62 protein-coding genes, 3 pseudogenes and 1 riboswitch (1 of these 66 running past the window's edge) are annotated in these 57,671 nt (G+C 32.9%); of the genes and pseudogenes, 20 read left to right on the plus strand and 45 right to left on the minus strand.

Annotated features, from left to right (window positions below):
- Window positions 1-228 (minus strand): hypothetical protein (locus WKH56_RS05275; protein WP_342834750.1); only part of this gene is annotated, 228 nt, incomplete at its 3' end.
- A gap of 434 nt (window positions 229-662) precedes the next feature.
- Here WKH56_RS05275 and WKH56_RS05280 point away from each other — a divergent pair.
- The gene (locus WKH56_RS05280) at window positions 663-2,153 is read left to right on the plus strand and encodes a hypothetical protein (RefSeq protein WP_342834751.1); all 1,491 of its coding nucleotides are present in this window, start codon (window positions 663-665) and stop codon (window positions 2,151-2,153) included.
- Between the two features lie 576 nt (window positions 2,154-2,729).
- Here the strand turns inward: WKH56_RS05280 and WKH56_RS05285 are convergent.
- The 3 genes from WKH56_RS05285 to WKH56_RS05295 form a co-directional block, all read right to left on the minus strand.
- Entirely contained in the window at window positions 2,730-3,098 is a 369-nt protein-coding gene (locus WKH56_RS05285; RefSeq protein ID WP_342834752.1) for a hypothetical protein, read from the minus strand.
- A gap of 97 nt (window positions 3,099-3,195) precedes the next feature.
- Window positions 3,196-3,789 carry a DNA-processing protein DprA gene (locus WKH56_RS05290; protein WP_342834753.1) on the minus strand — a complete coding sequence of 198 codons (594 nt, stop codon included), beginning with the start codon at window positions 3,787-3,789 and terminating at the stop codon, window positions 3,196-3,198.
- A gap of 102 nt (window positions 3,790-3,891) precedes the next feature.
- Window positions 3,892-4,383 (minus strand): hypothetical protein, encoded by a 492-nt coding sequence (locus tag WKH56_RS05295; RefSeq protein ID WP_316910834.1) that lies wholly within the window; start codon window positions 4,381-4,383, stop codon window positions 3,892-3,894.
- Window positions 4,384-4,541: 158 nt separating this feature from the next.
- On the opposite strand from WKH56_RS05295, the gene WKH56_RS05300 reads away from it, so the two are divergent.
- The gene (locus WKH56_RS05300) at window positions 4,542-5,354 is read left to right on the plus strand and encodes a YwqG family protein (RefSeq protein ID WP_481861956.1); all 813 of its coding nucleotides are present in this window, start codon (window positions 4,542-4,544) and stop codon (window positions 5,352-5,354) included.
- 431 nt (window positions 5,355-5,785) lie between these two features.
- Here the strand turns inward: WKH56_RS05300 and WKH56_RS05305 are convergent.
- The 4 genes and pseudogenes from WKH56_RS05305 to trxA all read right to left on the minus strand — a co-directional run.
- Window positions 5,786-6,880: pseudogene (locus tag WKH56_RS05305) on the minus strand (hypothetical protein); the annotation flags it as partial.
- Window positions 6,881-7,173: 293 nt separating this feature from the next.
- Window positions 7,174-7,806 (minus strand): annotated as a pseudogene (locus WKH56_RS05310) (vitamin B12-dependent ribonucleotide reductase); the annotation flags it as partial.
- A gap of 330 nt (window positions 7,807-8,136) precedes the next feature.
- A pseudogene (locus tag WKH56_RS05315) lies at window positions 8,137-8,907 on the minus strand (vitamin B12-dependent ribonucleotide reductase); the annotation flags it as partial.
- Between the two features lie 152 nt (window positions 8,908-9,059).
- A riboswitch (cobalamin riboswitch) is annotated at window positions 9,060-9,192 on the minus strand.
- Between the two features lie 202 nt (window positions 9,193-9,394).
- Window positions 9,395-9,709 (minus strand): thioredoxin, encoded by a 315-nt coding sequence (gene trxA, locus WKH56_RS05320; protein WP_342834755.1) that lies wholly within the window; start codon window positions 9,707-9,709, stop codon window positions 9,395-9,397.
- Window positions 9,710-9,964: 255 nt separating this feature from the next.
- Between trxA and WKH56_RS05325 the strand changes: the two genes are divergently transcribed.
- From WKH56_RS05325 to WKH56_RS05335, 3 genes are all read left to right on the plus strand, one after another.
- Window positions 9,965-10,249, plus strand: a complete 285-nt coding sequence (locus tag WKH56_RS05325) for a hypothetical protein (RefSeq protein ID WP_342834756.1) — start codon at window positions 9,965-9,967, stop codon at window positions 10,247-10,249.
- A gap of 232 nt (window positions 10,250-10,481) precedes the next feature.
- Window positions 10,482-11,354: a YitT family protein gene (locus tag WKH56_RS05330; RefSeq protein ID WP_342834757.1), complete on the plus strand. Its 873-nt coding sequence runs from the start codon at window positions 10,482-10,484 to the stop codon at window positions 11,352-11,354.
- Between the two features lie 103 nt (window positions 11,355-11,457).
- Window positions 11,458-11,811, plus strand: coding sequence for a hypothetical protein (locus WKH56_RS05335; RefSeq protein ID WP_342834758.1), 354 nt, complete (start codon window positions 11,458-11,460; stop codon window positions 11,809-11,811).
- A gap of 555 nt (window positions 11,812-12,366) precedes the next feature.
- Here the strand turns inward: WKH56_RS05335 and WKH56_RS05340 are convergent.
- From WKH56_RS05340 to WKH56_RS05355, 4 genes are all read right to left on the minus strand, one after another.
- Entirely contained in the window at window positions 12,367-13,566 is a 1,200-nt protein-coding gene (locus WKH56_RS05340; RefSeq protein WP_342834759.1) for a polysaccharide deacetylase family protein, read from the minus strand.
- A 492-nt stretch (window positions 13,567-14,058) separates the two neighbouring features.
- Window positions 14,059-14,955: a DUF1002 domain-containing protein gene (locus tag WKH56_RS05345; RefSeq protein ID WP_342834760.1), complete on the minus strand. Its 897-nt coding sequence runs from the start codon at window positions 14,953-14,955 to the stop codon at window positions 14,059-14,061.
- Window positions 14,956-15,365: 410 nt separating this feature from the next.
- Window positions 15,366-16,121, minus strand: a complete 756-nt coding sequence (locus tag WKH56_RS05350) for an NAD-dependent protein deacylase (RefSeq protein ID WP_342834761.1) — start codon at window positions 16,119-16,121, stop codon at window positions 15,366-15,368.
- Between the two features lie 12 nt (window positions 16,122-16,133).
- Window positions 16,134-16,865 carry a lysophospholipid acyltransferase family protein gene (locus tag WKH56_RS05355; protein ID WP_342834762.1) on the minus strand — a complete coding sequence of 244 codons (732 nt, stop codon included), beginning with the start codon at window positions 16,863-16,865 and terminating at the stop codon, window positions 16,134-16,136.
- Window positions 16,866-17,105: 240 nt separating this feature from the next.
- Here WKH56_RS05355 and WKH56_RS05360 point away from each other — a divergent pair, with 240 nt between their 5' ends.
- The gene (locus WKH56_RS05360; protein WP_342834763.1) at window positions 17,106-17,726 is read left to right on the plus strand and encodes a DUF4352 domain-containing protein; all 621 of its coding nucleotides are present in this window, start codon (window positions 17,106-17,108) and stop codon (window positions 17,724-17,726) included.
- A gap of 101 nt (window positions 17,727-17,827) precedes the next feature.
- On the opposite strand, the gene WKH56_RS05365 is transcribed toward WKH56_RS05360, so the two are convergent.
- Window positions 17,828-18,382, minus strand: a complete 555-nt coding sequence (locus WKH56_RS05365) for a hypothetical protein (protein ID WP_316910820.1) — start codon at window positions 18,380-18,382, stop codon at window positions 17,828-17,830.
- Between the two features lie 262 nt (window positions 18,383-18,644).
- Between WKH56_RS05365 and WKH56_RS05370 the strand changes: the two genes are divergently transcribed.
- Together WKH56_RS05370 and WKH56_RS05375 are read left to right on the plus strand one after the other, a co-directional pair.
- Window positions 18,645-19,955: an MFS transporter gene (locus tag WKH56_RS05370; RefSeq protein WP_342834764.1), complete on the plus strand. Its 1,311-nt coding sequence runs from the start codon at window positions 18,645-18,647 to the stop codon at window positions 19,953-19,955.
- Between the two features lie 74 nt (window positions 19,956-20,029).
- Window positions 20,030-20,389, plus strand: coding sequence for a hypothetical protein (locus tag WKH56_RS05375; protein ID WP_342834765.1), 360 nt, complete (start codon window positions 20,030-20,032; stop codon window positions 20,387-20,389).
- Between the two features lie 73 nt (window positions 20,390-20,462).
- Here WKH56_RS05375 and WKH56_RS05380 read toward each other — a convergent pair whose 3' ends face one another.
- The 4 genes from WKH56_RS05380 to WKH56_RS05395 form a co-directional block, all read right to left on the minus strand.
- Window positions 20,463-20,633 (minus strand): hypothetical protein, encoded by a 171-nt coding sequence (locus WKH56_RS05380; RefSeq protein WP_342834766.1) that lies wholly within the window; start codon window positions 20,631-20,633, stop codon window positions 20,463-20,465.
- Between the two features lie 163 nt (window positions 20,634-20,796).
- Window positions 20,797-21,195: a nucleoside-diphosphate kinase gene (ndk, locus tag WKH56_RS05385; RefSeq protein ID WP_342834767.1), complete on the minus strand. Its 399-nt coding sequence runs from the start codon at window positions 21,193-21,195 to the stop codon at window positions 20,797-20,799.
- A 96-nt stretch (window positions 21,196-21,291) separates the two neighbouring features.
- Window positions 21,292-21,645, minus strand: a complete 354-nt coding sequence (locus WKH56_RS05390; protein WP_342834768.1) for a hypothetical protein — start codon at window positions 21,643-21,645, stop codon at window positions 21,292-21,294.
- Between the two features lie 195 nt (window positions 21,646-21,840).
- Complete coding sequence (locus tag WKH56_RS05395; RefSeq protein ID WP_342834769.1) at window positions 21,841-22,539, minus strand: MgtC/SapB family protein; 699 nt, start codon at window positions 22,537-22,539, stop codon at window positions 21,841-21,843.
- A gap of 28 nt (window positions 22,540-22,567) precedes the next feature.
- On the opposite strand from WKH56_RS05395, the gene WKH56_RS05400 reads away from it, so the two are divergent.
- Window positions 22,568-23,242 carry a hypothetical protein gene (locus WKH56_RS05400; protein WP_342834770.1) on the plus strand — a complete coding sequence of 225 codons (675 nt, stop codon included), beginning with the start codon at window positions 22,568-22,570 and terminating at the stop codon, window positions 23,240-23,242.
- Window positions 23,243-23,314: 72 nt separating this feature from the next.
- Window positions 23,315-23,449, plus strand: coding sequence for a hypothetical protein (locus WKH56_RS05405; RefSeq protein WP_316910812.1), 135 nt, complete (start codon window positions 23,315-23,317; stop codon window positions 23,447-23,449).
- A 45-nt stretch (window positions 23,450-23,494) separates the two neighbouring features.
- Here the strand turns inward: WKH56_RS05405 and WKH56_RS05410 are convergent, their stop codons facing one another.
- Both WKH56_RS05410 and WKH56_RS05415 read right to left on the minus strand, forming a co-directional pair.
- A complete protein-coding gene (locus WKH56_RS05410) occupies window positions 23,495-24,559 on the minus strand; it encodes a UDP-N-acetylglucosamine--N-acetylmuramyl-(pentapeptide) pyrophosphoryl-undecaprenol N-acetylglucosamine transferase (RefSeq protein ID WP_342834771.1) in 1,065 nt (354 codons plus the stop codon).
- Window positions 24,560-24,711: 152 nt separating this feature from the next.
- The gene (locus WKH56_RS05415) at window positions 24,712-25,896 is read right to left on the minus strand and encodes a hypothetical protein (protein ID WP_342834772.1); all 1,185 of its coding nucleotides are present in this window, start codon (window positions 25,894-25,896) and stop codon (window positions 24,712-24,714) included.
- A 153-nt stretch (window positions 25,897-26,049) separates the two neighbouring features.
- Between WKH56_RS05415 and WKH56_RS05420 the strand changes: the two genes are divergently transcribed.
- Entirely contained in the window at window positions 26,050-26,583 is a 534-nt protein-coding gene (locus WKH56_RS05420) for a hypothetical protein (protein ID WP_342834773.1), read from the plus strand.
- Window positions 26,584-26,606: 23 nt separating this feature from the next.
- Here the strand turns inward: WKH56_RS05420 and WKH56_RS05425 are convergent, their stop codons facing one another.
- From WKH56_RS05425 to WKH56_RS05445, 5 genes are all read right to left on the minus strand, one after another.
- On the minus strand, window positions 26,607-26,837 hold the full coding sequence (locus WKH56_RS05425; RefSeq protein WP_342834774.1) for a hypothetical protein: 231 nt from the start codon (window positions 26,835-26,837) through the stop codon (window positions 26,607-26,609).
- Window positions 26,838-27,208: 371 nt separating this feature from the next.
- Window positions 27,209-27,337 (minus strand): hypothetical protein, encoded by a 129-nt coding sequence (locus WKH56_RS05430; RefSeq protein WP_342834775.1) that lies wholly within the window; start codon window positions 27,335-27,337, stop codon window positions 27,209-27,211.
- Between the two features lie 159 nt (window positions 27,338-27,496).
- Window positions 27,497-27,790 (minus strand): hypothetical protein, encoded by a 294-nt coding sequence (locus tag WKH56_RS05435; RefSeq protein WP_342834776.1) that lies wholly within the window; start codon window positions 27,788-27,790, stop codon window positions 27,497-27,499.
- A gap of 95 nt (window positions 27,791-27,885) precedes the next feature.
- Entirely contained in the window at window positions 27,886-28,152 is a 267-nt protein-coding gene (locus tag WKH56_RS05440; protein ID WP_316910805.1) for a hypothetical protein, read from the minus strand.
- Between the two features lie 108 nt (window positions 28,153-28,260).
- Window positions 28,261-28,515, minus strand: a complete 255-nt coding sequence (locus WKH56_RS05445; protein WP_342834777.1) for a hypothetical protein — start codon at window positions 28,513-28,515, stop codon at window positions 28,261-28,263.
- A gap of 293 nt (window positions 28,516-28,808) precedes the next feature.
- Between WKH56_RS05445 and WKH56_RS05450 the strand changes: the two genes are divergently transcribed.
- Window positions 28,809-29,360, plus strand: a complete 552-nt coding sequence (locus tag WKH56_RS05450; RefSeq protein WP_342834778.1) for a hypothetical protein — start codon at window positions 28,809-28,811, stop codon at window positions 29,358-29,360.
- Window positions 29,361-29,462: 102 nt separating this feature from the next.
- On the opposite strand, the gene WKH56_RS05455 is transcribed toward WKH56_RS05450, so the two are convergent.
- Window positions 29,463-29,723 carry a hypothetical protein gene (locus WKH56_RS05455; protein WP_316910803.1) on the minus strand — a complete coding sequence of 87 codons (261 nt, stop codon included), beginning with the start codon at window positions 29,721-29,723 and terminating at the stop codon, window positions 29,463-29,465.
- Between the two features lie 263 nt (window positions 29,724-29,986).
- Here WKH56_RS05455 and WKH56_RS05460 point away from each other — a divergent pair, with 263 nt between their 5' ends.
- Both WKH56_RS05460 and WKH56_RS05465 read left to right on the plus strand, forming a co-directional pair.
- Entirely contained in the window at window positions 29,987-30,376 is a 390-nt protein-coding gene (locus WKH56_RS05460; RefSeq protein WP_342834779.1) for a hypothetical protein, read from the plus strand.
- A 138-nt stretch (window positions 30,377-30,514) separates the two neighbouring features.
- Window positions 30,515-30,784: a hypothetical protein gene (locus tag WKH56_RS05465; protein ID WP_342834780.1), complete on the plus strand. Its 270-nt coding sequence runs from the start codon at window positions 30,515-30,517 to the stop codon at window positions 30,782-30,784.
- A gap of 587 nt (window positions 30,785-31,371) precedes the next feature.
- Here the strand turns inward: WKH56_RS05465 and WKH56_RS05470 are convergent.
- The 5 genes from WKH56_RS05470 to fabZ all read right to left on the minus strand — a co-directional run bounded on the left by WKH56_RS05470 (window position 31,372) and on the right by fabZ (window position 34,966).
- Window positions 31,372-31,971, minus strand: coding sequence for a sigma factor-like helix-turn-helix DNA-binding protein (locus tag WKH56_RS05470; RefSeq protein ID WP_342834781.1), 600 nt, complete (start codon window positions 31,969-31,971; stop codon window positions 31,372-31,374).
- 90 nt (window positions 31,972-32,061) lie between these two features.
- Complete coding sequence (locus WKH56_RS05475) at window positions 32,062-32,691, minus strand: hypothetical protein (protein ID WP_316910799.1); 630 nt, start codon at window positions 32,689-32,691, stop codon at window positions 32,062-32,064.
- Between the two features lie 550 nt (window positions 32,692-33,241).
- Window positions 33,242-33,637, minus strand: a complete 396-nt coding sequence (locus WKH56_RS05480) for a hypothetical protein (protein ID WP_316910798.1) — start codon at window positions 33,635-33,637, stop codon at window positions 33,242-33,244.
- A 115-nt stretch (window positions 33,638-33,752) separates the two neighbouring features.
- Complete coding sequence (locus tag WKH56_RS05485; protein ID WP_342835589.1) at window positions 33,753-34,289, minus strand: YdcF family protein; 537 nt, start codon at window positions 34,287-34,289, stop codon at window positions 33,753-33,755.
- 239 nt (window positions 34,290-34,528) lie between these two features.
- A complete protein-coding gene (gene fabZ, locus WKH56_RS05490) occupies window positions 34,529-34,966 on the minus strand; it encodes a 3-hydroxyacyl-ACP dehydratase FabZ (RefSeq protein ID WP_342834782.1) in 438 nt (145 codons plus the stop codon).
- Window positions 34,967-35,151: 185 nt separating this feature from the next.
- Here fabZ and WKH56_RS05495 point away from each other — a divergent pair, with 185 nt between their 5' ends.
- Window positions 35,152-35,532 carry a hypothetical protein gene (locus WKH56_RS05495; RefSeq protein ID WP_342834783.1) on the plus strand — a complete coding sequence of 127 codons (381 nt, stop codon included), beginning with the start codon at window positions 35,152-35,154 and terminating at the stop codon, window positions 35,530-35,532.
- A 152-nt stretch (window positions 35,533-35,684) separates the two neighbouring features.
- On the opposite strand, the gene WKH56_RS05500 is transcribed toward WKH56_RS05495, so the two are convergent.
- The 5 genes from WKH56_RS05500 to WKH56_RS05520 form a co-directional block, all read right to left on the minus strand.
- Entirely contained in the window at window positions 35,685-38,459 is a 2,775-nt protein-coding gene (locus WKH56_RS05500) for a transglycosylase SLT domain-containing protein (protein ID WP_342834784.1), read from the minus strand.
- On the minus strand, window positions 38,459-39,514 hold the full coding sequence (locus WKH56_RS05505; RefSeq protein WP_342834785.1) for a hypothetical protein: 1,056 nt from the start codon (window positions 39,512-39,514) through the stop codon (window positions 38,459-38,461). Before WKH56_RS05505 ends, WKH56_RS05500 begins: the two co-directional genes overlap by 1 nt.
- 30 nt (window positions 39,515-39,544) lie before the next feature.
- Complete coding sequence (locus WKH56_RS05510; protein WP_342834786.1) at window positions 39,545-40,438, minus strand: hypothetical protein; 894 nt, start codon at window positions 40,436-40,438, stop codon at window positions 39,545-39,547.
- Between the two features lie 157 nt (window positions 40,439-40,595).
- Entirely contained in the window at window positions 40,596-40,883 is a 288-nt protein-coding gene (locus tag WKH56_RS05515; RefSeq protein ID WP_342834787.1) for a hypothetical protein, read from the minus strand.
- A 62-nt stretch (window positions 40,884-40,945) separates the two neighbouring features.
- Complete coding sequence (locus tag WKH56_RS05520) at window positions 40,946-42,538, minus strand: DNA cytosine methyltransferase (protein WP_342834788.1); 1,593 nt, start codon at window positions 42,536-42,538, stop codon at window positions 40,946-40,948.
- A 179-nt stretch (window positions 42,539-42,717) separates the two neighbouring features.
- Here WKH56_RS05520 and WKH56_RS05525 point away from each other — a divergent pair, with 179 nt between their 5' ends.
- Window positions 42,718-43,299 (plus strand): hypothetical protein, encoded by a 582-nt coding sequence (locus WKH56_RS05525; protein ID WP_342834789.1) that lies wholly within the window; start codon window positions 42,718-42,720, stop codon window positions 43,297-43,299.
- A gap of 80 nt (window positions 43,300-43,379) precedes the next feature.
- Here WKH56_RS05525 and WKH56_RS05530 read toward each other — a convergent pair whose 3' ends face one another.
- On the minus strand, window positions 43,380-44,672 hold the full coding sequence (locus WKH56_RS05530; RefSeq protein ID WP_342834790.1) for a glycosyltransferase family 4 protein: 1,293 nt from the start codon (window positions 44,670-44,672) through the stop codon (window positions 43,380-43,382).
- A gap of 183 nt (window positions 44,673-44,855) precedes the next feature.
- On the opposite strand from WKH56_RS05530, the gene WKH56_RS05535 reads away from it, so the two are divergent.
- Window positions 44,856-46,544, plus strand: coding sequence for a glycosyltransferase (locus WKH56_RS05535; RefSeq protein ID WP_342834791.1), 1,689 nt, complete (start codon window positions 44,856-44,858; stop codon window positions 46,542-46,544).
- A 49-nt stretch (window positions 46,545-46,593) separates the two neighbouring features.
- Here WKH56_RS05535 and WKH56_RS05540 read toward each other — a convergent pair whose 3' ends face one another.
- From WKH56_RS05540 to WKH56_RS05555, 4 genes are all read right to left on the minus strand, one after another.
- Entirely contained in the window at window positions 46,594-48,879 is a 2,286-nt protein-coding gene (locus WKH56_RS05540) for a dynamin family protein (RefSeq protein ID WP_342834792.1), read from the minus strand.
- Between the two features lie 180 nt (window positions 48,880-49,059).
- Entirely contained in the window at window positions 49,060-50,322 is a 1,263-nt protein-coding gene (locus WKH56_RS05545) for a PTS ascorbate transporter subunit IIC (RefSeq protein ID WP_342834793.1), read from the minus strand.
- Between the two features lie 43 nt (window positions 50,323-50,365).
- Window positions 50,366-50,629, minus strand: a complete 264-nt coding sequence (locus tag WKH56_RS05550; RefSeq protein WP_316910785.1) for a PTS sugar transporter subunit IIB — start codon at window positions 50,627-50,629, stop codon at window positions 50,366-50,368.
- Complete coding sequence (locus WKH56_RS05555; protein ID WP_342834794.1) at window positions 50,626-51,087, minus strand: PTS sugar transporter subunit IIA; 462 nt, start codon at window positions 51,085-51,087, stop codon at window positions 50,626-50,628. The genes WKH56_RS05550 and WKH56_RS05555 overlap by 4 nt, the downstream gene beginning before the upstream one ends.
- Before the next feature lie 600 nt (window positions 51,088-51,687).
- Between WKH56_RS05555 and WKH56_RS05560 the strand changes: the two genes are divergently transcribed.
- Window positions 51,688-51,957: a hypothetical protein gene (locus WKH56_RS05560; protein WP_342834795.1), complete on the plus strand. Its 270-nt coding sequence runs from the start codon at window positions 51,688-51,690 to the stop codon at window positions 51,955-51,957.
- A 64-nt stretch (window positions 51,958-52,021) separates the two neighbouring features.
- Here WKH56_RS05560 and WKH56_RS05565 read toward each other — a convergent pair whose 3' ends face one another.
- The 3 genes from WKH56_RS05565 to WKH56_RS05575 all read right to left on the minus strand — a co-directional run bounded on the left by WKH56_RS05565 (window position 52,022) and on the right by WKH56_RS05575 (window position 55,036).
- Window positions 52,022-52,780: a nuclease-related domain-containing protein gene (locus tag WKH56_RS05565; protein ID WP_342834796.1), complete on the minus strand. Its 759-nt coding sequence runs from the start codon at window positions 52,778-52,780 to the stop codon at window positions 52,022-52,024.
- A complete protein-coding gene (locus WKH56_RS05570; protein WP_342834797.1) occupies window positions 52,773-53,819 on the minus strand; it encodes a hypothetical protein in 1,047 nt (348 codons plus the stop codon). The genes WKH56_RS05565 and WKH56_RS05570 overlap by 8 nt, the downstream gene beginning before the upstream one ends.
- Before the next feature lie 164 nt (window positions 53,820-53,983).
- Window positions 53,984-55,036: a thermonuclease family protein gene (locus tag WKH56_RS05575; RefSeq protein ID WP_342834798.1), complete on the minus strand. Its 1,053-nt coding sequence runs from the start codon at window positions 55,034-55,036 to the stop codon at window positions 53,984-53,986.
- A 244-nt stretch (window positions 55,037-55,280) separates the two neighbouring features.
- Between WKH56_RS05575 and WKH56_RS05580 the strand changes: the two genes are divergently transcribed.
- Window positions 55,281-55,748, plus strand: a complete 468-nt coding sequence (locus tag WKH56_RS05580; RefSeq protein WP_342834799.1) for a hypothetical protein — start codon at window positions 55,281-55,283, stop codon at window positions 55,746-55,748.
- Between the two features lie 114 nt (window positions 55,749-55,862).
- Here WKH56_RS05580 and WKH56_RS05585 read toward each other — a convergent pair whose 3' ends face one another.
- Window positions 55,863-56,462: a hypothetical protein gene (locus WKH56_RS05585; protein ID WP_342834800.1), complete on the minus strand. Its 600-nt coding sequence runs from the start codon at window positions 56,460-56,462 to the stop codon at window positions 55,863-55,865.
- Window positions 56,463-56,554: 92 nt separating this feature from the next.
- On the opposite strand from WKH56_RS05585, the gene WKH56_RS05590 reads away from it, so the two are divergent.
- Window positions 56,555-57,013, plus strand: a complete 459-nt coding sequence (locus tag WKH56_RS05590; RefSeq protein ID WP_342834801.1) for a GGDEF domain-containing protein — start codon at window positions 56,555-56,557, stop codon at window positions 57,011-57,013.
- Window positions 57,014-57,087: 74 nt separating this feature from the next.
- Here the strand turns inward: WKH56_RS05590 and WKH56_RS05595 are convergent, their stop codons facing one another.
- Window positions 57,088-57,671, minus strand: partial view of a 5' nucleotidase, NT5C type gene (locus WKH56_RS05595; protein ID WP_342834802.1) — the 3' portion only. The gene runs 100 nt beyond the window's last position; 584 of the gene's 684 nt are visible here — the last part of the coding sequence; its start codon lies off the right edge, out of view; it ends in the stop codon at window positions 57,088-57,090.

The raw sequence follows: 57,671 nt of genomic DNA on the forward strand, positions 1-57,671 counted from the left end.
AGTAAGTTTTGGTTTTTGTGACCATTTCTCCGCCATAAACTCTTTTTTGTGACCAAAACGCCGCAGTAAGTTTTGGTTTTTGTGACCATTTCTCCGCCATAAACTCTTTTTTGTGACCAAAACGCCGCAGTAAGTTTTGGTTTTTGTGACCATTTCTCCGCCATAAACTCTTTTTTGTGACCAAAACGCCGCAGTAAGTTTTGGTTTTTGTGACCATTTCTCCGCCATAAGATATTCCGTATTTTATAGCTAAGTAATCCGCTTATTTTACTTAATATGGTTAAAGTAGAATACATTTCTTATAAAATTTTTATGTGTTTTTCAAAAAAAGAAAAAATGTGACCATTTCTCCGCTATAAGTTAATTTTTATTTCGACAAACTTCGACAAACTTTTATTTATTATACTAAAAAATGTGACCATATCTCCGCTATAAGGTGGTTTTTGTGACCATTTCTCCGCCATAAACCCTTTTTTGTGACCAAAACTCCGCTATAAGTGCATTTGTGACCATTTCCCCGCTATAAGTTTTCTATTTACACAGGCTTTAGGAACACGTATACTCTTAAAAGAAATACATAATTAGTAGTGCGGAATAATATACTTTATGTTTTTAACAGAAAAAAATTTTTAAGGGATTTTTGGAAAGGAGGAAGACTAAGTATGATTTATAGAGAAACTTACAATTTTTTGTTACAAAATGTATCTTCAAGAGAGTTTGATGCTTGTCTTTACTCCTTGCTAAAAATTGACTGGGATGGTGTTATTCAGGCTACGTCTAAAGAAGTAGCAGATGCTGTCGGTACTAAAAAGAAATACTTAAAGCATATTGTAAAAAAATACTCTAAGTTATTAAGTCGAAAAGTATTAGTTGCATTTAAAGATAAATACATATTAAACATTGGTAAACCTAAAAATCTTGGATTTGATAAACGAACAGATCGTTACTGTAAGCTTTTCTCCTTCTTTTATACACCTGAGTTCCGCTCATTACCACTTAATGCTAAACGCCTTATCTTAATGGGCGCATATAAAATGTCTACTACAGGATCTGAGAAGACTGTAATTGAGTATAATGATATTGTTCCTAGCAAACGTTCTGAAGGTAACTCTTTTTTCACAAGAGGTCGTCTTTTGGATGCTATTCAAGCTATTCAAAATTCTCCTTTTAAAAGCTTTGCAAACGTGTCAATGATTAGTACTATTCGCGACAGACAAGAACTTGTTTGGTTCTCTTTTGAAAATGGTACTTTAGATAATTTTGAAAAAAATCATACTGAAAGAGATTTACTCCGTCAAAAAATGTTAAAGGCGGGCTTCTTAGGAATGCTTAGCGATAGCTTTTGCGAGGATATCCAAAGTGTAGGTATGTCTATTTATAATAAACTCACTAAGTTAGAAAAGACCTTTTCTAAAGAGGATGGTCCTGTTCGTGGTGTCAAAGAAGAATTATTAGAGATTGCTAGACTTGTATATGATCGTTCAATTAAAAAAATGGCTATTGCTATGAACAAGCCCGATCACAAAGACTTCACAACTGAAACCAAAAAGGCTTCAGCTTATTTCAGTGCGATTGTACGAGATGAATTAACACAAGAGATGTTAAAGTATCAGAACCAAGTAGACAATTATAAAGACTTACTCTCTTCTAATGAACATTTGCGCGGCAGTTATCAAATGGAGCTGCAATATGATGAGGAAACAGGTAAGGCTTTATTAGGTGATTCGTTAAAAACAGCTAATCAAACTGTTCTAGATTTGGAAAAGTATGTCCGTATTGCCCGCGTTCTATCTAATTGGGACGAAGAATGGGTTAAGGCTCGTGCTAATACAGTCGTATATGAGAAAAATGAAGCTGAGAAATCAGATGAAGTTGCTTCTCCTAAGAAACGTGTATGGAATAGCAAGGAAGAAGCTATTACTCACTTAAAATCTGCAAAGAAAAAAGCATCTGAACAAATTTTGAAGCTTATTGCTTTGATCTCTAAAAATGGAATTTCTACTGAAAGTAATAAAGTTAATGCTAATCGTGTAGAGAAATTTGAAGACATAAGACGTGAAACTGTTGATTACCGCGTACAGGTGCTTTGGAAAACCAAAGAGCAGTATGAATCTTATTTTGACGAGCTCTCTAAAGAAATTACAGTAGCATAACAAACTGGAAAACACTGGTCATTAGGCGAGTGCTATTCAGCATCCCCTTCTCCACCTCTATCTCATATTAATTTTTAAAATTTCGTTTTTACCCACAAAAAAATAAATACTGAAAAACATAAAAGAGCACTTTAATTAGTTCTTTTATTTTTTTTACAATTTTTAGTGTCTGTGAATTGCAAATATATTTTGTGAAATGTAATTTGTATGACAGGATTTGCAGCTGTTAATCTGTAAATAGCTAGTTAAATAACGTATTTTGTATTTATTTGTTGTGAAAAAGATATTATTGTCTGCCGAATGGAAGAACAAAATCCTTGCAAACATTGCTGTTACGGGGTTCTTAGGGGTAAAGTTATTAAATGTTATAAAAGATGGTTATTAAAAAAGGGATTAAAGAATGTTATTAATTAATTTATTAATTAGTGTAATAAAGCGCCAAGCGCTCTTTTTAATAAATTAATAAATAAAAACAATATTAATTACTTTTTTTGCATATAAAAAACCGGCTAAAAAATTAACCGGTAGGTTTTAACTTATAAAAAAATCTGTGTCTTTTATGTATGAAATCTAATGTTAACCATATTTTTTATTCAGACGCTCATACTCTTCCTTCTCCCTCTTTTCTCTTCTAGCTGCTTCCTCTAAAACCATACGCTCTCTTTCTAATCTAAGTTCTTTGTTGTAGTTATGTACCTCTTCTTTTGTAATGATCTCTAACTTATTTAATTCGCTTAGTATATATTTATGTTCAAATATGTATTTGCGTGCTCTTAATTCATTGTAAGTAGTTGTTTCTTTTAAAAAACCTTCATCATCTTCTTGTTCTACTACAAAAATACCCTTATCCTCAGTTACAATTGTAATTGCTTCAGCAAACTGTGCCATATGAGTAAATGCTATTCTTTTTCCTTTAAGCTCTTCTTCTGTTTCAATGAAATACATACGTTTATTCTCCTTCAAAATAATTTCATTGAAAGCTTAACATTAGTATTATCTATAGTGGAAAAAACATAAATAGTAATTGAATTGAAAATTGGTTTTAAAGCAAGTTGTTTAGTTCCAATTTCCAGTCAACTTCTGCTTTGGAGTAATTTAAAGGAATAGGTTTACCTTGGTTGTTGTATTGCCAAACTTCTTTATTAAAATTTAAGCCGTAGTTAACTCCCCATCTTGTCCCTCCTGTAATTCTCTTGTTGGAGACTGCTATAATAGTTGGACAAATATAAGCAAGATAGATGTCTCTTTCTAGAAGCCGGAGTATGTATCTTGGTTTTTCGTGCTTAATCTTGCCAAATTTTTTATCTGCAGCTCTAGAACTCAGTTCAAACAAATGCATAAGGGAGCCCTTTTTTTTAATGTCTTCTGCTAGCTGCTCATTAAAAGATGGAAAGATATTTTCGTCAATACTAGTGCTAAAAATTGCAATTGTTTGCCCTCCACCATCCAATGCTCCTCTATGAGCATAAGTGTCTATACCTTCAGCAAGCCCAGAAACGACTATTTTGCCTTTTTCAGCGCATTTCTTAGCTAACGAGTATGCAACCATACATTCAGCCTTACTGGCCTTTCTAGGGCCTATAATTGCTACTAAATCATCTTTATTCCATTCTTGAAGTGTTCCCGCTACTATCAAACTGAAAAATCCTCCTTATTTATAAGAAAAAGCCTTAACTGCATAAACGCTCCTGTGTAATACATTAACTAAGAAAGTTTCCTTAAATGTTAAGAAGCTAGTTTAAATTAATCCCCATTTCTTTACTTGATACAAGACTTTGTCGCTAACAAAGTCATCATCGATAAAGCCAGGATACTCCGATACCATTAAACCCACTTTCCCATTTTTACTTATAATTGAAAGGTCATATTTATTAAATTTGTTCCACAAGTGCTCAAAATTTTCTATAACCCATTGAAGGTTCAATTTATATACAGGTCCCTCATCTAGTGCAGACCAAACAAATACTTCAAAATGTGCAGGTATCCGTTTAAAGTTCTTTATGAATTGAAAAACTCTTTCTTCACCTTGGAATTCGCGTTTTACTACTGCCCTTTTTGAATATTTCTCAAGGAGATCCATAATAATGATTTCGCGTTGGGGCGATATATAGAAATCAGATTCTTTTATAACTGAAGCTAGTGGTGTAGAAAGAGAGTTAAGATAGTTGCTCCTGCTCTCATTTTGTTTGGCGTTTCTAAGAATAAGGTTTAAATTGGTTTCTTTATTCATTTTATCCCTCTTTTCATTAAATAAAGAAGAGCAATAAGAAGCCCTTTAAAATCCCTAGTATAATTGGTTGTGGGATTGCAAAACCCTTGCTACTATATAACTAACTGAAACTATTAGGCTTAGAAAGTGCGTTTTAAACTTAATTAAGAGGGAGAATTATTATGACAAACATTAAACTTCAAATACCAGAGGAATTAGAGAAATATCGAGCGGATATTGAGAAAACTGTTGTTCCTTATATAAAAATAGAAACAACAAAAGCTGAAACAAAATTATATAACAGTAAATTTGGAGGATATCCCTACCTTCCAGCTGATCTAGAGCATCCGCTGGACTCTTATGGAAACCCAATGCTCTTGTTAGCTCAAATAAATTATGAAGAAATGCCGCATTTAGATAATATGCCTACAAAGGGAATGTTACAATTCTTCATTACAGCAACTTCTGATAAAGATGACGTATATGGTGTGGACTTTGAAGAACCTACTAACCAAGAAAATTTCAGAGTAGTGTATCACGAGGAAGTTATAAGTGATGAATCAAGATTAGTTACTGATTTTAGTTATCTAGAGGCAATGAACTACGATTATAATCTGTTTCCTGTGCCCGAGGAAAGATCGTTGGAATTTAAACTAGATTATGAACCAGTATCAACAGCGGATTACCGTTTTGAATATGTATTTGATGAAGAAAGTAATCTATCTGATGACTATGATTTAATTGATATATATGTTGATGAATTAGACGTAGATGGACATAAAGTTGGTGGATATGCGTATTTCACACAAGATGATCCTAGAGGATACAATGATAATTTAAAAGAATATGAAGTGTTACTGCTTCAAATTGATACAGACGGTGAAGCGGAGATTATGTTTGGAGATTCTGGAATAGCAAACTTCTTTATTAAACCATCCGATTTGAAAGAGCTTAATTTTAAAAATGTAATGTATACGTGGGATTGCTGCTGATTACGACAAAAAGTATGCATAGTTTGTACTAACACTGAATATATTATATTAACCTCGTTCTAGAAGTGAGCCTACCGAGCAAAGAGATATACTTGAGTATATCTCTTTCTGCTTTATTTCTAGTAATATTAAAAGTGAAAAAGATTTATCATTAATGATAAATCTTTTTGTTTGTAGTTGCTGTTACAGATTCGAAAGATTCTATCATTTTAAATTCCTCCAGTCTCCCGCTACTTTTTCGTAGCCGCAGAGCAATTGCTTGTGATTAATATAAGCAGAAGTGTCTTGGAGTCAATTAAGTTTAGAAAAAAGTCATAACTTCTATATTTGGGAATATGCTTAAGTATTCCCTTGTAAGACTAGATGATAGAGTGAACCAAGAAAAAAGCCCTGTACCAATAAGAGGTACAGGGCTTTTTCTGATGCTCTACTTAGAGTCCACATTTTAGTTGAATACCACACGTATCGCAGCTGTTACAACCACCGATTTCTTTTACTTCCCCTTCTCGACAAATTGGACAAGTGTTTCCTAATTCAGAACCATATACTACATCAGAAGTTGCTGTTACATCTGTGTCATTATATAGGTTTAATTCTGAATCAGTTGTAGAATCAGTGTTATCTTCAGCTGTTAATGATAGAACCTGAGCATCTCTAGATCCATCAACATAAACAGTTCCACCTTTTGCTCCACCTTTGTATAAGCGCTCGTAAACGGCTTGGACTTGGCTTACATTATAGCCTCGAGGAGCATTTACAGTCTTACTGATAGAAGAGTCAACCCAACGTTGAATAATACATTGAACATCAGCGTGTTCTTCCGGAGAAAGTTCCAATGAGGATACAAAGAACTCTGGTAGATTACCTTCTGCTTCAGGGTGTTTATCTAGATACTCTTGAACAATATCAGCTTTAACTTCAATGAATTTTCCTAGGCGTCCACTACGGAAGTAAGAGAAGCTAAAGTATGGCTCAAGTCCAGTACTAACGTTAACCATTGTTCCAGTACTGCCTGTTGGGGCAACTGTAAGTAAGTGAGAGTTACGGATGCCGTACTTAAGAACATCTTGACGAATATCTTTCGGCATTTTTTTCATAAACCCAGTATTAATAAAGTTTTGTCTTAATTGCATTGTTTCTGCATCGTCTTTGCCAATTAAGAATGGAAAACTACCTTTTTCATCGGCTAATTCAATAGAAGTTCGGTAAGCAGTTGTAGCAATTGTTTCAAAAACTTTATCTACAATTTCATTTCCTTCTTCTGAACCATAACGTGCACGACAATAAATAAGTAAATCGTGTAATCCCATTACACCTAAACCTACACGACGTTCTCCTAAAGCTTGTTTTTCGTTCTCTTTTAGGAAGTAAGGTGTAGAGTCAATGACATTATCTTGCATACGTACACCGATTTCTACAGTTTTTCGTAATTGATCGTAATCAACAGTTCCAGTTTCTTTGTTTGCCATTGTTGCTAAGTTAACAGCGGCAAGATTACATACACTCCACGGAGCAAGAGGTTGTTCCAAATGTTATCCCTGTTGCTTTTTATCAACAAGTTCTGGAGGTTTCCCTCATTATAATAATCCCTCAAATTATTACTACAACTAGTCCATTCTAGTTCAGTTCAGCATACCTTTTCACTAAATGTGTCGCGGCCTCGTGGATAGATTATATTCTGATTAATCAGGTTCACTATCTATGCGTTGCGCCTGATAAGTTTTTTACACTTACCTTCGGACTCGGATTAGCACCTATTCAAATAAATAGAAGCCTCCCCGCTTTATTCCGCGATGTTTAACGTGAGGCAAACAACCTTACCACACGGGTTAGTAGCAACCACTTTTTGACCATATGCCGCAGCATTCGTCATTTCATTAGCGTTATCAATGAAGAAAATTCCTGGTTCAGCAGAGTAAGTAGCACATATGTTAATTAAGTTCCACAACTCTTGTGCTTTAATTGAACGATATGTTTTTATTTTGTGCCCTCTTGCTTCCCACTCGCGAACATCTCCAACTTTGTGCCATTCTTCGTTATATACTTTCATTTCCTCTTCATCATAGTTAGCAATGTCAGGGAAACGTAAATCAAAATCACCGTTGCTGTTTACAGCTGCCATAAATTCTTTTGTAATATTGACTGAGATATTAGCACCGGTTAAGAATTCAGGATTGTGTACAGAATACGTGCCTCCATCTTTTAATAGCTCTTGTGCTTTCTTCTTAGCGGAAGCGCTAAAGTCTCCAGCAATAATACCTTCATACATCTCTTTATCGTCCGGTGACAACGGAGTAAAGTTTAATTTCTTTTTGGATTCTTCTATAATTTGAGGATCTTTTGAGTTGGCAATAAGAAAACGTAGGATTTTCGGGTTTTGCATTTTAGAAATGATAAATTCAACAATATCTGGATGCCAATCACTGTGCATAATCATTTGTGCCTGAATTATGCGTTTCGTTAGGCGCTACTCTAACTCTTCTATGTCGCCACAGAACAGACCATATCTTGTACCTTTTCTCTAGATACCCTCGCACTTCGGGATCGCTTAATCCCTACGTCTACTCCCTTCCACCATATTTAAAGCAAATGGTGTGGTTTCGATGGCCGTTGAACCTTCTCCCTATCTTTTGACTTAGGAGCTTGGATGCTGATTGTCTCCAAATCTTTTTTTCAAGCGTTCACGTTTGTCGTTTCCAACTGCGTTGTAGCAAAGATTTTTCTAACGAGGTTTCCCAGCAGTTCACGAGGTTTGTTAACGCAGAAGCACACACTCTTTTTTACCTCTGCGGCTACCACCTTGCTCTACAAGATGAGTTAGCTTTGCAATGTCGTCCAACCAAGATACAGATCCTGAAGAACGTCCATTTACTCCTTTAGCAGGAGCATTTTTGGGGCGCAGTGCTGAACCATTAGTTCCCACTCCACCGCCACGACTCATAATTTCCATAACGTGTTTGCGGTGTTCTGCAATACCGCCACGACTATCCGGGACAAATGGCATTACATAACAGTTAAAGAATGTTACTTGAGCACCGGAACCAGCACCGTATAAAACTCGTCCTGCCGGAACAAAACGTGATGAAGCTAATTCTTGCTCATATGCTTTTTGGATATCTGCCCTTACGTTAGGGGATTCAACTTCTGACAATCCGCGTGCATTACGTTTCGCAATTTGTTCATAGTAGATTTCTAGAACTTTTTCAAATGAATTAAAATCTCTTGTTACTAAGCCACTCTCAGCATCTTGAGAATTTTCAATAGCACCTCTGTATTCTTCTTCAACTTCTATGACTGCTTTGTGGTCTAAAATCTCTTTAACGTAACCCACTCCGCGTACAGGCCATTTAGGATCTTCTTTAACTGTTAGCACTACTAAATCGCCAATCGTCAATGTTAATTTAGCTGTATCTTTTAAAGAATAACGGTCTAACATTACTAAACGCGATACACCCATACGAGCTGTGTTCATACCTTCTTCTACTTTAGCGATTAGTGGAAAATGGCTTTCAATTGCTTTATTTAAATTGTCGATTAGTTGTTGGTTGTACATTAAATCTCCTCCTCAAATGTAATATGTAAAAGGTCCCACTGAACCCTGTGCAAACTTTTTATGGGTATAAAAAATTCGCCATCAGCATCTACAGAGGGCGAGAATAAGAACGAATTAAACTTCGTTCCTCCTCTCGCACCCTGGAGAGCTGGAAAGTGTTAAAAAAACAGGCTGGTATCTGACTCCGGCCGTAGCCGTTACAGTTGCAGGGGCAGTTTCGGATTCAAACCGAATTCCCATTTAAGGCTTTCTATGGTGAAAGCCACCCATATTTTTCGTATTTTAAGATACATTTTTTGATTTGGGGTAAAATTTCTTGAATTTCAAAGCACGAATAAATTCTGTTCTATTTTTTTAGTAAAAGGAATAGATGGTCTGTGTCTTTTAACTTGTAAAAAGTTCTAAAAGGTACAAAGGAGTAATGGGGATTAAATAGGAGAAAAAAGAAAATCAAGCTAGCGTTGGGCTAGATGATTTTCTTTTAAGATTAGATGTGTTTTTCAAGTAAGTTAGCTAAATTCTCTTTAGGTTGATAGCCAAGAGCTTTGTCTACCGGTTTACCATCTTTGAAGACAAGCATTGTAGGGATACTCATAATTTCATATTGCTGAGCGATTTCACCGTATTCATCGATGTTTAACTTTTTAATTTGCGCTTTGCCATTAAGGTCTTGATCAAGTTGATTTAAGATTGGTGCAATCATTTTGCACGGCCCACACCACGGGGCCCAAAAGTCTACTAAAACTACTCCCTCGCCTATTTCACTTGTGAAATTGTCTTTGTTTAAATTAGTAATTGCCATATTAACATCCCCCTGTCGAATTAATAAACGTACTTATTATAACTAAGTATCTCGAATTAAGAGTAAATTGTTGAATTTATGACGTTTGATTAAATTTAAACCATCTAATCTTCATTCGATGAGTGTATATACAATGACAAATTAAAAGAACATACCCTTTACTTTGTAAATAGAAAAAAGATGATTTTTTTATCCAATAAAGAAAAATATAAGCTATTATTTGAGGGACAAATAAGTACAAAAAGGAGAATGGTTATGAAAACAACTAATTTAACTAAAGAAGAGGCAATTAAAAAATTCCAGGATGCAGGAGAAGTATTAGATGATACAATTTTAAATCCTAATGAATTTAAATTTCTTGGCTTTGCAAACAAGCTTTATCCTAGTTTAGAGAATGAGGAAGTTTTATGGAGAGCGCTTGTTTTTGAGAGTGTAGAAGGCTTTCGAGTTGCATTTTGGGATTTAGGAAATACTTGGGTAAAGTTTCTTTGTGGTGGAAGTGAAGAGGAATTAAAAGAATTTGCCGCTAAACAAAACTAAAAGCTTTAGAAAGAAAAAGATGTATTTGCTGATATCTTTCCACAGTAAGCACATTTATAAAAAAACAAAAGTCATTTGCTAATTTTAGCAAGTGACTTTTTATTTCTAATATTTTTCTTTTGAGTTTGTGTGGAAATCAAATTTCCTAAGTATATTTCAGGGATTGGCTGCTTTAAAAATAACCAATTAATAGAAGGTTTTTTTAATAAGCTGATGAAAGGAGTTTGGTTTGATGACAAAACATTTGGGTAAAAAGAAAGGCGTTTTACTAAAATTTATTAGAAACTATTTTTTCATTACACTTGGAGCCCTAGTTTATTCTTTTGGATTAGAAGCTTTTTTAGTACCAAATGACATTATTGATGGTGGTGTTGTCGGAATATCTATAATGCTAGATGCTTTGACACCAATTGCTTTAGGAGTATCTTTAGTAATTCTTAATCTTCCGTTTCTTTATTTAGGTTACAAACAAATCGGAAAAACTTTTTCGTTTCAAAGTTTGTATGGAATTGCTCTGACCGCTCTCTTTACTACATACTTTCATCACCTTGAGCCCCTCACTAAAGAACCGTTCTTAGCCGCTATTTTTGGCGGAGTTATAATGGGGATTGGTATAGGCATTGTATTAAAAAATAATGGATCGCTTGATGGATCAGAGATTGTTGCCCTTCTTATAAGTAATAAAAGCCCTTTCTCTGTTGGACAAGTTGTAATGATTATTAACCTATTTATTTTAAGCTGCGCTGGCATTGTCTTTGATTTAAATAGTGCTCTTTATTCTTTGGTTGCTTATTTCATTGCATTTAAAATGATTGATATTGTTGTTCAGGGATTAGATGAATCTAAGTCTGTTTGGATTATTAGCAATTACCCTAAAGAAATTGGAGATGCCCTTCTGGATCGTCTTGGTAGAACGGTAACTTATTTAAATGGTGAAGGTGCTTATAGTGGCGAAGAAAAGAAAGTTATCTTCTGTGTCATAAACCGATTAGAAGAAGCGAAATTGAAAGATATTGTTGAAGAAGTGGATTCTGGCGCGTTCTTAGCAACAGCAAATGTAAACGATGCAAGAGGCGGCCAATTTAAGAAGAAGAGCATTCACTAATAATTTAATAACTACTTTTAAATGTGGAATTAAGCTATAGGTTTCGGCGTATCTTAACTGGTTATAATGAAAGCAGATAGTGCTGAAATGGAGATGCGTTTAGTTGAAATACAGTTTATGTGAGTTAGAAAGAGTTTTAAATGAAGACTTTGCAGGATGGTCATTTCTTTTAGATGAGGGGATGGCTTGGAAAGAGTTTTGGGGTAAAAACGGCAAACCTATTATGGTAACAATTAGTGAAATGGGTGCGACAGTTAGAAGTAAGGAAGGACTGGTCTCTCCCCTTTCTGAAAAGGAGTGGAAGCGATATATTACTTCTACTGTAGAAATCTTTTTAGTGGAGTACTTTTGCTCAGACGGTTCCCTTTCTCCAAACAATGCTCTGGATATATTTTTCCCTAATCAATTAAATTACATATATCAATGTCTTTTAAAATGGAACTCTATTATTCGTTAATGCTCTCTCTTATTTGACAATGATCACCTAAAGAGTTTGCAAGATGTTAATTTTAATGACTGGTTTTGGTAAATTGTAACTTTTCTCTAAATTAATTTTAAATGAGCTTTTATAATAACTTTAAGCGGGAAGAATGAAAGAAAGAGACAGAAAAATGGAGAGGTGCGATTTACTTTAGTGATTATCTTATGGGTTCTTTATATCGGGATTATTGGAACTAATACTGTTATGTCAATTTTAAGTGGTGGTTATAATACCAAATTATCTAAATTAGATTTGCTCTTTTCCTTAATAAGTTTGCTTGGATTAATTTTCTACGTTTTGGAATACAGATTCCTTAGTCAGGATTTTTGGAAAATGTTCTTTGTACTTTGGGTTCTATGGGAAATTACATATACGCTATTTGTTTTTAGGAAGCGTGAATTTACTACTGTAGGAAATATAATTATAATATATGTTATTTTATCGCCTACAATATACGCTGTATACCGCTACGCTTTTATTGGTTATTAATTACCATTATAAACAAAAACGACCTTTAAAGGTCGTTTTTGTTTATTCGAAGATTGAACGAAACTTTTCTAAAGGCAAATGTGGCTCAATACCAAAACGATTAATTTGGTAGGGATCATCCCCAATATGTACATAAGCATTATGGGTAGTATAAGCACTTGTAAAGCCTACTTGTTTTAATATATTAATGGTGGAGGTGTTGTACTGTCCGAAAGGATACGCTAATGCCTTTGCATTAAATTGAGTTTTGTTAATCATTAAATCATTACGGACTGTTGAAAGCGGCTGTGTGACAACAGCAGACATATTTTTGGAATTTAATGAATGAAGTTGATGAGTGTGGCCTTGAAATTCAAATACATCTTTCATCTGATTCATTTCTACTTTTGAAAGTGTTTGGAGTTTTTTAGGATTGAAGTTAGATGGAGTATTTGTAATTCGTGATGTAATTAAGAAAGCCGCTGCCTTCATATGGTACTGTTTAAGGACTGGATAAGCGTATAGAAAGACCGTTTTCAAGCCATCATCAAATGTTACGAGCACAGTTTTACCAGGAAGGTTTAAATTCCCCTTTATATATTGCTCTAATTGGCTTGTAGTAATTGTTTCGTACCCTTTTTGGTGTAAGTACTCCATTTGTTGTTTGAATTCCTCTGGAGTAATCGTGGAGCTATTTCTAAAATTGGTGTTTTCAGAGTTTTTTAGTAAATGATGATACATTAAAACAGGAATACCTTTGTCTGGTTTCACATTTGCCTTATATACAAAACCAATTCTTCCTGACACATCTACCGCGTACCAGTTTCCTGCAGGATATAAGATTGGGTATCGTCTATTTTCCTTAATTGTTGCAAATTGTACCAACTTCCCTGAAGTATTATCAAATACTGGGGTATCCTTTAAAGTAATAATAGCCTCTTTAGGGTGTTTATATTTCATATTCACATTTTTAAAATTTGGGTATAGCACAGGGTTAGCCGCGCTTTTTAGTATATAACCATTTGAGTTTCCATATTTAACTTGAAACCAGTTTGGATTAATTTCTTTAACCAGAGAAAACTGTTGAAACTGGTTTAGATACCCTACTAACTCTAAGCTTCCTGTTCTATTTTCGTATACAGGAGTATTTTGCTTTTGAGTTTCGATAAAAGGTCCGGCCGCTTTTGTGTTTTGAGGATAGACTAACAAAGTAGAAACGAAAATAAAACTAGATATTATTGCAGATAAAGTCCTTTTTTTCATAAAAACCCCTCTTTCTCTCAACAAATTAATTTTCTTAATCTTACATTTTTTGATGAAAAAGAAAATATTTTGAGTGAAAAAATAGAGCTTATATAACAAAGTGTAGCGTTAAGGGTAGGTTATATTTAGGTTAACAAAAAGTAAGACATAAGGTTGTCCTACTTTTAAATTTCAAATTATCTGTTTTGTATTTTTTAAATTATTAGTGAAAATGATTTTTTGTTTTGTGCTGCCTTGTGTTCTCTAACGTATTCCCTGTATTTATATATTCATCAATTTGATTGAACAAATAAGAAATTAAAAAATAGATCGTTCCAACACCAATAAAGTAATGCCCATAATTAGTGATTATACTTAAAAGAAACCATAAGATTTGGATTTAAAACACTCCTTTATCTGTATTCTATGAACTAAAATGAGTTTACGTGATAACAGGTGTAAAGTGTAAAAAAAATAAGCATCTCTATTTTAGAGGCGCTTATTTTAAATTATTTACTTGCTGCCAAATAGAGCAGTAATACCGTGCCAAATTGATTTCATAAACGCAATGAATGAATCAATGATATTTTTTCCCTCTTCAGATTGAGCGAATTTATTCCACTTTTCTTTTGCTGCATCAAACGTTTTGTTGACTTTTTCCCAGTCAATGTGAAGATCTTTTATTTTTCCAAATAAATCTACTAACTGTGATTGCTGATCTGTAGTTAAGTTAATGTTCATATCTACAGCTATTTTTTGAATAATGGATTTAATATCTTCTTCTGTTTTAGGGTTTTCTTTAGAGATTTCTTCTTTTACTTTACTCATAAATTCAACTGCTTTTTCTTGTCCGATGTCATCATTGGATGCTAATTGGGCTGTAGTCACCATTTCTTGATTAGCAACTTGCTTTTGTGACTCATCAATCTTTGTACCACTTGAAACTTCGTAGGCTTTAATAATGCCTGTTAGAGCACCTGTTCCTGATACTGCAAAAGGAGCTGTTACATAAACCTTAGCATCTTTAACTCCTGCAGTAGATAAAGAGTTTAGATACATCTCGTCAGTAATGTAATTTACATTGTGAGATTCAACTACTAATCCTGTATCTTTATCCCCTAAAGTAATTTTCGCTGAAGAAATAGACTTACTACCAATTTGGGATTCAGGAACATAGTTACCTAAATATTTATGTTCTTCACCATTGTTAACATAAACGATTTGTGCGTCACTTTCATTTACATCCATATCTTTTAAAACCGTATTTTTCTGACCTACACTTAAATCTTCTCCTAAAGTAATAATTACATCTCCAGGTTGAGCATCCGCAAGAACTATAGGAGAATTAACAACATTTATCATACCAACAGCAATGGCTGTAACTCCAAGGCTAGTAATTAATTTTTTCATTTAAACACCTCTTAACAAAATTTAATAGCTACTTTAAACATTAATTAGTGTTGAAACCTTCCCTTTTTAGATTTCATTTCTTTGGGAAAGTGGTTTGGAATACGTGTTTCTGCACAACTAATATAAACAGTAAAAAAAGACTGATATCAGTCTTTTTTGTCACTACTTTTCTTTTCTGTTTTAAAAGTAAAAAGGCAATTAGCGATTGCAACTATCAATATTATTACAGCGAATATAATAAACCCTGGATTCTCTTTGTGTATATAAAAAAGAATGAATTCAGTTGTAGGATAAGCATAGGTAGGAACCATACTTCCACCTCCCTGCTTATACATTAGTTAGCAAGAAACGTTTTCTTTCTTTACTAACTATTGTGATTAAAGCTTTGCAATAATAAAAAAGGACTCCGCTTAAACGCGCAGTCCTTTTTCAACTTCCTTAAGTGTTTCTCCTATACCGCTATAAATACAAATATCGAACAAATCATCAAAGTGCGTTTTATCTTTATTAATTAAAATCATTGGTATATCCGTTCTTGCTATGTATTGTGGTATGGAATTAATTGGTCCAACCTCAAGTGAAGTACCCATAACAATGAATAAATCAGCTGCATAGGCACTATCTAGAGATTCATTATAGTATTTAATCTGGTCACCAAAAAGTACAATATCAGGGCGTAAAACAAAGTTACAAGCCTCGTCTTTAGAGTTAATTCTGATACATCGTGGAATGTCATTGTTGTTTATGTGATCCAAATCGTAAACGGTTTTACATTTTGGGCAGCTAGCATTTGTTAACGTCCCGTGTACCTCAAATACTTTATTAGTCCCAGCGGCAGTATGTAAACCATCGTTATTTTGTGTAATAACAGTCACATCTTTCCCTTGTTCTTGTAGCTTAGTGATAAATTGGTGGCCGCTGTTTGGCTCATAGTTGTTAAGTAATTTAATATTGTAAATCTCTTTATAAGGTTTCCAAAAATCCTTGGGATTCGATTTGAAATAAGATACAGAAATTAAATCCTGAAGCTCTGCGTTATTTGTCCAAAGCCCATTACTACTACGCCAATCAGGAATACCTGATTCAGTACTCATACCGGCCCCAGTAAAGAATGTAATTTTATTCGCTTCTTTTATAAGTTTTGTTAACTGCTGAATATGTTCCAAAAAACACACCTTCTATTCTTTTATGCTTTGGTTTTGTTGAAGTTCATTTTTAATAAGTATTTCTAGTTCTTCTGTTAGTTTAACAGCATCTTTATAGTCTTTGGGATTTAAAGGATCTAAACATTTAATCTCAACATCTGCGGGCTTTACTCTACCTCCGTTTGCTTCCATTAGGTTATAGGATCCGCTAATAACTACGGGAACAACTTTTACACCGGATTTTATAGCAAGTCTTAATGCTCCAGGTTTAAAAGAACCCATTGCTTCCCCTTTGCTTCTACTCCCCTCTGGAAATACTGCAAGGCTGGCACCGCTTTTAAGTACTTCTATCCCTTTTTGAATAGACTTAACAGCCTCTTTAGAGTTATTGCGATTCATAAAAATATGCCCTCTTAATTCCATTAGTTTTCCCATAATAGGTATCTTTCTCATTTCTTGTTTAGCTACAAATGCCATTTTAATGGGTGAATAGGTATAGAGAAGTGGGATATCAAAGTTGCTTTGGTGATTGCACACAAATAAGTAAGCTTCGTTCTTATCTAATGTGTCAAAACCTGTAGCATTAACACGAGCACCGGAAATTTTAATAATCTTTTCCATAAAGAAAATGACTGTATCATCTATTGATTGATAAGCTCGAAGTGAATTCCCTCGATTGTGAAATTTTAGTGCGTTTTTTGTTAGCTTATTGTTACATTTTATAAGATTAATGGAAATTGTCGCGTACATTTTAAGTGTTCTCAAAAAAAATCCCCCTTTTTTTACTCTTTATTAAAAAGAGAGCGAAACCTTAATACGTCGCGGGTTTATTTGCCTATTTTTTTAAAATAGACGAAAAATATAAATGGTAAAGTGGTATTTGTAAAATAAAACCTCTGGATTTACCATAATTATAATATTATAATACTTTTTGGAGTTGGCACTTACTTATTTGTAATGCTGTCATACATAATGTAAAAGGAAATTTCAAGGAGGACAAACATCGTGGCGAAAGACAAAAAGAAAAAATCTATTTTTAAGCGTTGGTGGTTTTGGGTACTAGTTATTATCGTAATTATTGCAATTGCTACTGGCGGTGATGAGAGTGACGATACTCAAACTACTAGTAATAATAAAGAGGGAAAGCAGACGGAAAGCTCATCTAATAAAACGTCTAATTCTAAATCTACTAAAGAAGCAAGTTCTTTTGGTATGAATGAAAAAGTTAAAGTTGGTAAAATGACATATAAAGTTACAAGTAAAACAACTGCTGATCAAGTTGGACCATCTGTAATGCCAGAGAAGGCTAACCAAAAATATGTTGTACTTGAGTTATCAATTAAAAATGGTGGAGAAGATGCTGTTACAGTTGATTCTACCTTCTTTAAATTGAAACGTGCAGGCAAAACATATGAAGCTGATGCAATGGCTAGTATGTCTGCTAACCAAGATGAAAGTGGAAACATTACAAATAGTTTCTTTGCTCAAGGGTTAAATCCTGATTCAGAAATGAGCGGTAAAGTAGTATTTGACGTAGCACCGGAAGTAGCAAATGCTAGTGATCTACAATTACAGGTTCAAACTGGAGCGTTTGGAACTCAAACAGAATTAATTAACCTAAAATAAGAATCTCTCTTATGAGACTTATATAGAAAAAGCACTCAATTCCTTTAGGGCTGAGTGCTTTTTGGTTTTTATATGAAAAATTACGAGGTTATTTAAAACCTTTATAGGAATGGACTTCCACTGTTTGAGTCTTTCTTGCTTTTGGAGTTTGAAAAGAATCTTTGTTTACTCTCTCCTTCTAAAGAAGAATTTGCATAGCCTTGACCTGATGAAAAAGCCTCTTCTGCTGTAAGATCACGAAACTCTAATATAATACATTTTTTGGGGTATTTGGGGCTGTAATATAGAGTGTATTTATAGTCATCTTGAAGTTTTTCTTTATAAAATGTTTTATCTATTACAGTTATTTCAGTAGCATTGTGTGTAATTTGAAAAGAGGCTGCATACTGATACTTATCGTTAATACTTGTGCCTGTCTTACCGTATTTAGACAAATAAGCCTCCTTTGTTATTCCATTTTCGAGTATATAACAGTCCCTTTTGTATCGTTTTACTAGCATCATTCTTATTATTAGTAATGGAATTAGAAATAATATTGAACTAAAACTAAAAAGCTTAATAGCTACTATAATAACTATCGCTAAAAAACTAAATGTACTTAAAAAGAAACCTTGGCGTATTTTGCGTTTAGCATTCTTGGTTAATATTCTTTTCATAAAACCTCTCCCTTCTTCCGGCTATTATAAGGAAGAGTCTGTAAAACACCAGAAATCAAACTAAATCTTCTACTAAAGCTTCGATAAAACCCTTACTACATAAGACTTCTAGAACAATTATATGAATTTCTCACCATTTATTTTTTTCGCTATATAATATACCCAGTTATTTTCCTTTTGAATTTTTAAATAAAGGGAACAACAGACTTTTCTTTTATTAATCGATAGAAAACATAAACAAAAAAAGACTGGGAGTGGCAGAATGAAAAGCTCAACAAAATTTGTTCTTTGGAGCCTATTAATCACAAATTTAATGGTTGCTATGGACACGACGATTTTAAATACAACAGGTCCAGTTGTTACAAAAGATATTGGTGGAGATAAATATTATGCGTGGATCTTTTCAATTTACACGTTATTATCAACCATTACAATTCCGATATTCGGAAAATTAACGGATAGATTTGGTAGAAAAGTTGTTTTTCTATGTTGTACAGCATTTTTCACTATGTTCTCACTTTTATGTGGTATTGCTCACTCAATGCCTGAGTTAATTGTTTACCGTGCATTAAAAGGGTTAGCGGCTGGCGGTGTCTTGCCTGCTACGGGAATTATTTTAGGTGATTTATTAACTGTTAAGCAACGTGGAAAATTTCAAGGTCACTTCTCTTTAATTTGGGGCATTAGCGCTTTGCTAGGACCTCTTGTAGGAGCAATGATTGTAGAATTATTAAACTGGAGATGGATCTTCTTTATTAATATTCCATTAGGAGTTATTACACTTTTATTAATGATTCCTTATAAAGATGAAGCAAAACGCGTTCAATCGCCTATTAACTGGGCATCAGCGTTTTATTTTGCGGTTGCTGCGTTTACGGTATTAATTTTAACGATGAATTGGGAATGGGCAGTTTTCTTATTACCTATAGCTATCCTTATGGCAGTAATGTTCTACCGAACAGAGCGTAATACAAATACACCATTTCTTCCAATTGGTATCTTAAAAAACTACCCGCTATTATTCTTTAATTTTAATACTTTCTTGTTCTTCTTCGCGTTATTTGGATTAGAATCATTTATTCCATATTTCCTTCAAAAGGTTCAAGGAAGTAGCGTATTAATGAGTGGATTGATCTTAGCAGGAATCAGTTTAGGTTGGATGTTATCCTCGTACCTATCTGGGAAAATTGTAATTAAGTATAAATATAAGAAACCGATTCTTCTAGGGAATTTAATTATTACCCTTTCTACTATCCCTTTCTTCTTTTATACAGAACATACCCCTCTTTTATGTACTTTCCTTATTCTAATGGTTCACGGCTTTTGTTATGGTTTAATTCAAACAACAGCTTCTATTGGTTCATACGAACTTTCAAATGAATGTGAAAAAGGCTTTGCGTCTTCTTTACAGTCATTTGCAAGAAATATAGGAACAACATTTAGCTTAGGGTATATGGGAGCACTTGTAGTTAAGAATCCGTTTTACATTCTATATGCTGCTGGTATATTCGCTATTATAGCTTGTTTAATTTCAGCTGCACTATCAATAAAGATGCGCTCTAAATCTTTCTAGATTTAGAGTATTTTTTTATTTAAAGATACGCAATACAATTAAATAAACTCTTCTTTGAAAAAAAGGTGAATAATATGGATCTTAAACAATGTGCAAAGATTAGAATGCTAGCGGAAAACAACCAATTTATTGATTTAAAATATGCCAACGAAATTATTGTTTCGCTCTGTAAAGAACTCGAAGAAAAGACAATTTTAGCTACAAATTTAACAAATGAAATAAAAATGCGCCCTATTACTTTTCCCCATCATTGCTACTTAGTTATTAACCGGTATAGCATTGAGGAATTCTATCTGTTTAGAGAAAAATATGAGGCTGAATTATTTCGTTTAGCCCACGAAGAACCTAGAGATTATCAAGTGAAAACCGTAGAATTATTTGAAGAACATAAAAAAGCAATTGTAACAAAAGAATATGCTTTTTTAAGAAGTTAATTATAGAATTTATGAAATTTTAATTAAAAGAGACCTAGTTTGGTCTCTTTTAATGCTTTATATTGAGTAATTCTTAATTTATGTGTTTTATAAACCGAAGCGCTCCCCTAAAGATTGCTGAAATGATTCCCCAAACAATTTCAAATATGACTGTATCCAATACATCGTTCCATACTTGACGGAAAAACCCTTCCCTCTTTTCTTTCCTTTTCTTTTTTCTTTCTTTACCTTTTCGGTTTCTCAACATATAGTTCACCTATGTTTCTGTATATTTAATTTTTGACCACTTGAATTATCTGCAGTGTTTTCTTAATTATATACGCTTATGTGTCCTAAAAGTTTCTATTTTGTAGAATTCTTACAAAAATAAAAGAGTCTCTCCAAAAGACTCTTTTAAATAATTATGCTTATTTAAACCAAAGTTTAACCTCACGTTCAGCGCTCTCAACAGAATCTGATCCGTGAATAACATTGAAAGATGTTGAGTGAGAGAAATCGCCTCTAACAGTTCCTGGTAATGCATTTACTGGCTTGTTAGCACCAATCATCATTCGTGATACCTCTACAATATCATCGCCTTCCCAAATCATAGCAAAGACCGGTCCTGAGGTAATAAACTCTACTAATTCTCCAAAAAAAGACTTTCCTACGTGTTCCGCATAATGGTGCTCCGCTAATTCTTTTGAAGCTTTTGTAAGCTTAGCATTGCAAAGCTTAAAGCCTTTTTGTTCAAATCTTTTTACGATCTCTCCAATAAGTCCTCTTTCCACTCCATCGGGTTTAATCATAATAAAACTGCGTTCCAAAAAAATCACTCCTATCAATAATAAGTCCAATTATCTGTTTTGCTAAAAAAGATAATATCCTATTAAAAGTGGAGTGAAGTTTTAAGATGTTATGTATTAAAGTGTAATTGCAAAGTACATTAATCCCGCTACTGCATTGTAGCCAATTGTAATAAGCACTTTGTTTTTTACTAAATCCATATCTTTTTCTTTTAATCCTTTTGCTACAAATATAAGAGCGACAAATAAAGCAAGAAAGAAGTTTACTAGCGTAACGACAATACCCGCTAAACCACAAACAACTAACCATATAGGCGGTTCACCAAATAACGTATATGCTACGATTAATAGTGAATAACCCAGTAATAGCATAATCCAAGACACAATCTGCCACGCTTTAAACATACCTTCTAATTCTGCAAAGACAAAATTTGATACTTCATTAACCGCTTTTTTAACGCTTACACTCATTTAAGCTGCACTCCCTCAAGTTCATAGTATTCATTGAATTAATCAATGATTTGTATTTCGTTTCCTTCTTGTTTTTAATAATTTTTTACTAGTAGAAAAACAAAAAACAACGTTAGTTCTGAATAGAGACAACGTTGTTTTTAAAATATGGTTCTTGCCTTTTTTCGTTTTAGTATTAAGAATATAATAAGTTCGTTAACCAACCGTTGAAATTTCTACAGAAAGTATTCCTTCAATGTTGCGGATTTCTTGATACACAGCAGTTGTATATCTTGCTTCAAAAGTAGAAATTGAATAGTCTAAGCGTCTTTCCCCAGTAGATAGGTCTTTTACTCTTACTCTATGAATCGCTATTCTTTTACTTTTAATTACTTTTTGTAGGTGTTCCATATCTACTTTAGCCGCTACAATAACCGACAACTCTAATTCTTTTTTGCGTAAACGTCCGGGCCCTATTCTTTTTAATAAGTTAGGTACACAATCTACACTTAAAAGAATAAGAACCAGCGCAATACTTGCTTCCTTCCAGAAACCTGCGCCCACTGACACGCCAATACCTGAAGCTCCCCAGATCATAGCTGCTGTTGTGAGGCCTGTTACAGTCATCCCTTTAACCATTATGACTCCAGCTCCTAAAAAGCCCACACCGCTAATAATTTGAGCTGCTAAACGCAAAGGATCCATTGTAATATGGTCTGGTTTTGAAAATGAATATGCAGACTGTATAGAAACGATAGTAACTAAACAACTTGCTATACATATAACAGTGCTAGTTTTTAGTCCTAAAGGTTTCCGGCGCAGTTCCCTTTCCAAACCTAAAATCATTCCTAATAGTGCCGCTATAATTAATTTAATAATTGCTGTACTTAAAACCATATGTAATTTCTTCCCCATTCCTTCTGTATTTTCTAAGAGGTGTAAAATGAACTTTTTACAAAAAAACAAATTTAAAAACGCTACCTATTTTTATCTTAAAGATTCGGAGATAATTGGCCTTTATTATAAGGACTATCTAGTGCTAATGGAGCAATTCCCCTTGCATTCCGTAGAGGTGCTTTATGACTTGGCAATTATACAATTGAGCTGTCCTTTAAAAAGTTATTATTCACTAAAGAGCTTTAATCATTTTGGAGAAAAGCTAAATTTAGAGAGCTTGTACAAACTTACTGGGTACCCTTTGGAGGCTAGATTATTAAACAATGAAAACGGTCTTCCTCCAGTTAATAAAGGTGAAGAAAACGAAAAATATCTACAATCCAGTTTTGATCCCTGTAATATGTGTGTAAACGAACTAACTTGTATGTTTTCAGCAAATAAAGACAAATTTCAAGCAAAACAATATGATATATTATATTTCTTAACAATCCTAAAAGAAAACAGGCTTAAGGAGTCAGTAGTGTTATATCAAAGATTTTTAAGTTACACTGACTCTGATTATGAACCCTCTGAAGCGGAGCATCCTTCTATTTGGTTTAATTTAATTGTAATTTCTTTGCTTGCTGTATCTATTGTGCTCGTCTATTTCCCTATTTACTTCATAGTTTCGTTAGTTCAATTTATGGCTAGAAAACTTAAATGTAAAAGTTGCGTTAAATAAGCTACTTTTTTTCCACTTACGTTTAGAAATATTGTATAGTGATTATTCTATTGAAGTATTGGAGGGATAAATATGACTAAAGAATTAATTGAAAGCGCTAAAGGATTAAACTACATTCCAGCAAAAGAAGAACTCGTTAGCATTGAAAACGTTATGAGAAAGTTTGAAGTTTTAGGTAGTCCAATATTTATAAAGAAAACAAAGTAAGCAGAGCTAAGTAGGAAAACGGCTCTGCTTTTTCTTTTATAAATTTTAAGTTAGTTCGTTCATTACGGTAATAATGTCTGAAGAAATTTTGTCTGCGCAGTTCTTGTAGGTGAAGTTTTGAAGGTTCTTCCGTTTTTCTTCCAGTATATCTTTGTTGTTTAGCCATTCTATAGCAACTTTATCTAAAGTGTTGCCGCTTTTTTGTTCGGATTGTTCTACTACCTTCATACCGCCTAGCTGTTGGAAGTGAAGGCCATTTAAGTACTGATGATTGTCCATTGAGTTAGGTAGGGGAACCACAATAGATGGAATCTCCGCGTTTGCTAATTCAAATAAACTACTAGTACCACCTCTTGTTACTACAACTTTTGCTCTTTCGTACATTTCTACGATGTTAACAAAACCGTGAATAGTTAAGTTCTTAAGCTTTCCTTTTTCTTTCTGTACCTCTAAAGTCTCTACGTTTTTACGGCCTGCTTGTAAATGAATAGAAATCTTTGGGTTCGCTTTAGCAAAGCTTAAAGTCCATTGGTTTAAGAATTCTGATCCACCGCTACCACCAAGTACAACAAGGCTGTTTCCAGGTTTAATTGCTTCGTTAACTGGCACCGGATTTCCGTAAGCCATTCCTTCTCGCAAGGACATACCACCAAGCGTCTCTTCAAACGAGTAATATACTTCTTTGGCATTCTTTACAAATAGCTTATTTACTCTTCCCATTACTGTATTTTGTTCGTGAATAAAATAAGGGATAGATAGGAGCCTAGCAGCTGCTAATACTGGAGCTGTAACGAATCCTCCTGTGCTCACAACAAAGTCTGGATTAATGTTTTTCAAGTGACGATAAGCTTCAATAATTCCTTTGCTGTTTCTAGCTATGAAGTTTTTCCACTTGTCTAGAGGGTTTTTTCCTTCCATCCCTTGAGAATGAATATGAAAGAACGGGAAGCCTTCTTTATGAGCTAATTCTTTTTCAAGAAAGTTTTCGTTTCCTAAATAATATATTTTAGTTTGAAAATTATCTATTAATGAACGGGCAATCGATAGAGCCGGTGTAATGTGGCCCGCTGTTCCGCCACCGGTAATGACTACTTTGTATGTATCTTTCAAAGTAATTCTCCTTTCTCTGTATATAATTCAATGTTCATTGTATTTTCTACACTAGTAAAAAAAGTATTGTTTAACCCAACTGATAGAAAAAGAGTAAGTAAACATAGGAACACACAAAAAAAGACACTAGAATAATGTGTAATCTAATGTCTTTAATCTTGAAGAAATGTCAGTGTTTTTTCGTATTCTAATTGCTTATCAAGCTTTTCCTGTATTTTGGCATAGTTAGGTTCTTTTTTTGCTACAGCAATACTATAAAGGAATTTGTCATAGGCACGTAAAGCAAAATATTCGCTATCATCTTCTATGTATTTAACGATATCAATGTCTTGTTCAGAGACATAGCCACTTAGCAAAGCCATTAAACCGTTGCGGTCAACTTTTGTGCGCTTTACATTCCCTACGTACTCTAACTGAAAGATAGGATATACTTCATTCTCTTCTAATGGTTCGCCAGATTTATCGTATGGATCTATCACTAAATCGCCATCTTGATCATAAAGGTATACATCTGAAACAGCAGCTGGATACTCGTTTAATACTTCCCAAAGTTCTTCAGTATTTGTTCTAAATGTATGTACAATCTCTTCGTCTAATTGTTTAGCGTATGGGGAATATGCATTCCTTTCAGATAAGACAAATAGCTGTCGAAAACTTTCATTGGGTCTTTTAGAGTTATGGCTCTCAATTCTAATGTAGAGGTCGTTGCCTTTTGAGCACTGAGATATATTATTAACGTTTGTTTTTGGCCATATGATATTTTGTGTTAGCTGGTTTATGTAATCTAAAGGAAAAATGAATTTGGGGAAGTCTTCACCTAAATTAAACCTCTTTAAGTAGATTGGAGGGGCTTTTAAAGAAACTTCGTAGCTTCCGATTTCAATTGCGTCCACCTCTTTTGAAGCGGCCTTTTTAACTTCTTCTAATAAATCCATAAAACCCGTAGGATCATTCATTTGCATATAAGGTAACTTCTCTAAAGGGAATTTACCAGTATAGTGCTGTATGTCAACATATAAATCATAGTTTGAAGCATCTCTAACAATGCTAACGTCTCCAAGCTCTTGAATAATTAAAGTCTTTTCTTTTTGTTTCCCTTTTAACAGTTCTTCCAGTTCATAAGGATTAGCGAGAAAAGAAATTTCTGATTCAATAGGTTCCAATGTTTTTATATGGTGAAAGTATTTTATTCCTCTCTCGTTACGTTGTGTGTATAACAGTATATCTGTCTCGGTAAAAGAACGAACCCATACTTTTGCTGTTTGTTTGTTATCTGAAATCTTTTTACACGTTTCTACCGCTTTTTTCATAATTGCTCGGTTTAATTTAAACTCCAATTGTCCCACCCCTTTCACACGGATATTATAGTACGAACATTATAGCATTCTTTTTCTACAAAAATGATTATATAATTTTTTAGTTGAAATTATAAAGGAAGAGGTGTTTTTTTGTCTGAGGTACACCGATTTTTCTTTCCATTCACCGGAAAGGTGAAGACTCAATTAAAAATTGTAAAAAAGAAAGACGGCAGCACAGGTCTTATTAAACCTACGAATGTAAAGAAATTTGAAAAGGAAATGCGCAAGCATTTGTCTATTGCTTTCCCTACAGAATTAAGGCCGCTACACGGTTATATAGAATTCACACTAAATCACTACACTAAATATAAACGTGATAGCACAGGTCTACTGGTTCCGGAGCAATATGCTCAATTTGATTTAGATAATCTTTTAAAAACAGTACAAGACTGTTTTCAACCATACAAAAAGAAATTCACCAAATACAATGAGGATGGTACAGCTAAGAAGACTGAAAAAGGCAATGTCTCCTATGAGTGGATTGAATTAGAAGCAGGTATTATATCTAATGATAAGTTTGTATATAGGGATGCCTCTAACTGGATTCCTGTAGATAATAAAAATGATGAAGGTATAGAGGTGTTTATAAGACTTATGGAAGAAAAAGAACTCTTTTCTCCTATTGTTCCCCCAGGTTACGTGCAGGATTACAAAATTAATCTTTAATTATACTTACCTCTCGTTATTCATTACCAAGTTTCATTTTTAAGTCCTAAACTCTCAGCGTCTTTATTAGAAAGAGCTGGTTGTCCAATAGCTCCGTCAAATTTATAAGTAAGGTTATTAAACCAGAATACTATGTGATGCCGAACATCAGGAAAGAGTAAGGATACACAAAAAACTAAAAAGAAAATTAAAATTGTACTAACAATAATTTCTTTCGAATTTTCTTTAAAACTTAAATTTTGAAGACTCTTCATTGTCGCCTCTCCTTTCCAAGGAAATTATTTTATATAAAAAATTATGATTGGTTATATAAATCATTACGTCACCAAGGTCCGCCTAAAAATCCTACTTCGTGAGGATCTTCTATTACCATATGACCTGTATTGCTTTGTTTATAATTATCATTAAACAGATTTACTATATAGTGTCGAACACTTGGAAAATATAGAGAGAAACACAAAGTAAAGACAAAAACTAAAATTAAGTATATAATAATACCTTTTAAATTATCCTTTGACATAATATTCTTAAATATATTCAAAATAATTATTCCTCCTTTTAATAGAATATTCTATTTATAATTAAAACTTTTTTCGGAAAATAGAGAAGAACGATGTTTTATCTTTTACCATTCGTAATTTGGATAAGGAGCATAGTCTTCAGGTGTATGAATTTCTGCTCCTCCTTTATAAGCTGCGTGGTGATAAAACCTTAGATGTAACTTTTGTCTAACTTCGGAACTTAATAATGTCATACAGAAAAATACTGTAAAGACTAAAAGAATCCATAAAATACAGTCAAATATGTTTCGGTTGTATAATCTAGTTATCTTATCTCTAGTTGTTTTCAATTATTTGTCCTCCCTCTTTAAAAGGCAGTTTCTATAGACACAGGGACTAAATAGTATCCTAAATTACCAAGTACTATATGACGATTGGCGTGGAATTTCGGGAACAGCCTCAAAACTAGGTTCTCGAGAGTAAGGTAAAAGAGGATCTACTTTTTCGAGAAGCCATACTGCCGTCTTAAACCGGATGTCGTGTTCATATAGCCACCCTATTACTTCGTAACGAATGGCGTAATCATTAAATAGTAATGTGACAAAAACTGTTGTAAAAAATGCTATAAAAACTAATGCGACGCACACAGTATAGCCTATTAAATTATGTATAAATGATTTGGTTTGTTTATCTGTAGTTTCTTTCATTAAATCTCCCCCTTCTTTAATAAACCTTTTCTTCTTTATAACTAATGAAGTGATTTTGTTACAAAAAAATAAAGAGAAGAAAATTCTTCTCTTTATTACCAAGCACCGCCAATATCGTTACCTGAAGCTTTTTGGATTTTACCAGCATTAGTACCATCAGCGCTAGTTGTACCAGAAATACCTTCTTTAACGTTTTTAACCATATCGTTGAACCAACCAACTAAGTTTTTGCGAAGTCCTGGGAACAATAGTGCAGCGGCTACTGCTGCGATTGCAATTAGAATGAGATACTCTACTAGTCCACCATCTTCTTCTTTTTTGAATTGATTGAATAAGTTTTTAACCATATATAACACCTCCATTCGTTTCGTATAATTTGTTTATAACTTAAATTTTTTAGAGGTCAAACAAAAATAAATCTTTTTAGTTAACCTGTTTAGAAAGAACAGAAGGAGAAAACCTTCTGTTTCTTACCAAGTACCGCCAATATCGTTACCTGAAGCTTCGTGAATAGTACCAGATCCGCCAGTGGCAGTTTTACCAGTAATACCTTCTTTAACATTGGCAACCATATCATTAAACCAACCAACTAAGTTTTTACGAAGTCCTGGGAACAATAGTGCAGCGGCTACTGCTGCGATTGCAATTAGAATGAGATACTCTACTAGTCCACCATCTTCTTCTTTTTTGAATTGATTGAATAAGTTTTTGATCATACATAACACCTCCCTTTCTTTGTTACCTTCGTTATAATCCAAAATTTGTAAAGGTCAACTAAAAAAATACTTTTTTCTTATATTTTTAAAAAAGGAAATAAAGTTTTAAAGATTTGTGTAAAATACACGAATCTTTTTTTCACCTGCTGATTTATATGTTTTAAAATGGAATAAAGTTTTAAAGTAACTTGTAGATGAGCGGAAAATAATAATGAATATAAATAAGCAATATCACGGATTAATCAAATATAAGATGCCTTAAAATCATACATAGTTGATTTATAGAAAGGTAGAAATAATAGATGTTTGGATCAGTATATAATTTTAAGAAGAATGAACCTTTTCTAGTTCCCTTTTCTAATATCCCTTTTATTTATAATGGATCTAGCGGAATGATGATGGATGGCGTTTCTAGTTTTGCGTTGCTTATTTTAGAAGAGCAAGGAATTAAGGAAGAACTCTCGAGTGTAATTGGGTATTTATTTACTGAGGATGAATGTTCTAAAGAAATGAGTATATCATCGAGTAGTATTATTGAAAAACGATTTATGGAATTACAGAACTTTTTTGAAAAACATTTCTTATTCTTTTCTAATATCCCCTTTGAAAACAAAAAAGAGCTTTTTATATATACCGCTTTTTTGGACCAACTTGCGACTGATTGCTTCCAGTTCATAAAGTTTGAAGAGCCTACGCCGACTAATTACTCACAGGCTTATAAACTAATTGATGATCTAGCATATTCAAAAGGAATAACTAAAAAAGAAATTAGTAAATACAAATTAAATTTGCTAAATCTTCTCTCCGTTAACAAACCTCAAGCATATCTTGCTATTACTTTTAGTGCTGCTTAATTTTTCAAATGAAATAATATATCAAAAATTTAGAAGTCGCCTCATAAACAAAACACCTTGTGTAAAGAACAAGGTGTTTTGTTTACGGTTTTCAATTAAATTTTAATTATTAATTGGCGGGTTAAAATCTCTCCAATTTTTCACTAGTATGCGATGATCTAAATTGCGCCAACCAATGTCGGTTGATAAATATTGTTCAGAATTTAATTGTAATACTAAATTATTATCTTTAGGAATGACTGCGGCTCCTACGCTCTTCTTAATTGAAGGAATTATTATATCTGTAACAGTTAATTCAGTACCATTAATATCGGTAATAATCATACCTATACTTACGTAACCTAGCTTTTTTAATGGCTTCAAACTTACCTCTCCTTATTTTGGGGATGTCCCCTTTTTGCTATAATCGTGGGTATATTTTAACTTGTAAAACTTTTAAAAACAATTAGCACTATTTTAATTGTGCTTCTCTTGTTTAAGATGGCATCTCTAATATGCTTTTTATTTACGTTATAAATGAACAAAAAACAGATTAAAATGGCTCAAACAGAGAAGTTTTCCTAAACGGTTCCCTTCTTCGCTAAAATTAGTAGCAAGATAATTTCTAATTAAAGGTGGCTGCAAAATTGCTAGAAAAACTATTAGATAAAAGTGAAAAAATTCAAGTGTACTATGAGGGCAAAGAAGGTCTTCGTATGTGTGAAATGAAACAAAAAATTAATCGGCCCTACTGGATTACTCTTCGTTTTGAATATAAAACTAAACGTGGTAGATATATCTCGTTTAACTTTTCGTTAGGTATTTCCCCTTCTGCTACAAACATATATCAAAATTTCAGTTCTAAAGATAAGTCCACTACGTTTGAATTAAGGTTAGTTTTCTCGGAAGTAATAGACATTTTCTTAGAAGAAGTATTGCCGGCACTTGCTCCAAATGCTTATATAAATATTAAACAAAAACCGGTTAATTATTCGGTTTCGTACTTAAAGGTAAAGGAACGTAAATATAAAAATTAAGAGATTAATGCAATATTCCATTTCCTAAAGCTCATTTAAATAGGATGTTAGACGGCGGCTAAATTAAAAATATCTGTTATTTTCAATATAAAATATAAATCGTGCTACCATTTGAAAAAATTAAGGAGCGGTTTTGTTATGGAAATGAGATCAAAAATCTTATATACGCTTGCTGTTAAGGTTAGTGCTTTGAATGAGGAATTATTTATATGTGAAAGGAATGACAGCGCATATACTAAAGAACTTAGTGAAGCTGTATTTGTAGAATCTCAAAGAGAACTTCCAGTCATAGATATGAAACATTATTGCGTAACGGTAGAAAAGAAACATAATAGATTTTCTGTATTAAAAAAGGATTTAGTATTTAAAAAAGTGAAAAGAACTAGATCGCTGTTGTCTATATGGTAATTATTAAAAAAACAAAGAGAAAGAGTCTAAAAACCCTTTTCTTTTATATTTTTATTCAAATAAAAAAATGTATTGATTTTTAATATTATTTTTAATATAATAATATTCGAAGGTAAATGACCAATATTTATTTTCTATACTTTAACTAAACCGTCAACCCAAGATAATAGTCTTGATGATAAATAAATGCTGTTCCGTCCTAATGCTAGGCGCGCAAAACTACGTTAGGGACAGCGTTTATTTATTTTTTTTGCTCTATAAACATTATATTTATAGTTACCTTTTATGTTTTTCGTACAAAAAAATATTATAGTAAAAGCTGTTGCAATTTATTTTTTGATGTTTTATACTATTTTAGTAAAGTAATTATTCACTTGTAATGCAATAACCATATTATCCCCCTTAACGATAGTATAATAAAGTAATACATATGCTTAGGATAATTACCATCATTCAATCCCAATTTAGAAACTTTTCTCTGTTAATCAGGCTTATGATGAAGCCTGATTCTTTTTTTAGTTTTTTAAATCTTTAAAATACAAAAAACAGCTTAAATCTTAAATTAAGCTGTTTTTTTGTATTTCATTTTATTTATTTCTTAGTCTCGCTAATCTGTTTCTTATAGAGTCACGTGACCTATTCATTATTGTTGCAATCGCCTTTTGTGTTAGGTTTTCTTTAAAGTACAAATGCAGCAGTTGTTGATCTTCTTCTTGGGTAAACAACTTGTTTCTTCTTAATGGGATTTCTTTTCTGTCTTTCTCTCTTTCTGATGAAACCCAAGGGGGCTCAGGTAGCAAAGTAAAAGGCTTTATTTTATAAAAGTTAACCTCTTCTTTATTAACTTCTGCCCACTTCCAAAATTCATTTACTTCAATTAATGTGTACTTCTTTTTTAGTGCTGTGACAACTTCTTTTGAAGGCATATTCTTATCGCTAATCCAACGTCTTATTTTAAAATTACTAACCTCTAAAAGGTCTGCAAATTCACTCAAAGTAAGGTGTCCCTGGTGCTTATAACTTGCTGATAAACCCATTCTACTTATTTTTGTTCTAATTCCTGGGATGTTTTTTCTGTTTAGCATTTTTGCTATTTGTTGAATAGGTTTCTTTCCGTAAAAGTAATCTAATTTTTCTTCTTCTTCTTTTGTCCATTCTCTTCTTAGGTGAGGAACTGTTAAAGACATATATGTACCAACTCCGTAAGGCTAAGATCCAAAAACACATATTGAATGTGTGAAGTAAAAATAAATATTTAATATGATTTTCAAACTAAATTAATTATTGCTACTAGTTTTTCGCTTTAATCTTATTCTAGATAACCTTTTAGAAACGGAACCTTCTGGACGATCAAGCCGCTGTGAAATTTGTTTATAATTCAATTTCTCTTTATAGTATAAGTTCCAAATTAATTCATCTTCTTCTTTTGTGTAAAATCGTTTTCCTTTTTTACGTGTCTTCTTATCAGCTTCTCTTTCGGCTTGAAACCATTCAGGCTCAGGAAGTAAAATTTGAGGTTGAATTCTAGAAAAATCTATTACGTCTCTATTTTTTTCTGCCCACTCCCAAAACTCACCTATATCTATTAATATGTATGAATGCTTAAAAGTAGTGACTCTTCTTGTATATGGGAATTCTCGATTTTCAATCCAGCTCTTTATTGTTGGAGGTTGAACATTCAAAATTTTACCAAACTGCGTAATGTTAATTAAACCTTGATATTCATTACTGCTAGATAGCTTCATTCGTTTAACTTTATTTAAAACCCCACTTGGGTTTCTGTTTAAAATTCGAGCAATACTATAAATTGACTTAGTTCCGTAAAGGGAAGTTAATCTTTCTTCTTCTTCTCGTGTCCACTTTCGATAAACGGGTTTTTCTTGTTGTTCTTCTTTTGCTAATAACATTCTGTAACACGCTCCGTAGAATAAAACTTTCACATAAAAATTAATTCAGGTATAAATTGTTTTTTATATATGAAGTCTGACTTACCATTTATGTTTTTCGCTATATTTTTTTATTAAGACAATTTGGTATTATACATTAAAAAAAAATACAAGTGTAAATCTAATTTTTTCCTACGGTTATTAAAAATGTCTCTTAATTTAGTGAAATCAATTATGCTAAATTTGAATGATACAAAAAAGTTTTTTGTGAGCTTAACTTTTTCTGCATTTATTTTAGTAATATCTATGCATTACTGTTATTATGTAGTTTTTATTAGTATCTTTTAGTTTTAAGTATGATCTCTTAGTTTTTGTTATGAAATGTTATGAAAGTATATGCTTATATGTGAAATGAACATAAATAAGCTGCTATGAATTATGATGTTCTGATGGCTTAAATTGTTTGTTGAAGATAAAATTTAAAGTGCGGTAATTGAGGAGAATAATAAAAGATCGATATAGTGTATATATCGATCTTTTAAAACGTGCTGACCTAATATTGTATAGGTCTTTAAATTGTATAAGAGAACACCAAATGTATACCATCATTTTCAATTCTATCTAGAATATAATAGTTTGACGATTCCTTGGAAATTCTCATTTGCATTTTACCGCTTTGTTCAATGATATACCAACGATTATCAATGGTGTCTTCGTTTATGTGAGCAAACATAATAGGTTGAGAAGAAATCCATATTTTCCTTTTAGAATCGTAAGTGTTCAGTGATAAGTTAACTGCACCACTATATTTTTGTAGGTAGTCTAGCGCACCTTGCAAAGTTGTTACATTTACCTTTAAAGAATTCATATCCTCTACTCTTTCAAGGAAGTGTTTCTCAAATTTTTTTATAGTGAATTCATCAATATTCGCTTTTGTTGTTCCGCTGTTCTGGTTATCTAAAGACACCTAAATCACCTCTGTTATAGTATAAAGCATTCTCTTCATTTGTGATTGCCTTCTTGAACTAAGTATAGGGTTAAGAAGTATGTTTTGCACTATATTATTACTAAGAGGTGTAGAGTTAATCAATAACGTGTGTCTTTTCTAGATAATATTTAGTAATAGCGAGATATTCTCTAAAGTACCATTTAGGAGCTTCTTTAAATGGAGTTTTTGCCGAAAGAGCATACAGACTAAGGCCGTTATCTTTTCCTATGCTACGAGCCCTATATATGTGAAAGTAGTTACTAGCTACTATTCCTATACTTTTACCTTTGGGTATTAGTTTTTTTGAAAATGAAATATTTTCTGTGGTACGTGTGGAGCGATCTTCTAATGTAATTCTCTCCTCCCCTATCCCTTTTGCAATGAGGGCTTCTTTAATGGCTTCTGCCTCTGAAATACCCTCATTTGGTCCCTTCCCACCAGAAGCAATGGCTATTGTGTAAGGATTATGCAAAAGATACATAGCAGCTTTATCAATTCTATAAGTTAAGGATGCAGAAGGTTTGGTGCCATCTACTCTTGTTCCAAGAATAATGATGTAATCAGCATTAGAAGGAATTTCTGTTTTAGCATATCTTATAATGTTAATTTGAAGAAAACCTATGTAAGCTATTCCAAGTGTAAATAGAGAGAGCTATTTTTAATAGGATAGGATGTAGTCTCTTTTTTATATAAAAAATAGTATTGGAAAACATCTATGGGCATCCCCTTATCTTAGTTTTTATATTAATCGATGACGAAGAAGAGGACAAAAGTGTATTAGAGACTAGTTAAATACATTAAATTAAAAACAACAATACGTGGAGTACTCTAACTCCTTATATTGTTGTTTTTTATGTACTAATTTTCAACTCAAGCTTTAGTATTATCTTGCAGAGCAAATGTAATATCTGCCTCACAAGCAATTTCCCCATCAACAGTAGCAGTTGCTTTCGCTTTAGCAAATGCGCCACGAGCACGAGTAACTTCTACTTCTAATCTTAATTGATCTCCGGGAACCACTTGTTTTTTAAAGCGGCAGCTATCAATACCGGCGAATAAACCTAGCTTTCCTTTGTTTTCATCCTTAGATAACATAATGACTCCACATACTTGAGCTAGCGCTTCTACAATTAATACTCCAGGCATTACTGGGTACTCTGGAAAATGCCCATTAAAAAACTCTTCGTTAACTGTTACATTTTTAATTCCAATGGCTTTTACACCTTCTTCTACTTCTAATATGCGATCCACCAATAAAAATGGATAGCGGTGAGGTAGTATTTCTTTAATCTGTTTAATATCAAGCATATTAAAATTCCCCTTTCAATTTCCAATACATATTATACTTCTTAACCCATATATAAGACATAGAAAAAAGGAGGATTCTTAGAAAACCTAAGATCATCTACTAAATCACAAATTACTTTTATTTCCATAAAATAAATGAATTCCAATTATAATTATGTGTAGAAAAAGAAAAGGAGCTCAAAAATATGATAAAAATGGAGTTACCAAAAAGGAAGAAAGTAACAAAAAATAAAAGGGGAAGTACAGTTAAACTAATAAGAGAAAAAGATATTTTAAGTAAAAAGGACAATGCTTTTATTAAATTTAATATGTTCGCAACTATATTATTCATATTAATGTGTATTGTAGGCGTCCCACTAGCAATAAAACACCCAGTAATAGCTGTTATTATAAGATTGTGTATAATGTTATATCTTGTAACTGCTGCTGTCTTGTTAATTTGGATAAAAGATTACTTTTACAAGGCCGAATTTAAACAATGGAAGCTACATAAAAAGATTGCTATATGGGTTTGGATTGTCTTTCTAATGACCTTACTTGTCCATCTTTTTAATTTAACTTTTTAAACGTAAAAAGACATCACGGAACAGTGATGTCTTTTATATATAGTATATCTTTTAAAAATATTTAATATGTCTTGAATTACTGTTAAAACTTCAAATGAAAAAATTAAAAATGACTATAAAAAGAGCAGAAATAATTTTCTGCTCTTCATTTATTATTTATAGAATTGCTGGTAGATAAAGTTGTGTTCTTTACCTAAACTATCAAGATTTTTTTCATCTAACTCTTCCTTAGTGCCTGCAGCACTTGAATTAGATGGATCAGATGAATTGGATTTGTCCTCTTTAACTTCCTGCTTTGAAGTATCTTTAGACTTATCACCTTTGGCTTCTTCTTTTGAAGTATCCTTAGACTTATCATCTTTAGGTTCCTCTTTTGAAGTGTCCTTAGACTTATCATCTTTTGGTTCCCCTTTTGAAGTGTCCTTAGACTTATCATCTTTAGGTTCCTCTTTTGAAGTGTCCTTAGACTTATCATCTTTAGGTTCCTCTTTTGAAGTGTCCTTAGACTTATCATCTTTTGGTTCCTCTTTTGAAGTATCTTTAGATTTATCATCTTTGGCTTCTTCTTTTAAAGTGTCCTTGGACTTATCATCTTTAGATTCTTCTTTTAAAGTGTCCTTAGACTTATCATCTTTGGCTTCTTCTTTTGAAGTGTCCTTAGACTTATCATCTTCTTTTGTTGTGTCTTTTAAATTGGTCGGTGTTTGGCCCTTGGTTTCAAGAGGTTCAACGTGCCAATTTTCACTACTAACTGGTTTATGTAAACCGAATTTTTTAATATCTGCTTCCGATAGTTGCTGAACCCAGTCATCAACATCAATAGCAAGTCCATAGTTATGTCTACTGTTTCCAGGTTTAGCAGCTTCAACACTTGATCTACCGCTATGATAGGCATCGTACAGTTCTTTCTGTTTCTCGAATGTACGGTAACCTGAATTAATGGTGATCTTCTTACCGTAGTGTTTAGCAACAGCTGAAATTCTTATTAATAGTTCTGGATTTACCTTATCTAAATTAACACCTGAATCGGCAGTTACTAACCATTCGTTAGGGTTTACGTCAAAATCCATTTCGTTTAACCCTGTCTTTTGAAGGTTTGCCATTACATTACCAATATGATTTCTACCTGAATTCTCCGTAGTAGTTTCTTTAGTGCTTTCGGCTTTTACACGAACTGCTTTTACTAATTTAGGACCCCAATATGGATTGCCCTTTAGTTTTGCATAAGAGACACCTACCTTTGAAGCGTTAATCATAGTATTATTCCCCACATAAATTCCTACGTGGTTAATAACACCATCCTTATTGGTGTCAAAGAATACTAAATCCCCTTTTTTTAGATTATCTAAAGAAACTTCGGTACCCATCTTAGATTGTTCGAGAGATGTTCTCGGCAACGTAATGCCTGCCGCTTTAAATGATCTAAGGGTAAACGAAGAACAATCGAAAGCATCAGTACGAGTTGTAGCCGCACCCCAAAGGTACTTCGCGCCTTTGTGTTTAGCTGCTTCTGTTATTACATCATCTACAATCTTACTAGAATCAGTTGATTTATTTAGTTCTTTTTCATTAGGAACAGATGAATTTGTTACTTTTTCATTTGCTTGTTTTAAGTAATCCCTATAAAACCCTATAATTTTTGGTGCATATTCCTTTGTTTCGCTTGGAGGTCTTTTCTTATAGGGTAAATCTACTTTATCCCAAATATCTTTTGTTCCTAAACTACCTAATTCTTCATTTGGTTTAACGCCTGTTACATCCATAAGGTTGTTCACATTTCCTATTCCCCAGTTGTATGCGTATAAAGCTTGTGGGACGCTACCATCAAAACTATCTATTAAGCTTTTTAAATAACGTGTTCCTCCTTTAATGCTTTGATCTGGATCAGTTCGATCTGTAACACCCCACTCTGGAGCTGTGCCAGGCATAAACTGCATCAAACCAAGAGCTCCCGCCGGAGAAGGCTTATTAGGTTTAAAATCAGACTCTTTTTTAATAACTGATGCAATTAATACAGGATCCATATCATATTCATCAGCATATTTCAGAATTAAATTACCATAGGGAAGTTTGCTAACAACTTCCCTTTGTTCTTTAGTGGCTTTATTTGTAGTAGGAGGTAAAACTGTATCAAATGATTCTTGTGATACGGGCTTTGCCTTTTCTACTTTGCCAGTTTCATAGTTTAAGTGATCAGATTTATTAATGTCTACTGCTAAGTTAGGATGAATATACTTATAAAGTTGTTTTCCATCGTACTCTTCGGCCACAGCAAACTTCACAGTATCGCTAACGACTTTTCCTAAAGCTTGTCCTTTTTTAATAGATTGATTTTCCTTAATATTTGCTTTTACTCCAACTGTTTCAGAGTAGTATGTAAGGTCATCTTCTATATGCTTAATAGTAATTGTATTGTCTGTTAGTTTAACTACTTTCCCATCACCAGGTGCATAAGCTTTGTCTCCCTTGTTCACTTCGTAGCGAACAAAAGGAACAAATTTATTGTTTTCGATACCTATAGTCTTTATATCCTTTATAGTCTCAGCTTCTATTGGGCGATTTAAAGTTTTATTAAAAACTTTTGCTTCGGATGTTTTTACAGTACCTACCATCTCTTTGCCATCTTTTGTATAGTACTGAGCACCAAGTTGCTCAGGAGAAAATGCAATTGTCTCACTTTTAACGTGCGTTTCCACTTTTATTTCATTTTCAGAAACAGTTTTCTTAGTGTTAATACCTTGATGTACTAAGTTTGAAGATAAAGTATTAGAAGCAATAACTGCTAATGCGGTACCTGTAAAAGTAATACCTATCGCTTTTCTAGTCACCTTCTTTTTTACGCTTTGATTATTTTTCTCAAATTCTTGAAATGCTTCCTGACTCAACGAATACAAAACTAAACTATCATTTACAACTGCTTTATTCATTAATGAACCTCCAATAGTGATTTGTGTTTTAGGTCATAACTTTCGCCTATACTAAAAGCTATTTTCGTAAGTTCATCTATTGCTTTGCTTTCAGGTGTTAAGTTTTCAAAGACAATAAGTTGACGATAAAGTTGTGTAATTAAATCTGCTCCAAAATCCTCAACAGTATCTTCTTTGTCCCATTCTCTTTCTTCTGAGTTAAATCTACTTAATTCAACCTCTTTGTTCCAAACAAGGTTATGAAAATTACTCCCTGAACCAATAATAGTTTGTGGGCATTCTATGTCTTCCTCAATAACAGCAAGATGTACAGACTCAGTTTCTGAATTAATTGAGATAACAAACCTTTCCTCATTCAACAAAATGACAGTGTCGTAAATTCCGTCTTTCTCACAAATAAACACATTTTCATCTACTTTAAGAACTTCTGGAAGCTCTTTGAACATTTCCTTTACTTTATTTAAGAAACTGTTAGTAGCTTCAGGGAAGGTTATGGTAGAAGCTAGTGCTCTATTTGTACGGATTTTCTTAGCAAGTTCGCTTTTTAATATTCCTTTGTTCTCATCTTTTTGCAGCTCATTTTTAAAAGCTAAAGAATCTTTTTTTAGATGGTGCAAGCCATTTTCAATCTCTGTTTCTAAAGTATTTAGTTCGAATTGATACTCTTTAATTTTGTTTTCTACAATTCGTTTTGATTGTTCAATATCTTGTTTTTCTTTAGAATTATTGGAAATGATTTCATCAAAATCAACCTCTTGTGTTCTGGCGTTTTCTTTAGGGGTCTTAGAAGCCTCTGTTAAGGATGCTAATTTTATTTCTCCTTTTTTAATGTTATTAAGCACGCTTTTATATTCTTTCTGCTTTGTGAAGATTTCAGCATCTCTTTTCTTTAAGTCATCCAGTGTTTCAAGGAGCTTTACAATTCTGTCTTTTAATTTTTGAGTATCTAATATTGTTTTAGCATTGGTACAGAAATTGTCATAAAACGTTTTAAATTCCTTTTTGAATTTAGGTAAATTTGTAAGTGCAAGTGTTATTTTTTTCGTTGTGTTCATTATTAACCGTCTCCTTAAAATGTTTTAGTATTATTTTTTCGTTTCTTTATCTTTCTTCTTCGCTTCTTCTTCTTGTTTCTTAAGAACTTCCATAGGATCGTTGTTTTTAACGTTGTTAGAGTCGGCTAATTCATCTAACTTTAAAGCGTCATTTAAAACGTTAATCTCTTCAGTATTTTCTTCAAATACTACGTGCTCTACGTCTATAGATAAGTTCTTGTTATGAATAAGCTTTTTCTTTAAATCATCGTTTGTAAGTTTATAAGCTGCCTCTCTGTACTCTGAACTACTAAATTTCTTAATAATTCGGTCTTGTGTTATGTTATGATACTTGTCTATCTCTTCAACTTGAATTGGATCAAGCATTGAAGTGCGAATACCCTCGCTCATATGAGTGTGGGAATAATCAATTATGGCTGCCATTTGTAACTGAGGCGATTTTATATATAGGGTCTTATTACCAGGATTGTATTTAATGTCATTCATCCCAAACCCATCAGTGTAATACCCCATTAAAATTACGCTTTTGACCTTAAACATAATAGCTTTTTCTCGCCACTTCTTATCAAACCAATTAATAACCGTTTTATAACTTTTTTTAGCGAAATTTCGATCATCAGTTTTACCAGCGTAAAGCAACTTCACTAGGTCAATACGTTCTGAATCCTTATAGAACTGCTGATACGTAAATAGTAAAGAAATTTGTTGAATTTTACCTAAGTCTTCCTCGCTAACCGTAACTTTGTGATACTTAATTGGTTCTACCTTCTTCTCCTCCTGTACTTGAGCTTCTACTTCTTCAGGAAAGAAATTGTGCCAAATATTCTCTATTGCGTTAATGCCTCCGTTTGTTATTACAACTCCTGACACTCCTCCAATTGCAAGTAGTAATAAAGTTTTAATTGCTCTTGACTTCATAGACATATCAATGACATCCTTCCGTAAAATTTTTGTTATTATAATTTGGAATTATTTTTTTTGGAAAAAATATAGAGAAATTAACCCTTTTAAAACAAAAAAACAACCAGTAACGATACCGGTTGTTTAGAAATTTATTGTAGCTAATTATTAAGGGATAAAATTAAAAATTTAAAGTGTATCCCTTCTCTTTTGCGAATTTCTCTAATGCTTGTTTAACCGCCTGCTTCTTACTTTCATTATTTATTTGAAAGCACGTTACAGTTAGCTGTTTGCTAATATTTAAAATGTTTATTAGCAGTTCGTTCATACCTGATATAAAGGTATATTTATTAAGCGGCGACATTAAACTTACCGTTTGACTACCTTTTTCATCTATAAGAATATCCTCTAAGAAGCTAAAATCTTCTTTATTAATTTCGATATTGTCTAACTCTTCCCAAATAGTCATAACATTCTTCTCCTTTATAATTGCTTATATATTATTAATCAGAATATGTTTTCTTTATGGAATTAAGAGCAGAACAGACATCTTTCCTTTTCAGATTCGATTTTAGCTCTCCTTGTTTGTTCTCTTTTAAATTCTGCTTCAAGCTGTGTTAATCTATTTATCTCTGCTTTAAGTTGCCCGAGTTCATCTAGCTCCACTGTTTTGGATGCACTCTTTTTTATTTCATATGCCATTAATGCATTCTCAATACGAGAAGCGATAGCTTCAATTGGTTTGTTATTAACGGAATTTCCTAAAACCTCCAGTTGTCGAGTGGTAGACATATTTTTAGGGAATTCAAACCAGTTAGGATAATTCATCATCTTTGCTATTTCATTTGTTGTAAAAGGTCTCCACTGAGAATCGTCTTTAGGGTTTTTTAAATAAGAGCATACTGATTGTCTTTTCCCGTACCCTTTGACAAAGCAAGCAACTTTATTATCCTTTGAATCTACTAGCATTTTGTTTTTATCGCTAGTAAATCCAGTGTGTGAAAACTTCTCTTTATGAGTAGTTAGAAAAGAATACATTACCGTACCTTCAATTGGTCTCCATTTAACCGTAGACTCATCATCTAAGAAAGCTTGTATTTTCTTTCTGCGATTATTTGGGAGTTGAGGCATCTCTGGAAATTCAAAGATTGTATTATCCCTAAATGCCACTTCATAGTGACGGTTTCGGGATTCAATAGCACCTAAATCATAACTATTAATATCTTTTCCGTGCCATTCTACGAACACATCGGATAGCATACTTTTAATCATTTTAAACGTTTGACTCTTGAAATAGGCTGGAACGTTTTCAAAGAAAATTGCGAATGCGCCCGTTTCTAGAATGATACGAACAATGTGAGATGCAAAGTGTTCAACTAACCCTTTCATTTTTAAGCCTAACCCACTGTATTCCACGCAAGGTGGAGAAATAATAACAATATCAGCTTTAGGTATGTAAATCGGATTAATGGATTTTATGTCTCCCCAATAGAAAAGTGTATCTGGGAAGTTCTTTTTAAAAGTTTCAACTGTCCAAGATGTATAGCTAGCTGTTTTTCCTTCTAATTCATAGTCAAAAGGGTTTTGCTCAGGAATATCGCTATCGATTGCCATAACAGATTCAAAGCCTTGAGTATTTACAAAGCCTGCTGTCATAGCACCACCTCCGCTGAATAAGGAAACAACTTTATATTTCTTTGCTCCGTCGTTCCAGAATTCAGTTTTGTTAATGCCATCAAACATTTTAAATGACATTTCTTTATAGATAATGAGCTCCTTCTCTTTTACCACTACGTCAATCTTTATTCCTATTTCTAGAACTGCGTCTACCTCGTTATTACATACATCTAATAGTGGATCTCTTTCCCCGTCTTTTTTAGTTCTTCCGTGTATGTGGTGAGTAGGTATTTCTAAAATCTCTGCTACTCGAATATGAATATAACCATCGACTACTGTTATAATTACAGGCATACCAGCTTCAAAGTTAGCTATTCTAAACACAGTTTTTTCAAGCCATAAACGAGTTTTCTCCTTATTTTTAGGATTATGAGTTGTGCGGTAGTTTCTAATTACCTTAATTTCTGATTTGTTTCGAAAAATTTCTTTTAATACATCTAGATTCATTTAAATCTCTCCTTTGAATGTTTGTTCTGCGGAAATTATAAAGTGCTTTTTTATATAAAAAGTAAAAAAACTGAAAAAACATTTTAAAGTGTTTCTTGCTAATTTAGGTCGCACGTTAAGTTAAAGCTTTATAATTTATAAAAAATGGAATATATTAGTTTTATTTGGGTGTGTTGGTGTTGCTAAAAAGAAAAAAAGATAATGATTATGTGCTATCTCTAAAAAAATTAGAGTTTGTTTCTGTTATGGCAGTAGCAGCAAATTATTTTAAAACATTTGTTGTAGATTCTAAAGGACAAGGGTACATATTTGCCGATGCATTTAGGTTATTTACCTACCGTCACAAAGACTCAGATTTACAATTTAGCAGTTATTTAAAAATTCCAGTGGATGTAACTTTTGAAAAGATGGACGGATTAGGTTTGTTAGTGAAAGAAGGTAAAGATTCAAAGGCAACTATACGCTTTAAAGATGCGAAATATGTTCTATTGGAGTCAAATGGCTTTTTTTATAATGTGCTTAAAGAACTTAAAGACCGATCAGGTCATAAAGTAGAAACTATGTCTGGTCTTATTGGCCCTTATTCAATAGATCAGGTAGGATTTAAAGAATTATTAGACGAGTTTAAGGTTAGTGACGAGGGAAAAGAACAGCAATTCGAAGAGTTTAAAACCGAATTTCTTACCCAGGGAACAATTAAAAAAGAGTATAAATATTTTTGTAATTATCAAAGTAAGGTAAAACGGCACTTCAATTATTAAGATTTTCACTAAGAATAATAAAATGTTGAATGTATAAATGGAACAAACAAAAAAGAGCAGTAATGCTCTTTTTTGTTTGTTTAGAAAGGTTTTATGAAGCGGCTTACTAAAAATTCATTCTCTATTAATTCAAAGTTCATTTCATTGATAGCGCCCTCTTCGTAGTCTCTAGCGGTTTCCAGTCCCTCTTTAATTAGAGATAACTCTATTTCTGGTTTTGTATAAATGGTAGATATATGCTCTCGCATTAACTCGTAATTTTTAAATGAAAATAATAAGATATTTTTTGCGTTAACAGCGTATTGAAGAATCCCCATACTATTTGAAGCGACAACTGGAGTACCACAAGCCATTGCCTCTAGTGGAGGGAGGCTAAAAGCTTCAATTAAAGATCCATTAACAAGGACTTTGGCCTTCTGTAGTAACCTTACTAGTTCTGCTTGAGAAGGATTAATAATAGTTTCTACTAGATGATGATTAAATTCTCCCTCTGTGGGCGTAACCCATTTAATATGTGTGTTAAGTTTCTCTGCAATAGGTAAAAGGTTTTCTATAGTTTCTTTTGTGTTCTTATATATATTAGAGGCATTTCCAATCACTAATATGTAATTTTCTTTCTCTAAATTCTTATTGACGTTAAATTTATTTAAGTTAACACTACAAGGGACAATCCAAGATTTACGATTATAATTTTGACGCATTATGTCTGTTAGAAAACTAGATACGCCCATATGATGAACAGGTAATGAGTAAAAAAGCTGCAACATTTTTATTTTTTCGGGTTTGTTTGAAAAGGTATTATAGTCTCCTTGACCAAAATGAACTGTCTTTTTAAAGTTTTGGTATAAAGGAAAAATGAGGTCCCAGTAAGTAGCAATAGCTAGGTCATATTGGGATGAAAAGGATTGAATGGATGAGTCATTTTCATAGGTAATTGCTTGTAATGAAATTGGCCCTACTTCCAAGTTTAGTATTTCTCCTGTCCTATTATAAGGAATATAATAGTCTATGTGATAGCCTTTATGCTTTAAAATGTCTCCTAACGTAAAAATCATCTTCATACCGCCTGTCCACGAAATGTGCGGTAAAAATACAGCAATTTTCTTAGTTAGCGCTTTTCCTTCTTCTTCTTTAATTAGTTTTTTATTTACTATTCCGTTTTTATAGTAATTTCGCTTTTTTGTTGAGTTTTCATAGTGCTTATATAGATTGTAGAGAATAGCATCATTATGTTTGTGTAGTTCGACTACCTTTTCCGCGAATTTAGAATCCCCATCAATTAATCGAGATGTTCCTATTAAGTGCTGTGCCTCTTCTTCGGAAACATTGCTCCAAAATGTATTAGCGTCTTTTATTCTCTGTTGAAAAAGCAATTGCTTTTTTGTGGATAGCTGTAATGGTAGAAGTATTCATTAATATCCCCTTTCCTTTGCTAACTATTTTTGAAAATTAGTTTTTTAGCCTTCTAAAACTTTTTAAGGTTGTAAATTAAACTTTAAAAATACGAAAAGATATTATAGATAGTGGTAGAAGTAAGGAGGCAGAGGTGAGAGTTAATGGGAAATATACTTGTTTTGTCTTCTGTTCATTTTAAGAACGATTTGTGGCAAAGAGCACAACAATTAGCGGTTCAACTAGCCAATCTAGGGAATAAAGTAGTGTTTTTAAATCCTGTGCCTAATTATAGTCACATTTTAACAACAGGCGTTCAGGACTTTATTGCCTGTCGTGTTAATAGCCCTGTAGTAAGTGATGGAGTAATTCAATATGAAATGATTTCTGAGGTAAAAGAAGCTGGTGGGAATATTAGAGAATTAAAAGATGACTGGATAAAGGCTATTATCAAAAAACATCAAATAAACAAGATTTTGGTCTACCTTCCAGAGTACGTCAACTGCCTTAAAAATTTAAACGATCCAATAGACGTTTACTATGACTGCGTTGATGAATTAAGCGGCTTTTACCCAACTAAAAGGGTTGTTTTATACGAAGAAGAACTATTAAAAATGGCTAAAGGTGTTATTGTTACTTCGAAGACTTTATATGTACATAAGAGTAAAAAGAATCTGAATTGCATTCTAGTCCCCAATGCTGTTAATCCAGAAGTATTTATGAAGAGCTATGATAAGCCTCAAGATATAATATCTATTAAAAAACCTATTGTTGGTTATATGGGTGCAATCGCTAACTGGTTTGATCAAGATTTAATGGTAGAAGTAGCAAAGCAAAACAAAGATAAAGCATTCTTGTTAGTTGGAACTGTTTATACAAATGTTGATAAATTAAAAGCTGTGGACAATATATATTTACTTGGAACAAAAGAATACAATCAAGTGCCGGCTTACGTTAATCATTTTAACGTAGGTATTATCCCTTTTAAAATGGAAGATTTAATTGTTAATACTAATCCTATTAAATACTTCGAATACCTTGCAGCGGGCTTAAAAACGGTGGCTACACCTATGCCTGAGTTAATTGGGGAGCCATATTGCTTTCTAGCAAGTGATGCTGACAGTTTTACGAAACAAATCAATCAAGCTTTAGGCAATAGAGATAGAGTTAATGAACAAATATACCTGCAGCAGAATAGTTGGATAGAAAGAGCAAAGCAAATAGATGATTTTATCAGTAGTAGAGATATAAAGAAAAGTGTTAAACGTAATGAAATGTTGAGAGAATTCCTTTGTGTCTACAATAGCTATAAAAGTGTGTCCCCGTTACTTGAAGTATTAAAAGCCGAACTCTTACACGAACTAGGACAGTTAGAACAAGCAAAAAATTGCTTATTTAATAACGCTTCCCTTAATAATGAATGCTGGAAAACTCAAATACAGTTAATATTAGAATGGAAATATCATCATAAGTTAGTTGAATATATGAACAAGAACGAAAAGCATATTTATGATGTGAAGCAATGGTCTAAATTAGGAATAGAGTTTTTAACAGCTTATGCTTATAGAAACATAAAGCAAATAAATGAAGCCTTTGGAGCTGTAGGACAACTACTTGAAAAATCAGAATGGATACAAGAAGAAATAGCGAACTTACACTTTGATTTAGAATCGTATAAGGAAGCCCTGAAAAGATACATTTATTTATATCAAAAGCATAATAAATTGCTTACAGAGGAAGGTTATAGGAATTTCCTAAAATTAGCGCGTTCCGGTAAGAAAGAAATGCTTGCAGCTGAACTTGAGAGGAAAATAGCAGATATAACAAAACAAAAAACACTTCTTAACGGATAAGAAGTGTTTTTAACATTATTTATAAAACATATTAAAATACTAAGAGCTTTTAAGTAGTAGTTAATTGTTTCACTTCTACTTCCCAGGGAATTTCACTAAAAAAGATTTCCATTTCCCTGAGTTCATTAACGGATTCCTTAACTTCGTTAATGTCATTGGAAATAATAATATTTTTTATTTGTTCAAGTTGTTCTTCAATCTTCTCTAGAATATCTTCTACTACAAAATCAACAGCTGTAATTGTATCATCCCAGTATAATGTTATAACTTCCTCGTATTTTTCTAACACGTTTTGCTTTTTAAATGCCTTAATTAGGTTCTCAGCTATTCTAGGCTTCCATCCGTCTCCAAATAAACCTTTCACTAACAAGAATGCTCCTAACGCAATTCCAATTCCAATTGTAATTGGTCCACCAATAATAGAAACAAACGATGCAGCAGCTGCGGTTCCCCCTACTGAAATCCCTACAGCAGATAGCAGACTTACTCCTTTTGCAACTAAAATGTAGCCGCCTAAATTCCCGACAGTAGATGCCCAAAAACCTAACGCGCCTAAAACAGTCGCTCCTGCAAAACCTCCTGAAAGTATACCTTTAAAATCAAGCGGAATTTCAGTTCCTTCTACCTGAATCTTTGTAATGGCTTTAGTAATCCCCTCTAGCTCATTAAAGAATTCAGTAATTTGGTCTTGGATCTTGTCTGTAGAATCACGCAATATTTCTTGAAGCTTAGCATAATACAAATCAGAAACATTAGATGGTAAAAATTCCTGAGCATTCTTTTTATTATAGTTGTGCTCGTTGATCATAGAGACTAGATTCTTCTTAGTTAATACTGATTGTTCCCACAATCTCAGTTCTTGCTGATTATTTATTTTTAAAAGCTTTATTTGTTCTTCTAACACTTTTTTTTTGCTTTTAATTTGATTTACAGCCTCAGGTTTTGACTTCATTCGTTCGTTGTATTCTTCCTGAGCTTGCTGTCTATTTTCTAGAACCTTCTCAACCTTCTTTATTTCAATTGTGTAATGTCTAGTTGCTTGTACTTTATAGTTTTCTATTTCCTCGTTTAACTTCTTAGTTTTTATAGGAGGGAAAATATTAGTTAATAAATTTGTTAAATCTTCTTCAAAAGATTTTCTAAGTATTGGTTTTTCTAAAGAATAAGTGAAAAATCGCTTAGATAATGCTTCAACAAATTCATCTTTCGATTTGCCATAGAACTGTTTAATAATTTCTTCAGATAGTTGTTGAGACATTACATCTCTACCTCGATTTAGCACTTTATCAACATCTTTTTCTATAATGTAAGCCTGAGAAGCAATAACATATAAGTTGGATAACAGAGGAATCTCAGAACTATTTGTAGAAGCAAGGTTCTTAATAACATCTTTTAAGAAAAGTATGTCGTTCATTTTGTTTAAAAAGCTGTTGCTTTGACACAAGAATAATACAACGTCTGCTTGTTCCCTTGCTCTTTGAGATTGAATAGTATCGTTTAATTCTTCTGTGCCGAAACCTGGCAAATCAACTATGTCACAGGCGTGTAATACTGGGCTGTCAATGTAGACTACAGCAGAGTCAACTTCTTTATAGTTGTAACTAGTGTTTCTGTTGCAATATTTTTCAAGAGTACTGTAATCCCCGCTTGCTATCTTGTGTGCTACGCAGTATTCTTCATCATAAATATTTCTAAAGTTCCATCCGTTTTTTTTGCTTTCAGCTTTAAAGATACAAACATTATCTTCTCCAAGCCATTCCGGTTTGTCTTGTAAATGCTTTAAGTAAACAGTTGATGAAGTTGTAGGAGTCCATTGTGATAGCAAAGTATCTAAACCCGTTAAACTATTAATAAGGGTACTCTTTCCTGCATCAGAAGGTCCCAAGAGAGCTACTAATGGTTTTGCACTATATGCATTAGTTAATTTAATTAATTCCTTAGTTTTTAACACTGCAGAAGCCTTATCTTCTTTGTTGGAGTATCGTTCTAATGTTGGTTTAACATAATTTAATAAGGTGCGCCTTTTAAAACTAATGTTTTCATAGACATTCGGTAGATTTAACATAGTCGGTTTACTTAACTTAGGTAGATTGCTTGTCAATTCATTGGATGATTCGCTTATAGCAAGTAAATCGGAACGTGACATATCAGTTACAAAGCCAAGTTTCATAAAGATATCCATTGGCATATCTTTAGGATCTTCTTCTAATTCAACGTAATAATCCTTGCTTATTCCCAGTAACTTAGCCAATTCGCTTTGAGTGAAACCCTTAATTTCTCTAATTTTTTTTAGATTTAGTTTTTCTATAATATCTTCTAGACTTAATTTTTCCATTTAGCATTCTCCTTGTTTAAAATTTTAAATAAAATAAGGTAAATAAGGACTTTTTTACAATGAATATTGTTTTATTATAATCCATATATCGGCTAAAATGTAGGAATTTAGATAGTCTTATAGATAAAAAATAAAAATACTCTGTTTAATTTTATATACAGAGTAATTTTTAGTTAGCTATTATGAAAATAGTTTAATAAAGAAGCTTAGAATTATACCTATGAACCCAAAATCGGCGTCACCAAAAGTTTTATTTTGGAAACCTAAACCGCCAAGGACAGGTAATAACAACGCTGGTAAAAAGCTAATAATTAAGCCGTTAGCAAATGCTCCAAAAATAGCCCCTCTTCTTCCACCAGTGGCATTACCAAATATACCAGCTGCTGCACCGGTAAAGAAATGTGGTACTAAACCCGAAATAATAACTGCTAATCCGAACAGTGGTAATAAAGCCATTGAAACTAGTCCTGCTACAAAACTACTTAAGAATCCAATAATTACTGCGTTTGGAGCAAACGGAAATACTGCTGGTACATCAAGTGCTGGTTTTGCATTGGGAACAAATTTGTCTGCAACACCTTTAAAAGATGGAACGATTTCAGCAATAACCATACGAACACCTGATAAGATAATATAAACTCCACCTGCAAAGGTAATAGATTGAATAATAGCAAATACAATATAGTTTGTACCACCACTAAGTTGTGTTTCTACGTAGTGCTGGCCTGCACATAATGTAACAACTAAAAACATTATAGCCATCGTTAATGCTACTGCTACAGAAGAATCACGAAGGAATCCTAAAGACTTTGGAACTTTAACTTCTTCTGTTGTATTTTGTTTGTTGCCTAAAAGTTTTCCTACAAATGCTGATACTAAGTAACCAATTGAACCAAAATGACCTACCGCAATATCGTCGCTACCAGTTACTTGTCTTACGTAAGGTTGTATGATTGCCGGTGAAAGAACCATCCACAAACCAAGAATTACTGAACCAACTAGTACTAGTCCAACACCTGATAAACCACTGCCTGACAACAAAATTGAAACTAAACAAGCCAAAAATAAAGTGTGGTGGCCAGTCAAAAATATGTATTTAAAGGGTGTAAATCTAGCTAAAATAATATTTACAATCATACCCAATAACATAATAAGGGCTGTTTCAGTTCCAAATGTGCTTTGGGCTAATGCCACAATTGCTTCATTATTTGGAACGGCTCCTTGAATGTGAAATGCCTTTTCAAACATTTTTCCAAAGAAATCAAGGGAACCTGTAACAACTGTCGCTCCTGCTCCTAAAATAATGAAACCCATAATGGTTTTAAGCGTTCCGGATACTATATCCGAAACTGATTTCTTTTGGAGGGCTAAACCTAGTAAAGCGAATAAGCCAACCAGGATTGCTGGTGTTCCTAAAATATCTTTCATAATAATATCTAACACAATAATCACTCCCTCACTCTAAAAGTATACGCTTACATATGTATTAAAGATGTTCTTTTAAAGCGCTTTCTATTTCGGGTAGGCTAAAGATGTTACGCACTCCAATAATCTTTCTTGTGCCATCATTTAAATTCTCTACTATTTCTGGTGCTCCTAAATAATAATCTGCGCTCTCAGCTTTACTAGTTGCTAAGTCTGTATGTCCTACTTCTGCTTCAATACCCATATTAACTAACGCTTTTTTAACATTCATTTCTGTAATTAAACTACTACCTAAACCATTACCACAAACAACTAAAATTTTCATTCTACCACTCCTAAACATTTTGAAATAAATTGCAAAACTTCTTCTGACGTTCTAAGTTCACATAAAGAATTAATATTAGCTTGATCGCTAAATATTTGTGCAAGGTCAGAAAGCAAACTTAAGTGACTTACTGAATCCGTTGCAGCTAAGGCGAAAATAAGTTGAGCAGTGTGTTCCTCTTTCTCTGAGAACTTAACAGGCTCTTTACTTACCAGTAAACTTAGTCCCAATTCATTTACACCGTCTTCCGGCCTTGCGTGAGCAAGAGCAATTTTTGGCGCAATAACAATATAAGGACCTAATTCATTTACATTGTCAATCATTTTTTGCACATAACTCTCTTTGATTGCGCTTTCATTCAAAAGCGGCTTAGAGACCTTTTCGATGGATTTAACCCAAGTAATAGGCTTATCCTCAAACATAATTCTTTGATTTTTAGAAAGTAACTTAATTAGCATTCTACATCCCTCCTTAATTGTTTTTATTGTTCATATATTTATTGCTTTTGCAAGTAAAAAACCCTTTTTTATCAAAGAAGAAAACGATTACAATAAAACCCCGCCAATTCAAGGTTTTTAAGGTTTTATAAAAAATATTTTAATTTTTTATAAGAAATAAAAAACATTTTGCTAAAGATTTAAAAGGCAGGTGATAAGAATGTTATTTCAAATTAAAAAAACTACGCAGAAACTTCTTATGCTTCTTGGATTAATTGGAGTGATGTGGTGGGCTTTAGTCTGCAAGGTGACATATGGATCCTATCTCAATATTCCCTTCTTTCATTATGCAGTATATTTGATATTCCTCACTTCAACAGGTTTGAGTACATATGGTTGGTATAAGGCCATTCGTACTGAAAAGACAATTAAGAAGTTAACTAAATCCAAATAATTGTGCCTACTAAGTAAATCTGTGTATAATGTGTAAACAGTAAATTGAGGGGTGAAGAGAATGAATAAGCTCTACACTGTGAATCTCCTTAGTACTTGCCTGTAGGGAAAGACAGCATTCCTTGAGGTTCCCTGCAGCGGGTACGCTACTCAAGGGAGGTTTCACGTATGAAAAATCGTTCGCGTTCGTATTATCGACACCAACGCAATCGTGCTATTAAGCACAAACTTAATATTTTAACGAATGTATGGAGTTTGGATCCTGAGGAAGATAATGATCACTCTTGGATTGCTCATCCTGGTAAGTTGTCCAAAGCAAAACTAAATTGTTCTTGTGACTTATGTAAATACGAGAAAAATTATAATATTGTAAAGCCGCATATAAAAGCTAAGTTGGATCAGATGGAAAAAGAAATTAACGATTTTTTATCTGAGTAAGTAGCCTAGTTTACAATATAATTATGACAAAAAGCCTTGCTACTTATAAATAATAGTAAGGCTTTTAATTTTCCTGTGGTTGCTTAAATTTAATTCTCTGCTTTTCGTAGGCAATTTGTTTTCTAATAGAAGTAATAATTAATTGTTGTTCCGCTTTTGTTACTTCCCTCTTAGGTTCATACTCGTCTAAGAAAGACTTAAAAGACTTATTTAGGGTTAACACAGGTATTTGATTAGAATATGCCTTAACCTCTACAAGCGGGTTAACAAAGTAAACCATTCCTTGTATCCAATAAGAATATCCCACTTCTTTTAAAACACCAGACAAGCGATATACGTGTGTTTTAACCTGTTTGGTGGGATTGTAAAATGGATTAGCGTATTTTCCACCTAATTTTGTTTCTTTAAACTGTACCCAACGCTTATCATCAGGTTTGCCGGTAATTACTCCGGTGTGGTTTTTTACTTCTATGAGAAATACGCCCTTTTTGCCAACTATAATTAAATCAGTTTCACTCTCTTGTTCCTCATATAATAATGTAACATTTGAAAATACAGTGTAGTCTGGAGGTAAGTTTTTTACTATTTTAAGAGCTCGTGCTTCTCCAGTTAAGCCATTAAGGTTAATTCTTACTTTTCTACCTAAGTAGCCAGACATTAAGCAGACAAAGCACAGATAACCATAGCCAAAGTATTGCATTATCTCTAATACATCCATAAGTACAAAAACAAAAAATGAAATTAGCCATAAAGCTGAAATAATTGTTATGTATCTGTAGGTCTCAACCCTTAGCGGATTATGGGCTTTAAATACTTTAGCCATTAGAAATTTCCTCAAAGAAAAATGGGTGTGTAAGTTGTTTAATGAACTTCTCTTTGGCTTTTATCTTTGTGATTTGTTTATATGTAGTTAACTCCCATAAGCCACTTGTTTTTCTTAAAGTTAAACGATTAAAAGAAAAAGTGCTAGCCCCAGGTAGGAAGGCAATATAAATGCTGTTTTGGTGTTCTTTGACATTAGATCCGCTTTGAAACCTAGTTTCTACTTGAATTAATTCGCTAAACCGCTCAAATAATCCGTGTGACGTATCAAACATTGAAACAACGGCTGTTTTATAAGCAGTAGAATCTAGAACGTGATACATACAAAAGTTCCAAGCCGCTTCTTTGTTTGGAAAATAATCTGGATCTACAACATAATTCATATAATATTCAGCACTTTTGCGAATCTGATTCATACTTCCCTCTTCTTGTAGAAAATCAAATTTTGCACCTTCTACTTTGAGGTAAAATTCTTTTTTAAATGGTTCTACTGCCTCATATACATCAAATATGTTAATTAAGTTATCTGTTCCTGCTAAATTTTCCGCTACATTGTTAAATTTTAAAGAGATATTGTGCATTTGCTTGGCGGTATTTTGGGATATTCTTGAGAACTTTCTGAAGTAATTAAATTGACTTCCTATACGGAGCATTGCGCCTGGGGGATAAATTTCGTTTACATATTTAAAGACAATATTTAAATGAAGTAGCGTTAAAAAGTCTGCTACGTCTGGATAAATAAGTCCATTTGTAATTTCTTTTATATGGGGTTTAACATTTAAAGATAAAGAAAAAAACTCCAATTTTTTTTGTAGAGAAATTTTCTCTTTTATTAATTGTACTGAACTATTATATTTGATTTTTTTGTAATTTTCTTCGTCGCTAATAGTTGCTGATTTTACCATAAACTGAGGATTAATCGTTAATAACTGAACAATTCTTTCTTCTAATGGTAAAGAGCTATAAGCTATTTTTTTATATTTTTCCTGACAAGAAACGGGGATATAATAATCCAGTCCGACTTCTTCTATTGAAAACATAGTTCTGATCCTCCCCTCGAAAATTTCAATAAAACTAACAGAATTATAATGAAAAGTCAAAACAATCAAGAGAATATCTAAAAAGAAAGTACTTTAAATGAACATCTGAGGAATTAATTTCATAAAAAAAGAAGAGTTAGGGTTTAACTCTTCTTTTAATTATATTATCGTTGGGACTTACGATAACCTTGATTTCGAGCATCCTGCTCTGTGCAGAACCATACTATATTATCAACAGTCTTATCGTAATATGCTCCTCCAGGAATGTGGTAAATCTTGCTATTAGCGTTTCCTTTAATCTTGTTTTTGCAAGAAGTGTTAGTTTCTACGTCATCTGCAGGATTATTTTGGAACGGTTGGGTACTTGAATTAGTTGAGCTAGTGTTAGAGCTGCCACTAGAATTACTGTTTGTACTAGATGAAGTAGAGTTTTGAGAACTGCTGCTTTGACTAGAATTTGTAGAGCTTTGAGAGTTTGAGTTAAAGCCTTTCTCACCAACATAGCCATCAATTGACCAGATGCCTAACTTCTGTTGCTTTGCTTTTTCTTGAATTTCTCTAAATTCGTCTACATATCTTGTGTTAGGAGGGAAAACAGCTACTCTAGCTAATCCTTTTTCTATAAGTGTTTCGTTAAGCATCTTTCCATTTACATAGACATATGCAAGTATACGGCCATAACGATCTCTTTCTTGCGTATCTAATTCAAGATTGACTTTTGTACCTGGCTTTAAAACACTCTTTGTATAAACAGATGCTGATTCTCCCCAGGGTTGCTTTCCCTTAATTTTTGGGCTGACTACTTCGGGCGAGTCGGCCATTATTAGCCGTATTTTTTCGTCTTTATTGTTTATCAAAGTGTGAAAAGTATCGCCGTCAATTACAGCTGTAACAGTTGTTTCAAATGTTGGGTATTTCGAGACATTATTTGCAGTAGTTGAAGAAGTAGTTTTAGTAGTTTCTTTATTATTTGTGGTTTCCTTACTCTGAGTAGTTTGAGACTCTTCTTTGGTTGGTTTCTCTTGAGTTTTTTCGTTAGAATCATCATCAGTAGACTCAGTTGTTTTACTAGCTTCCTCTTTTGGAGTCTGTCCCTTTGAAACATCTTCCGTCTTTGTTGCGTTGTTTGTGTCGTTAGTTGATGAAGAGCTTGGTGATTCTGCACACCCAGTTAAAACTAACGTAATCATTAAAAAAGATATTAGCCATTTTTTCATCTTCCTGTTCCTCCTTAAACTTATATAAGAAAGTATAAATGAAAAAAGAGCAAACAAATATATATTTTGGAATTTACTTAAAAAAATTCGAGTACAGTAAGAACTTTCTTCTTTTTGTTACCCCACCTTTAATAATAAATTACAAAAACAATTATGGATTAAAATGGAAATAGGGTGTTAAAATGAATTAACGCTTAGGGGGGATATTGTGAGTGAAAAACAAAAGAATATTTTTGTCATATCGATGTTAGTAAACCTATTTTTAGTAGTTTGTTTGATTATTGGATACTTGAAAATAAGCTCAGCTCATAAAGAATTGTTCTACTCAGAAGTGCAATACAAACTTGTTGAACTTGATGGTTTAATAGAACATCAAAAAAAGAATGCTTGGTCTGAACCTAACTTGGTAACGACTAAGTTAAGTGATGTTTTAAACGGGCTAGATGCTGCGACTAACAATGGAAAACACTCCGGGTGGCTTTCAAAGGATGATCAAATGGTTATGGAACATCTCGATATGGCATTAAGACAGTATCCTCACGATGAGTTGTATAAGTTTAGTGTGTTAACTAAGAGTAACAAAGACGAATTTGAAGAACTGCAGTTAAAACTCAAAAAAGTAGGATTTGGAATGAATATGACAATTAGTAACGATTGGAAAAGTTTTATAACCAAGTCAGAAAAGCTTTCGTCTCTTATAGAAGTTAAATAGGCTGCTATTCATACTAATGTTAACAGGGATAAAAAAAAGGTGTGCAACTTGCACCTTTTTTTTATTTTTACTTACCTTATGTTGCCGGACTGGTTAACTCTTGCCGCTCGCCTTTTAGGTTGTTGGAAACTGAATAATATTAGAAGCCCTATTAGTAATATATTTCTTCTTATACTCCTCTTTAATCCATTTTGTGATTATCTCTTGGTGTTCAATCAGGACTAAACAGTGCTCAAAATTACTAATACCGTGATTATGCTTAATGTTTTCACAAAAACAGTTCTCATTATAGTGCGTAAAGGAAGCCCTGCTATCATCAATAAATACATTATTTTTTCTTTTCAACACAATTAAGTTTGAAATAGCATATTGATCGTTAAGTATAGAAAACTCTATATCTACACTGCCATTACTTTTCTTTTCTAATTTTGTTAGATTAAATACTTTATTAAATGCTTCTAGACTTTCGTTAATATATATTCCTACTTTAATATCATCTTTATTCTGCTTTAAAAACGACATAAATTCACTTAGTAATTCCTGTCTAAGTTTACTGTGTTTTAATAACTTATCTTTTTCATTTTCGCTGTATACTGTGAATTTAGCGCTGTTTTTGTTCGTTTGAAATGTAATATAATAAATTTTCTTGTCTACTTTTACATATGCTTTAAGCCCATTGTCTAATGGATGGACAAATAATACTTTGAAGTTCAAGGATATACACTCCCCTGTTAACTAAGAAACTATGGACACCATATTTAGTTAGGGATAAAAGTCAAGAAAAGGCGTAGAGAAAGAGTAGGTAAATGGTTGTATTAGCTGTAATTAAAGAATTCTCTTGCCAAACAGTTAAAAGAAAATATACTGCCGGTAAGTTGGAGGTGAATACCAAAATGAAAATTTATGATGAAGGCATTTTTTTAAGTCACTTAGAGTTAGAGATAGCTAAAAGTAAGCGGTTTGGATATCCGTTTTCCTTACTAGTTATTAAAGCGGTTAACCCACAAAGTCATACAATAGCTTTGCTTAATTCAATTCTAACGGCCAATTATCGTTCTACAGATTTACTGGCACAACTAGATAATAATACTTATGTTGTTTTACTAAATGGCACAGATGAAGAAAATGCTCAAAAGTATTTATCTCGTTTAATTAGAAAAGCGGTCTCTGAAAATGAAATTCCTATTGTGGCTGCAATAACTGGTTTTGAAGAAGAGGATACTAAAAATAAAATAATGGAGCGTTTAATGGAGAAGATGAAATGAAAAGATCCACGCTAACTCAGCGTGGATCTTTTCTATGTATGATATAAAACTAAAGTGTTTTAGCACGTTTTTAATTAGGAAGCTAATTCGCTCATTTCCTCAAGCATTTTATAAACCATTTCAAGTGCTTGATTTAAGTCTTTTGCTCTCCAATCAGTTTGAATGTGCTGGTTATATGGAGCGTCTATTAAGATAAAATTTCTATTAAGCATTTTGAACTTTTCGTATGTTGCTGGCTTGTCATCGATTAGAATTTGACCCATTATGAGCTCTTTTCGACTAGTGAAGATAATATTTTCTTTTTCAAAGTTAAAATGCTCTTTTAACCACGCTCGTTTATCATCAGCTGGATTAGAATGTGGAAAATCAATTTTATGATCCTCGCTAATGCAATCAAGATTAACGGTTTCTTTATAACTAGTTCCAGATGGAGAATCGCTCACCACGATTACTTCACCTACTTTACGCAGCTTTTCTACAAATTCTTTTGCATAAGGCATAGGGGGCAAATTTCTAAATAATCCTGGGTACTTAAATAATTTATAAGCGTCAGGACCCCGCTTTGAAAATTTATCGAGATCCCAATCAATTACGTCTAAGTAATTAACAGTATCATTAAACACTGTATTATGTAAGTTCCAATAAAACGGTCCAAACG

Source organism: Priestia sp. SB1, assembly GCF_038898415.1.

Coding starts and splice junctions, on each gene's coding strand:
- WKH56_RS05280 (WP_342834751.1), top strand. CDS start 663: ATGATTTATAGAGAAACTTACAATTTTTTGTTACAAAATGTATCTTCA.
- WKH56_RS05285 (WP_342834752.1), bottom strand. CDS start 3,098: ATGTATTTCATTGAAACAGAAGAAGAGCTTAAAGGAAAAAGAATAGCA.
- WKH56_RS05295 (WP_316910834.1), bottom strand. CDS start 4,383: ATGAATAAAGAAACCAATTTAAACCTTATTCTTAGAAACGCCAAACAA.
- trxA (WP_342834755.1), bottom strand. CDS start 9,709: ATGGCAATTACTAATTTAAACAAAGACAATTTCACAAGTGAAATAGGC.
- WKH56_RS05325 (WP_342834756.1), top strand. CDS start 9,965: ATGAAAACAACTAATTTAACTAAAGAAGAGGCAATTAAAAAATTCCAG.
- WKH56_RS05330 (WP_342834757.1), top strand. CDS start 10,482: ATGACAAAACATTTGGGTAAAAAGAAAGGCGTTTTACTAAAATTTATT.
- WKH56_RS05340 (WP_342834759.1), bottom strand. CDS start 13,566: ATGAAAAAAAGGACTTTATCTGCAATAATATCTAGTTTTATTTTCGTT.
- WKH56_RS05345 (WP_342834760.1), bottom strand. CDS start 14,955: ATGAAAAAATTAATTACTAGCCTTGGAGTTACAGCCATTGCTGTTGGT.
- WKH56_RS05365 (WP_316910820.1), bottom strand. CDS start 18,382: ATGAAAAGAATATTAACCAAGAATGCTAAACGCAAAATACGCCAAGGT.
- WKH56_RS05370 (WP_342834764.1), top strand. CDS start 18,645: ATGAAAAGCTCAACAAAATTTGTTCTTTGGAGCCTATTAATCACAAAT.
- WKH56_RS05375 (WP_342834765.1), top strand. CDS start 20,030: ATGGATCTTAAACAATGTGCAAAGATTAGAATGCTAGCGGAAAACAAC.
- WKH56_RS05390 (WP_342834768.1), bottom strand. CDS start 21,645: ATGAGTGTAAGCGTTAAAAAAGCGGTTAATGAAGTATCAAATTTTGTC.
- WKH56_RS05395 (WP_342834769.1), bottom strand. CDS start 22,539: ATGGGGAAGAAATTACATATGGTTTTAAGTACAGCAATTATTAAATTA.
- WKH56_RS05400 (WP_342834770.1), top strand. CDS start 22,568: ATGAACTTTTTACAAAAAAACAAATTTAAAAACGCTACCTATTTTTAT.
- WKH56_RS05405 (WP_316910812.1), top strand. CDS start 23,315: ATGACTAAAGAATTAATTGAAAGCGCTAAAGGATTAAACTACATTCCA.
- WKH56_RS05425 (WP_342834774.1), bottom strand. CDS start 26,837: ATGAAGAGTCTTCAAAATTTAAGTTTTAAAGAAAATTCGAAAGAAATT.
- WKH56_RS05430 (WP_342834775.1), bottom strand. CDS start 27,337: ATGACATTATTAAGTTCCGAAGTTAGACAAAAGTTACATCTAAGGTTT.
- WKH56_RS05435 (WP_342834776.1), bottom strand. CDS start 27,790: ATGAAAGAAACTACAGATAAACAAACCAAATCATTTATACATAATTTA.
- WKH56_RS05440 (WP_316910805.1), bottom strand. CDS start 28,152: ATGGAGGTGTTATATATGGTTAAAAACTTATTCAATCAATTCAAAAAA.
- WKH56_RS05450 (WP_342834778.1), top strand. CDS start 28,809: ATGTTTGGATCAGTATATAATTTTAAGAAGAATGAACCTTTTCTAGTT.
- WKH56_RS05465 (WP_342834780.1), top strand. CDS start 30,515: ATGGAAATGAGATCAAAAATCTTATATACGCTTGCTGTTAAGGTTAGT.
- WKH56_RS05470 (WP_342834781.1), bottom strand. CDS start 31,971: ATGTCTTTAACAGTTCCTCACCTAAGAAGAGAATGGACAAAAGAAGAA.
- WKH56_RS05475 (WP_316910799.1), bottom strand. CDS start 32,691: ATGTTATTAGCAAAAGAAGAACAACAAGAAAAACCCGTTTATCGAAAG.
- fabZ (WP_342834782.1), bottom strand. CDS start 34,966: ATGCTTGATATTAAACAGATTAAAGAAATACTACCTCACCGCTATCCA.
- WKH56_RS05495 (WP_342834783.1), top strand. CDS start 35,152: ATGATAAAAATGGAGTTACCAAAAAGGAAGAAAGTAACAAAAAATAAA.
- WKH56_RS05500 (WP_342834784.1), bottom strand. CDS start 38,459: ATGAATAAAGCAGTTGTAAATGATAGTTTAGTTTTGTATTCGTTGAGT.
- WKH56_RS05505 (WP_342834785.1), bottom strand. CDS start 39,514: ATGAACACAACGAAAAAAATAACACTTGCACTTACAAATTTACCTAAA.
- WKH56_RS05510 (WP_342834786.1), bottom strand. CDS start 40,438: ATGTCTATGAAGTCAAGAGCAATTAAAACTTTATTACTACTTGCAATT.
- WKH56_RS05515 (WP_342834787.1), bottom strand. CDS start 40,883: ATGACTATTTGGGAAGAGTTAGACAATATCGAAATTAATAAAGAAGAT.
- WKH56_RS05520 (WP_342834788.1), bottom strand. CDS start 42,538: ATGAATCTAGATGTATTAAAAGAAATTTTTCGAAACAAATCAGAAATT.
- WKH56_RS05535 (WP_342834791.1), top strand. CDS start 44,856: ATGGGAAATATACTTGTTTTGTCTTCTGTTCATTTTAAGAACGATTTG.
- WKH56_RS05540 (WP_342834792.1), bottom strand. CDS start 48,879: ATGGAAAAATTAAGTCTAGAAGATATTATAGAAAAACTAAATCTAAAA.
- WKH56_RS05550 (WP_316910785.1), bottom strand. CDS start 50,629: ATGAAAATTTTAGTTGTTTGTGGTAATGGTTTAGGTAGTAGTTTAATT.
- WKH56_RS05555 (WP_342834794.1), bottom strand. CDS start 51,087: ATGCTAATTAAGTTACTTTCTAAAAATCAAAGAATTATGTTTGAGGAT.
- WKH56_RS05560 (WP_342834795.1), top strand. CDS start 51,688: ATGAAAAATCGTTCGCGTTCGTATTATCGACACCAACGCAATCGTGCT.
- WKH56_RS05565 (WP_342834796.1), bottom strand. CDS start 52,780: ATGGCTAAAGTATTTAAAGCCCATAATCCGCTAAGGGTTGAGACCTAC.
- WKH56_RS05570 (WP_342834797.1), bottom strand. CDS start 53,819: ATGTTTTCAATAGAAGAAGTCGGACTGGATTATTATATCCCCGTTTCT.
- WKH56_RS05575 (WP_342834798.1), bottom strand. CDS start 55,036: ATGAAAAAATGGCTAATATCTTTTTTAATGATTACGTTAGTTTTAACT.
- WKH56_RS05580 (WP_342834799.1), top strand. CDS start 55,281: ATGTTAGTAAACCTATTTTTAGTAGTTTGTTTGATTATTGGATACTTG.
- WKH56_RS05590 (WP_342834801.1), top strand. CDS start 56,555: ATGGTTGTATTAGCTGTAATTAAAGAATTCTCTTGCCAAACAGTTAAA.